General features: G+C 71.1%; 53 protein-coding genes and 3 pseudogenes. 10 read left to right on the top strand and 46 right to left on the bottom strand.

Going from position 1 to position 57671, the window contains the following annotated elements; all coding sequences use genetic code 11:
- Positions 1-209: 209 nt before the first annotated feature.
- From AB0H93_RS34225 to AB0H93_RS34205, 5 genes and pseudogenes are all read right to left on the bottom strand, one after another.
- A pseudogene (locus AB0H93_RS34225) lies at positions 210-1463 on the bottom strand (hydantoinase B/oxoprolinase family protein); the annotation flags it as partial.
- Complete coding sequence (locus tag AB0H93_RS34220) at positions 1460-2341, bottom strand: hydantoinase/oxoprolinase family protein (protein WP_358578623.1); 882 nt, start codon at positions 2339-2341, stop codon at positions 1460-1462. The gene AB0H93_RS34220 and the pseudogene AB0H93_RS34225, both read right to left, overlap by 4 nt.
- Complete coding sequence (tnpB, locus tag AB0H93_RS34215) at positions 2338-3780, bottom strand: IS607 family element RNA-guided endonuclease TnpB (RefSeq protein ID WP_358578620.1); 1443 nt, start codon at positions 3778-3780, stop codon at positions 2338-2340. Before tnpB ends, AB0H93_RS34220 begins: the two co-directional genes overlap by 4 nt.
- Positions 3777-3893: pseudogene (locus tag AB0H93_RS34210) on the bottom strand (IS607 family transposase); the annotation flags it as partial. The pseudogene AB0H93_RS34210 and the gene tnpB, both read right to left, overlap by 4 nt.
- A gap of 18 nt (positions 3894-3911) precedes the next feature.
- Positions 3912-4019 (bottom strand): annotated as a pseudogene (locus AB0H93_RS34205) (helix-turn-helix domain-containing protein); the annotation flags it as partial.
- Between the two features lie 118 nt (positions 4020-4137).
- Between AB0H93_RS34205 and AB0H93_RS34200 the strand changes: the two are divergent.
- Entirely contained in the window at positions 4138-4815 is a 678-nt protein-coding gene (locus AB0H93_RS34200) for a transposase (RefSeq protein WP_358578618.1), read from the top strand.
- A 382-nt stretch (positions 4816-5197) separates the two neighbouring features.
- On the top strand, positions 5198-5995 hold the full coding sequence (locus AB0H93_RS34195) for a putative hydro-lyase (protein WP_358578616.1): 798 nt from the start codon (positions 5198-5200) through the stop codon (positions 5993-5995).
- Here AB0H93_RS34195 and AB0H93_RS34190 read toward each other — a convergent pair whose 3' ends face one another.
- The 8 genes from AB0H93_RS34190 to AB0H93_RS34155 form a co-directional block, all read right to left on the bottom strand.
- Entirely contained in the window at positions 5996-7465 is a 1470-nt protein-coding gene (locus AB0H93_RS34190; protein ID WP_358578614.1) for a beta-xylosidase, read from the bottom strand.
- Between the two features lie 397 nt (positions 7466-7862).
- The gene (gene aroQ / locus AB0H93_RS34185) at positions 7863-8297 is read right to left on the bottom strand and encodes a type II 3-dehydroquinate dehydratase (protein WP_093275281.1); all 435 of its coding nucleotides are present in this window, start codon (positions 8295-8297) and stop codon (positions 7863-7865) included.
- On the bottom strand, positions 8294-9403 hold the full coding sequence (gene aroB, locus AB0H93_RS34180; RefSeq protein WP_358578612.1) for a 3-dehydroquinate synthase: 1110 nt from the start codon (positions 9401-9403) through the stop codon (positions 8294-8296). Before aroB ends, aroQ begins: the two co-directional genes overlap by 4 nt.
- A 27-nt stretch (positions 9404-9430) precedes the next feature.
- On the bottom strand, positions 9431-9955 hold the full coding sequence (locus tag AB0H93_RS34175) for a shikimate kinase (RefSeq protein ID WP_358578609.1): 525 nt from the start codon (positions 9953-9955) through the stop codon (positions 9431-9433).
- Complete coding sequence (aroC, locus tag AB0H93_RS34170; protein WP_358578607.1) at positions 9955-11160, bottom strand: chorismate synthase; 1206 nt, start codon at positions 11158-11160, stop codon at positions 9955-9957. The genes AB0H93_RS34175 and aroC overlap by 1 nt, the downstream gene beginning before the upstream one ends.
- 215 nt (positions 11161-11375) lie before the next feature.
- The gene (locus AB0H93_RS34165; RefSeq protein ID WP_358578605.1) at positions 11376-11987 is read right to left on the bottom strand and encodes an A24 family peptidase; all 612 of its coding nucleotides are present in this window, start codon (positions 11985-11987) and stop codon (positions 11376-11378) included.
- Between the two features lie 165 nt (positions 11988-12152).
- Positions 12153-12608 carry a PTS glucose transporter subunit IIA gene (locus AB0H93_RS34160; RefSeq protein ID WP_358578603.1) on the bottom strand — a complete coding sequence of 152 codons (456 nt, stop codon included), beginning with the start codon at positions 12606-12608 and terminating at the stop codon, positions 12153-12155.
- A complete protein-coding gene (locus AB0H93_RS34155; protein ID WP_132493847.1) occupies positions 12605-12841 on the bottom strand; it encodes a glucose PTS transporter subunit EIIB in 237 nt (78 codons plus the stop codon). The genes AB0H93_RS34160 and AB0H93_RS34155 overlap by 4 nt, the downstream gene beginning before the upstream one ends.
- 326 nt (positions 12842-13167) lie before the next feature.
- Here AB0H93_RS34155 and AB0H93_RS34150 point away from each other — a divergent pair, with 326 nt between their 5' ends.
- From AB0H93_RS34150 to AB0H93_RS34140, 3 genes are read left to right on the top strand one after another with little or no spacing between them, the layout of a single operon-like run.
- Entirely contained in the window at positions 13168-13986 is an 819-nt protein-coding gene (locus tag AB0H93_RS34150) for a GntR family transcriptional regulator (RefSeq protein WP_358578707.1), read from the top strand.
- Positions 13983-15245, top strand: coding sequence for a PTS transporter subunit EIIC (locus tag AB0H93_RS34145; protein ID WP_358578600.1), 1263 nt, complete (start codon positions 13983-13985; stop codon positions 15243-15245). The genes AB0H93_RS34150 and AB0H93_RS34145 overlap by 4 nt, the downstream gene beginning before the upstream one ends.
- Positions 15246-15288: 43 nt before the next feature.
- On the top strand, positions 15289-15558 hold the full coding sequence (locus tag AB0H93_RS34140) for an HPr family phosphocarrier protein (RefSeq protein WP_358578598.1): 270 nt from the start codon (positions 15289-15291) through the stop codon (positions 15556-15558).
- A gap of 99 nt (positions 15559-15657) precedes the next feature.
- Here the strand turns inward: AB0H93_RS34140 and AB0H93_RS34135 are convergent, their stop codons facing one another.
- The 15 genes from AB0H93_RS34135 to aspS form a co-directional block, all read right to left on the bottom strand.
- Positions 15658-16512 (bottom strand): shikimate dehydrogenase, encoded by an 855-nt coding sequence (locus AB0H93_RS34135; protein WP_358578596.1) that lies wholly within the window; start codon positions 16510-16512, stop codon positions 15658-15660.
- Complete coding sequence (mltG, locus tag AB0H93_RS34130) at positions 16499-17701, bottom strand: endolytic transglycosylase MltG (protein WP_358578594.1); 1203 nt, start codon at positions 17699-17701, stop codon at positions 16499-16501. The genes AB0H93_RS34135 and mltG overlap by 14 nt, the downstream gene beginning before the upstream one ends.
- Positions 17698-18168, bottom strand: a complete 471-nt coding sequence (gene ruvX / locus AB0H93_RS34125) for a Holliday junction resolvase RuvX (protein WP_132493843.1) — start codon at positions 18166-18168, stop codon at positions 17698-17700. The genes mltG and ruvX overlap by 4 nt, the downstream gene beginning before the upstream one ends.
- The gene (gene alaS / locus AB0H93_RS34120; protein ID WP_358578591.1) at positions 18165-20837 is read right to left on the bottom strand and encodes an alanine--tRNA ligase; all 2673 of its coding nucleotides are present in this window, start codon (positions 20835-20837) and stop codon (positions 18165-18167) included. The genes ruvX and alaS overlap by 4 nt, the downstream gene beginning before the upstream one ends.
- 76 nt (positions 20838-20913) lie before the next feature.
- The gene (locus tag AB0H93_RS34115; RefSeq protein ID WP_132493841.1) at positions 20914-21228 is read right to left on the bottom strand and encodes a hypothetical protein; all 315 of its coding nucleotides are present in this window, start codon (positions 21226-21228) and stop codon (positions 20914-20916) included.
- On the bottom strand, positions 21225-21632 hold the full coding sequence (locus AB0H93_RS34110) for a DUF948 domain-containing protein (protein ID WP_010311092.1): 408 nt from the start codon (positions 21630-21632) through the stop codon (positions 21225-21227). Before AB0H93_RS34110 ends, AB0H93_RS34115 begins: the two co-directional genes overlap by 4 nt.
- 228 nt (positions 21633-21860) lie before the next feature.
- Positions 21861-22826 carry a D-glycerate dehydrogenase gene (locus AB0H93_RS34105; protein ID WP_358578589.1) on the bottom strand — a complete coding sequence of 322 codons (966 nt, stop codon included), beginning with the start codon at positions 22824-22826 and terminating at the stop codon, positions 21861-21863.
- A gap of 180 nt (positions 22827-23006) precedes the next feature.
- Positions 23007-24314 (bottom strand): replication-associated recombination protein A, encoded by a 1308-nt coding sequence (locus AB0H93_RS34100; protein ID WP_358578704.1) that lies wholly within the window; start codon positions 24312-24314, stop codon positions 23007-23009.
- A gap of 123 nt (positions 24315-24437) precedes the next feature.
- On the bottom strand, positions 24438-25952 hold the full coding sequence (locus AB0H93_RS34095; protein ID WP_358578587.1) for a SulP family inorganic anion transporter: 1515 nt from the start codon (positions 25950-25952) through the stop codon (positions 24438-24440).
- Positions 25953-26238: 286 nt separating this feature from the next.
- Positions 26239-26835, bottom strand: coding sequence for a carbonic anhydrase (locus AB0H93_RS34090; protein ID WP_358578585.1), 597 nt, complete (start codon positions 26833-26835; stop codon positions 26239-26241).
- 47 nt (positions 26836-26882) lie between these two features.
- Positions 26883-27257: a hypothetical protein gene (locus tag AB0H93_RS34085; protein WP_358578583.1), complete on the bottom strand. Its 375-nt coding sequence runs from the start codon at positions 27255-27257 to the stop codon at positions 26883-26885.
- A 339-nt stretch (positions 27258-27596) separates the two neighbouring features.
- Complete coding sequence (locus AB0H93_RS34080; protein WP_358578581.1) at positions 27597-28319, bottom strand: GNAT family N-acetyltransferase; 723 nt, start codon at positions 28317-28319, stop codon at positions 27597-27599.
- A 90-nt stretch (positions 28320-28409) separates the two neighbouring features.
- Positions 28410-29621: a hypothetical protein gene (locus tag AB0H93_RS34075; protein ID WP_358578579.1), complete on the bottom strand. Its 1212-nt coding sequence runs from the start codon at positions 29619-29621 to the stop codon at positions 28410-28412.
- A 207-nt stretch (positions 29622-29828) separates the two neighbouring features.
- Positions 29829-30770 (bottom strand): DUF389 domain-containing protein, encoded by a 942-nt coding sequence (locus AB0H93_RS34070; RefSeq protein ID WP_358578577.1) that lies wholly within the window; start codon positions 30768-30770, stop codon positions 29829-29831.
- A 21-nt stretch (positions 30771-30791) separates the two neighbouring features.
- Positions 30792-32612 carry an aspartate--tRNA ligase gene (gene aspS / locus AB0H93_RS34065; RefSeq protein ID WP_358578574.1) on the bottom strand — a complete coding sequence of 607 codons (1821 nt, stop codon included), beginning with the start codon at positions 32610-32612 and terminating at the stop codon, positions 30792-30794.
- A gap of 519 nt (positions 32613-33131) precedes the next feature.
- Between aspS and AB0H93_RS34060 the strand changes: the two genes are divergently transcribed.
- A complete protein-coding gene (locus tag AB0H93_RS34060) occupies positions 33132-34175 on the top strand; it encodes a hypothetical protein (RefSeq protein WP_132483583.1) in 1044 nt (347 codons plus the stop codon).
- A gap of 226 nt (positions 34176-34401) precedes the next feature.
- Here AB0H93_RS34060 and AB0H93_RS34055 read toward each other — a convergent pair whose 3' ends face one another.
- A complete protein-coding gene (locus AB0H93_RS34055; protein WP_358578571.1) occupies positions 34402-35478 on the bottom strand; it encodes an Rv2578c family radical SAM protein in 1077 nt (358 codons plus the stop codon).
- Between the two features lie 134 nt (positions 35479-35612).
- Here AB0H93_RS34055 and AB0H93_RS34050 point away from each other — a divergent pair, with 134 nt between their 5' ends.
- Positions 35613-37076, top strand: coding sequence for a YibE/F family protein (locus AB0H93_RS34050; protein ID WP_358578569.1), 1464 nt, complete (start codon positions 35613-35615; stop codon positions 37074-37076).
- 99 nt (positions 37077-37175) lie between these two features.
- Here the strand turns inward: AB0H93_RS34050 and AB0H93_RS34045 are convergent, their stop codons facing one another.
- The 3 genes from AB0H93_RS34045 to AB0H93_RS34035 are packed head-to-tail and all read right to left on the bottom strand — an operon-like array spanning position 37176 to position 39780.
- The gene (locus tag AB0H93_RS34045) at positions 37176-37811 is read right to left on the bottom strand and encodes a hypothetical protein (RefSeq protein ID WP_358578567.1); all 636 of its coding nucleotides are present in this window, start codon (positions 37809-37811) and stop codon (positions 37176-37178) included.
- Positions 37808-39076 carry a histidine--tRNA ligase gene (hisS, locus tag AB0H93_RS34040; protein ID WP_358578565.1) on the bottom strand — a complete coding sequence of 423 codons (1269 nt, stop codon included), beginning with the start codon at positions 39074-39076 and terminating at the stop codon, positions 37808-37810. The genes AB0H93_RS34045 and hisS overlap by 4 nt, the downstream gene beginning before the upstream one ends.
- A 20-nt stretch (positions 39077-39096) precedes the next feature.
- Positions 39097-39780, bottom strand: coding sequence for an MBL fold metallo-hydrolase (locus tag AB0H93_RS34035; RefSeq protein ID WP_358578562.1), 684 nt, complete (start codon positions 39778-39780; stop codon positions 39097-39099).
- A 184-nt stretch (positions 39781-39964) separates the two neighbouring features.
- On the opposite strand from AB0H93_RS34035, the gene AB0H93_RS34030 reads away from it, so the two are divergent.
- Positions 39965-40801 carry a peptidylprolyl isomerase gene (locus AB0H93_RS34030; protein WP_358578560.1) on the top strand — a complete coding sequence of 279 codons (837 nt, stop codon included), beginning with the start codon at positions 39965-39967 and terminating at the stop codon, positions 40799-40801.
- A 134-nt stretch (positions 40802-40935) separates the two neighbouring features.
- On the opposite strand, the gene AB0H93_RS34025 is transcribed toward AB0H93_RS34030, so the two are convergent.
- The 13 genes from AB0H93_RS34025 to AB0H93_RS33965 all read right to left on the bottom strand — a co-directional run bounded on the left by AB0H93_RS34025 (position 40936) and on the right by AB0H93_RS33965 (position 53622).
- Entirely contained in the window at positions 40936-43251 is a 2316-nt protein-coding gene (locus AB0H93_RS34025) for a bifunctional (p)ppGpp synthetase/guanosine-3',5'-bis(diphosphate) 3'-pyrophosphohydrolase (protein ID WP_358578558.1), read from the bottom strand.
- Between the two features lie 222 nt (positions 43252-43473).
- Positions 43474-44031: an adenine phosphoribosyltransferase gene (locus AB0H93_RS34020; protein WP_358578702.1), complete on the bottom strand. Its 558-nt coding sequence runs from the start codon at positions 44029-44031 to the stop codon at positions 43474-43476.
- 5 nt (positions 44032-44036) lie between these two features.
- Positions 44037-45200 carry a protein translocase subunit SecF gene (gene secF / locus AB0H93_RS34015; RefSeq protein WP_358578556.1) on the bottom strand — a complete coding sequence of 388 codons (1164 nt, stop codon included), beginning with the start codon at positions 45198-45200 and terminating at the stop codon, positions 44037-44039.
- On the bottom strand, positions 45197-46753 hold the full coding sequence (secD, locus tag AB0H93_RS34010) for a protein translocase subunit SecD (RefSeq protein ID WP_358578554.1): 1557 nt from the start codon (positions 46751-46753) through the stop codon (positions 45197-45199). Before secD ends, secF begins: the two co-directional genes overlap by 4 nt.
- Positions 46754-47127: 374 nt before the next feature.
- Positions 47128-47520 (bottom strand): preprotein translocase subunit YajC, encoded by a 393-nt coding sequence (gene yajC / locus AB0H93_RS34005; protein ID WP_358578552.1) that lies wholly within the window; start codon positions 47518-47520, stop codon positions 47128-47130.
- 327 nt (positions 47521-47847) lie between these two features.
- Positions 47848-48918 carry a Holliday junction branch migration DNA helicase RuvB gene (gene ruvB, locus AB0H93_RS34000; protein WP_358578550.1) on the bottom strand — a complete coding sequence of 357 codons (1071 nt, stop codon included), beginning with the start codon at positions 48916-48918 and terminating at the stop codon, positions 47848-47850.
- Between the two features lie 10 nt (positions 48919-48928).
- The gene (gene ruvA, locus AB0H93_RS33995; protein WP_358578548.1) at positions 48929-49528 is read right to left on the bottom strand and encodes a Holliday junction branch migration protein RuvA; all 600 of its coding nucleotides are present in this window, start codon (positions 49526-49528) and stop codon (positions 48929-48931) included.
- Between the two features lie 120 nt (positions 49529-49648).
- Positions 49649-50221 (bottom strand): crossover junction endodeoxyribonuclease RuvC, encoded by a 573-nt coding sequence (ruvC, locus tag AB0H93_RS33990; RefSeq protein WP_358578546.1) that lies wholly within the window; start codon positions 50219-50221, stop codon positions 49649-49651.
- Between the two features lie 123 nt (positions 50222-50344).
- A complete protein-coding gene (locus AB0H93_RS33985) occupies positions 50345-50812 on the bottom strand; it encodes a DUF4262 domain-containing protein (protein ID WP_235883461.1) in 468 nt (155 codons plus the stop codon).
- A gap of 228 nt (positions 50813-51040) precedes the next feature.
- Positions 51041-51793 (bottom strand): YebC/PmpR family DNA-binding transcriptional regulator, encoded by a 753-nt coding sequence (locus AB0H93_RS33980; protein WP_358578544.1) that lies wholly within the window; start codon positions 51791-51793, stop codon positions 51041-51043.
- A 15-nt stretch (positions 51794-51808) separates the two neighbouring features.
- A complete protein-coding gene (gene pdxT, locus AB0H93_RS33975) occupies positions 51809-52477 on the bottom strand; it encodes a pyridoxal 5'-phosphate synthase glutaminase subunit PdxT (protein WP_358578542.1) in 669 nt (222 codons plus the stop codon).
- A gap of 129 nt (positions 52478-52606) precedes the next feature.
- On the bottom strand, positions 52607-52918 hold the full coding sequence (locus tag AB0H93_RS33970; protein WP_358578540.1) for an AzlD domain-containing protein: 312 nt from the start codon (positions 52916-52918) through the stop codon (positions 52607-52609).
- Positions 52915-53622 carry an AzlC family ABC transporter permease gene (locus tag AB0H93_RS33965; protein WP_358578538.1) on the bottom strand — a complete coding sequence of 236 codons (708 nt, stop codon included), beginning with the start codon at positions 53620-53622 and terminating at the stop codon, positions 52915-52917. Before AB0H93_RS33965 ends, AB0H93_RS33970 begins: the two co-directional genes overlap by 4 nt.
- 69 nt (positions 53623-53691) lie before the next feature.
- On the opposite strand from AB0H93_RS33965, the gene AB0H93_RS33960 reads away from it, so the two are divergent.
- A complete protein-coding gene (locus AB0H93_RS33960; RefSeq protein ID WP_358578536.1) occupies positions 53692-54264 on the top strand; it encodes an XRE family transcriptional regulator in 573 nt (190 codons plus the stop codon).
- A 42-nt stretch (positions 54265-54306) separates the two neighbouring features.
- Here AB0H93_RS33960 and pdxS read toward each other — a convergent pair whose 3' ends face one another.
- Positions 54307-55224, bottom strand: coding sequence for a pyridoxal 5'-phosphate synthase lyase subunit PdxS (gene pdxS, locus AB0H93_RS33955; protein WP_132483549.1), 918 nt, complete (start codon positions 55222-55224; stop codon positions 54307-54309).
- Between the two features lie 209 nt (positions 55225-55433).
- Between pdxS and AB0H93_RS33950 the strand changes: the two genes are divergently transcribed.
- Positions 55434-57548: an elongation factor G-like protein EF-G2 gene (locus AB0H93_RS33950; RefSeq protein ID WP_358578534.1), complete on the top strand. Its 2115-nt coding sequence runs from the start codon at positions 55434-55436 to the stop codon at positions 57546-57548.
- The last annotated feature ends 123 nt before the right edge of the window (positions 57549-57671 follow it).

Genomic DNA, 57671 nt, shown 5'->3' with positions numbered 1-57671 from the left:
TGTACTCGATCTCCACGCCGTAGAGCTCGCGCGCGGCGTCGATGCCCACGTAGCCGTTGACGACGTCGTCGAGAACGCGGTCGACCGGCCGGGCCTCCGGATGGCCGTAGCCGCCCCCGCCCGGGAAGCGCAGCCGCACCCGGGAGTCGGCGGAACCGCCCCGCACCACCGGAATCCGGCCGCAGCTCCCGGCGCCACTGCACCAGCGGCGTCAGGGTTTCCAGCACCTCGGTCGGCGCGGCGCGCACACCGGTCGGGAAACCGGTGGTGTTCAGCCCGTCCTTGTCCGGCCGCGCGCCGGTCCCGCCCGCGCCGAAGACCGTCAGCGTGAACGGCTGCGGCTCGTCGATGCCGGCGCCGCGCCACACCGTCATCCACAGGGCGTCCGCGCTCACCGCAGGCAGACCACCGGTCACGGCCGGGCGGAGCGCCTCGAAGAGCAGGCTGGGCAGGAAGTGCCCGACGAGGTGGCGGGAGGCGACGGGCGCGGGTTCGACGCAGTTGAGCACCGAACCGCGCGGCGCGGCCACCTCGACCGGCCGGAACGACCCGGCGTTGTGCGGCACCTCCGGCGCCAGCGCCGCCTTGATCGCGAACGACGTGTACGCCCGGGTGTAGTTGAGCACCACGTTGACGCCGTGCGGGGACTGCGGCGACGAACCCGCGTAGTCGACGCGGACGGCGTCGCCGTCGACGGTCACCGCGACCGCCAGGTGGATCGCGTCGCCGTCGAAGCCGTCCGAGTCCATGCTCGCCGAGTACGTGCCGTCGGGGATCTCCCGCAGCGCCGCGCGCAGCGCCTGCTCGGAGCGCAGCATGATCTCGGCGGCGACCTCGTCGATGCCGTCGAGGCCGAACTCGTCCAGCATCCGGTCGAGGCTGCGGATGCCGACCTGGTTGGCCGACACCTGCGCGTAGATGTCACCCATGGTCTCGTTCGGCGTCCGCACGTTCGCCCGGATCAACCGCTCCAGCGTCCTATTAGGACCTTCCGCGGTCCGCAGCTTCAGGATCGGCAGCCGCAGCCCCTCCTCGAAGACCTCGGTGGCCGCCGCGGACAGGATCCGGCCGCCGATGTCCGGCGAGTGGCAGCAACTCGCGAACCACGCGATCAGCGCCCCGCCCCGGAACACCGGGGTGGCGATGGTGATGTCGTTGATCTGCCCCGAGGTCATCCACGGGTCGTTGGTGATCAGCACGTCGCCGTCGGCCAGGACCTCGGGCGGGTGTTCGGCGACGATGTGCCGCATCCCGGTGGCCATCGCGTTGATGTGCCCGGGAGTGCCGCCGCTGGACTGCCCCACCATCTCCCCCGCCGAGTTGAACACGGCGCAGGCCAGGTCCAGGGATTCGCGCACCACCGGGCTGAACGCGGTGTGCACCAGGGCGGCCTGCTGCTCGTCGAGCAGCGAGTGCAGCCGGTTGGCGACCAGGCCGACCAGCACCGGATCGACGCGGCTCATCGGGAACCTCCCAGGGCGAACTCGACGAAGATGCTGCTGTCGGCCTCGACGGTGCAGCGCGCACCGGGCGGGACGAGCAGCGTCGCTTCCCGCTCCTCCACCAGCGCGGGCCCGGTCAGCACCGCGCCGGCGCGCAGCCGGTACCGGTCGTAGACCGGCGTCGGGGCGTAGCCGCCCGGCGCGAAGTAGGCGTCGCGGTGCCCGATCAGCGCGTCCTGGCCGTCCGAAGTGGACTCGAAGCCGAGCCGGGCGGGCGGTTCCGGGCCGCGCGCGGTGACCCGCCAGGTGAGCAGTTCCGGCTCGACGCCGGTCGGGGCGACCGTGCCGAAGCGCTGCGCGTACTGCCGCCGGAAGCTCGCCAGCACCTCGTCGCGCCAGCCGTCGCCGACCGGCGGGACCGGCACCTCGATCTCGCTGCCCTGCCCCACGAACCGCATCTCCAGCGTCCGCTCGTGGACGACGGCGGCGGCCGCGACACCGGACGCGGTCAGCACCTCGGCGCCCTCGCGTTCCATCTCCGCGAACAGCGCCCGCGCGTCGTCGAGCCCGATCTCACCGAGCAGCGCGTGCCGGGAGCGGACGATGTCGATCGACATCGGCGCGGACAGGAAGCCCAGCGCGCTGAGCACCCCGGCGGCCGGCGGCGCGACCATCGACGGCGACCCGAGCGCCCGCGCCACGCCCGGGCCGTGCAGCGGCCCGTTGCCGCCCGAGACGAACAGCGGCAGCCGGCCCGGATCCTGGCCGCGCTCGATGGCGTGCACCCGGGCGGCGTTGGCCATGTTCTCGTTCGCCGTGGTGTGGATGCCGTTGCCAAGATCTTCTGCGAGTCTCAGCAATCCGAGCGTTTCCGCCCAGAAGGTTCGTAACGGTGTCACCAAAGCGTGAGAGCTTCGGTGTCCTGATGACGATGTACCGCTTCCTTCCGCTGCCGCGGGATTGCGCCACCTGCCCGCCCCGGCCCAGCCTTGCGGCTGGGTCGGGTGGCGCGGGTCTTCTGGTCGGCTCCACGGTCGTTCGACGCTTGCGCGTCCGGGTCTCCGGCCACTCCGGTACCCGTCATGCCGGCCGCTGCGAGGGCGGCGAGGTTGCGTGCTGCGTTCTCGTCCCGGTCCATCACGAGCGGGCAGAAGTCGCAGTGGAAGGCCCGGACGTGCAGCGGCAGCTTGGCTTTCACGTGGCCGCAGTCCGAGCAGGTTTTGGAGGACGGGTACCAGCGATCCGCGATGTGCAGCAGGCCGCCCGTCCATCCGGTCTTGTAGGTGAGCTGCCGCCGGATCTCTCCGAAACCGGCGTCGACGATCTTCCGTGCCAGCCGCCGGTTCTTGAGCATCCCAGCGACATTGAGGTCTTCCACCACCCCATGTCCATACTCGGCCGCAATAGTGGTGGTCAGCTTGTGGATGGCGTCCATGCGCAGGTTCGCCACCCGGTGGTGTACCCGGTTGCATGCAGCGTTCGCCTCAACCCATCGCTTGGAGGGTCTCTGGCCGGTGCGCCGGTCCGGCCCCTGACGGCGCGACACCTGCCGAGACAGACGCCACAGCTTCTTCAGCGCGCCGTCCAGGTGTGCGGGGTTGGGCTCAAATCTGACCTCGCCTTGGCTGTCGGCAATGACCGCCAGGTGCTTGATGCCCAGGTCCACACCGACCGCAACATCCGGCCGCGCCGGGACACTGGTGACGCGCTGGATCTCAGCCTGGAAGGATACGAACCACCTGCCGCGCTCCGACCGGACGGTGGCCGACAGGATGTGGGCGGTACCGTTCGCCAGGCGGCGCTGCAGCTTGCGGGTGTTCTCATGGGTGCGGATCGTGCCCAGCCGGGGCAGCGTGACGTGTCGCCGGTCGGGCTCGATGCGGATAGTGCCGGTCGTGAACCGGCACGCCAGCCGCGCCCTATGCTTGGACTTCCGCCGAGGTAGCCCGACCCGCTTGCCCTTGCGCTGCCCGCGTTTGGATTTGGCGTAGTTATCGAGCGCGGCGGCAGCGCCCGCCAGGCCGGTGTTGTACGCCTCCTTGGAGTTCTCCCACCAGCCGACGAACCTCGGGTCGGTCTTCTTGGCCTGGTTGAACTCCTTCCGCAGCGCGGGCAACGACCACGGGCGCCACGGCGTCAAGCAGTCCTCTGGGATGCCGTAGGACTCCTCAGCACGGCGCTGCCACCACGAAGCGGCCACCCAGGACACGGCCCAGTTATAGGCGACGCGGGCAGCACCGCAATGCGACCGCAGCGCCGCATCCTGGGTCATGTTCGGGTCTAGCGCAAACCGAAACGCCTGCACCACAAAGCCGGGACGTGGCTCGAACTTCTTCACTCGGCGCCCTCGCTGGTCGCCGCTGCCACCGCACGAGCAGCACGGTTCTTCGCCGCACGCTGCCCATACAGACGAGCGCACATCGACGAGAGCACATCCGTCATGTCCTTGACCTGATGCGCTTTGAGCGCGTCGTTGAACACCACGCGGACACACCCCAACGCCCTTGCCAACGCGGTCTGCCGCCCCGACGTCGGATACAGTCGGTAACTGTATCGCAGCTGCACAACCCTGATCATATACTGTCGGTAACCAGTTTCAGTCGTCATGTGTTCACTTCACCCGCAAGGAGTCCGCGAGCCCTCACCACCGCCTTCGGGGTCAGGACACTGACCAAATTCCCTGGCATGATCGCTGGTGTGCGGGACGCGCGGAGGTTATCCCTTGAAGCACAGGAGGATTTGCAGCGCAGGGTGGTCTCACGACTGTCCAAGGTGGGATGACTCAGTCCGAGGTGGCGCGGGTGTTTGCGGTGGCGCCGCAGTCGGTGTCCAGGTGGGTGTGGGCGTGGTGAAAAGGCGGTCCGAAGCGGCTTGCCAGCGTCGACGGGGTCGCAAGCCCGGTGAGCAAAAAGCATTGAGCGCCCACCAGCAGCGCAGGCTGCGGTATGCGGTGGCTGAGCACGTCCCGACCACGTTTGGGCTGACCGGGGCGAGCTGCACTTCACCGTCTACGCCGGGGTCGTTCAATGCCAGGGTGTTCCTGCCATTCCTGGACCGGCTGACCCGCTACCTGGGCCGCAAGGTCCATCTGATCGTCGACGGACACCCCGTCCACCGCCGCAAGATCGTCCAGCAATGGATCGGTGTGCACGCCGAGGCGATCGAGATGGACTGCCCACCCGGATACAGCCCCGAGCTGAACCCGGACGTGATCCTCAATGCCAACCTCAAACGCGCCGTGTCCACCAACGCAGCCCCGAAAACCCCCGCCGAGTTGGAGCACGCGGTCCGTTCCTTCCTCCACCGGCTACAAGAATTGCCTGGCCGAGTTTGCTCTTACTTTGGCAAACCCGCGGTCCGCTACGCCGCTTGACATCACATTTTTGCCATCCAGATCAATAAGTGATTCGATTTCGCTCGACGTCGACCTCTACCGACCGGCGTAGACCGTCAGCAGAGGAGGTCGCCGGCCCGGTGCTCGTGCCACTCCTGCTAGGCGATCGGCGAACCGTTCAAACGGCCGCCTCTGCATTCACCATCCACAATCGACATTTTCTGTCAAGCAGGCCGACTTCCCCGACTACGCGAACTGCTCACCGGCAACACCGGCACAAGCTTGCCCTCGGCCTGACTCGCCGCATGCCGTACGAATACACGCCGATCGTGCTGATCGTGCTGGGCGGGGTGCTGACCGCGGTCGGCGCGCTGCGCGGGCCGGAAACCCGCGACGCCGACCTCGACTGAAGGGTGCCGAAATGCCTTCCATCACAGCGGAATCCACGCCGGCGGCGGCACGGGAGAGCATCCGGGCCGGGGCTTGGCGCGCCGTCACGACCGGCCTCTGCGCCGGCTACGTGCAGGCGAACCTGGCCGTCCTCCCCGGCGAGCTCGCGGACGAGTTCGCGGAGTTCTGCCGGCAGAACCCGCAGCCACTGCCGCTGCTGGAGGCCACCGCCCCCGGGGTCGCGGACCGGCTGCGGGTGGCGCCGCACGCCGATCTCCGCACGGACCTGCCGAAGTACCGGGTGCACCGGCACGGCATCGTAGAGTCCGAAGTGGACTCCGTGCGCGAGCTCTGGCGCGACGACTTCGTCGCCTTCCTGCTCGGCTGCAGCTTCAGCGCGGAAGAACGGCTGCTCGCCGCCGGGGTTCGGTTGCGCCACCTGGAAACCGGCGGGAACGTGCCGATGTTCCGCACGTCGCTGCGCTGCCGGCCGGTCGGCCGGTTCCACGGGCCGGTGGTGGTGTCCATGCGGGCGATCAGGCGGTCCGAGGTGGAGCGCGCCGTCGCCGTGACGGCCGAGCTGCCGTTCGCGCACGGCGCGCCGCTGCACGTCGGCGACCCGGCGGAGCTCGGCATCGCTGATCCGTCCACACCGGACTGGGGCGACCCGATGCCGCTCGAAGCCGACGAGGTCCCGGTGTTCTGGGCGTGCGGCGTCACGCCGCAGGCGGTGCTCGCCGAGGCGCGCCCGGAGCTGGCGATCACGCACGCGCCCGGCTACATGTTCCTGACCGACCTGCGGGTCGCGGACCTGGTCGCCGGGCGCTGATCAGCGGCGGAGGTCACCGGCCGGGGTGCGCGCGTCCCACTCCTGCTGGGAGACGTCGGTGACCGGCGAACCGTTCGCGGCCGCCACCTCCGCGGTCACCGTCCACAGCCGACCCTTGTCGTCGAGCAGGCCGACCGCGCCCTGCGGGGACCGCAGGGCGGGCGCCGCGGAACGGATGGTGCCTGCCACCGGGAGCTCGTCCAGCGCGGGCACCCGCTCGTCGAGAACCCTCGTGACCAGCTGCTCGGCGACGGAGCGGCGCTCGACGCGGACCCGCTGGCCGGCCCGCACCACGTCCACGGTGCGGGCCGGGGACGGCACCGCGAACCCGTCGAGGACCGCCGCGGCCTGCGCGGTCGTCCGGCACCCGTCGGCACCGGCGACATCGATGCCGAAGTGGCGGATATCGGTCGGCGACGGAAACTCCGCAGTGGCGCGGAGAACGTCCACTGGAACCGTGCCGCACGGATCCACTGTGGACGCCGGGGCGTGCCCTTCGGAGCTGCGGACCAGGCCCGGGCCCTCCCGCCAGGGGCCGGGCACGACCACCGGCTCGTAGGGGTGGCGGGTGAAATCCCGGTCCCAGAAGGTGATCGTGGTGCCCGCCGAGGTCTGGTGGGCGATCGCGAACGCGTCCAGCGCCGGAACCCACATCCAGTCCGCGCTGAAGGCGTCCACCACCGAACGCGAACGCTGCGCGCCCGCCGGCTGGAAACCCCGCTCCGTCAACGCCTGCAACTGGTCGGTGAACTCGGGATTGCGCGCGCGGAGCACGAACTGGCCCGCGCCGTTCCAGCCCGCGCCGGACGCCGTGGTGTCGGTGAACATCAGGTAGAACCAGCCGTCCAGGTACAGCGCGGACGGCTGGCCCGCGCCGTAGACGTTCTCCCGGTTCACCTCGCGGGACGCCAGGACGATCGGCCTGCCGCCGGCCTCCCGCCGCCAGGCCAGGCCGTCCTCGCTGCTGGCCACCCCTATGGCGTTGCCGTGCGCGTGATCCCCCGCCGCGCCGGTGTAGTACAGGTAGTAGCGGCCGTCGACCCGCAACACCGACGGATCGCAGGTGTGCATGCCGTCGAACGCGCCGGGCTGGCCGGTGAAGACCGGCACCGCGGGCGCGCCGCCGGCGGCGAAGAACGGGCCGTCGGGGCTGCCCGACTCGGCCGTCAGGATGTCGTCACCGGGCGGGCCGACCCCGGGCAGCTGGCTGCACCACCAGGTGCGGTACTTCCCGTCCTCCACGAGCACGGTCGGTCCGTAGTTGTACGGCGCGGGCATCCCGCCGGCCGCCACCACCCCGGCGCTGCCGCGCTCGCCGCCGACATCCAACTCGACCGGGTCCTTCGGCGGCTCGACCCGCTTCTCCGCCTGCGGCAGCGGGCCGGGCGCGCCCTCGACCTGCGTGCAACCCGACAGCAACGCGACGGCGGCCAGCGCGGCCAACCAGCGCAGCCCGATCCGATCCCTCACCGATGCTCCCCCCAGACCCGCGCCAACACCGAGGTGAAGGGCACCTGCACCCAACTTAGATCCCGAACGGACCGAGGCACGTCCGGTTCGTGAGTGTTCTGGATCGCTATGGAGCCTGTTTCCAAACTCGTCTTGCGTGGCGGTGCGGGTAGCGGCCCCCCTGCGGGAATTACGGTCGCCTTCTCGCTGTGGGATCCCCGACTCATGAGCCAATTCACCACGTCGGGGCTGTCCTCGCGAGAAGACCCCTGAGAACCCGCAGCGGTGCAAGCTGCGAGGGCGGGCTAAGCGGCTGCGCCGCTTCAAAGACAAATCCCGCGCTACCACACCTCACACCACGACATCCCAAACAGCCTCTACAGCAGCCCAAAGCACTCACGATCCCGGACCAGGGGAACTAGCTGCGCGCCTTGTCGGCCAGCCAGCGGATGGCCAGCGGGTAGCCCTCGACGCCGAGCCCGGCGATGACGGCGGTGGAGACCGCCGACAGGTAGCTGACGTGCCGGAACTCCTCGCGCTTGTGCACGTTGGAGATGTGCAGCTCGATCAGGTCGGCGGCGAGCTGCGCCGCCGCGTCGCGCACCGCGATCGAGTAGTGCGTCCACGCGCCCGCGTTGAGCACCACCGGCCACTGCTCGTCGGCGGCCTCGTGCAGCCACTGGACCATCTCGCCCTCGTGGTCGGTCTGCCGGACCTCCACCTCGACGCCCAGCTCCGCGCCCGCGCGCTCGCACATCCCGACCAGGTCGGCGTAGGTCGTGCTGCCGTAGACCGACGGCTCCCGCTTGCCCAGCCGACCGAGGTTCGGCCCGTTGAGGACGAGCACCTTCACAGCAGCACCTCCGAGCCCGACCTGGCCTCGCCGCCGGTGACCGCCGAGTACGCGGCGGCGATCAGCGACGGGTCCGGGCCCTCCAGGCGGCCGGGCTTGGCGAGGCCGTCCAGGACGACGAACCGCAGCACCCCGGACCGGGTCTTCTTGTCCACCCGCATCGCCTCCAGCAGCTGGCCGAGCGCGTCCGGGTCGTAGCTGGTGGGCAGGCCGAGCAGGTCGAGGACCCGCTTGTGCCGGTCGGCGGTCTCGTCGTCCAGCCGCCCGGCGAGCCGGGCCAGCTCCGCGGCGAACACCAGCCCGACGCTGACCGCCGCGCCGTGCCGCCAGCGGTAGCGCTCCCGGCGCTCGATGGCGTGGGCCAGGGTGTGGCCGTAGTTGAGCACCTCGCGCAGGTGCGATTCCTTCAGGTCCGCGGCGACCACGTCGGCCTTGACCTGGATCGACCGGCGCACCAGCTCGCCCAGCACGTCGCCGGCCGGGTCGGTCGCCGCCGCCGGGCCGGCCTCGATGAGGCGCAGGATCTCCGGGTCGGCGATGAAGCCCGCCTTGACGATCTCGGCCATGCCGGCGACGAGCTCGTTGCGCGGCAGCCCCTCCAGCGTCGCCAGGTCGGCCAGCACCAGGCTCGGCTCGTGGAACAGCCCGACGAGGTTCTTGCCCGCGTCGGTGTTGATGCCGGCCTTGCCGCCGACCGCGGCGTCCACCATGCCCAGCAACGTCGTCGGCACGTGCACCACGCGCACGCCGCGCATCCAGGTCCCGGCGACGAACCCGGCGAGGTCGGTCACCGCACCGCCGCCGAAGGACACCACGACGCCGTTGCGGTCCATGCCGACCTTGCCGAGGACCTCCCAGCAGAACCCGGCCACCTGCAGGCTCTTGCCGTCCTCGGCGTCCGGGATCTCCACCCGGTGCGCGTCCACGCCGGCCGCGGCCAGCTCGTCGCGCACGGCTTCCACGGTGTTGGTGATGGTGGGCTGGTGCACCAGCGCCACCACCGATGCGTCGCGCAGGAAGTCGACGAGCTCGCCGAGCAGTCCCCGGCCGACCACGACGTCGTAGGGCTGCTGGCTGGCCACCCTGATCCGCACCGGCTCGGTCATCATGGTCCCTTCGGGCTTCAGTTCTGATCAGTTGGACGGCGTGCTGCTCGCGGCGAGCGCGGCGACGACCTGCTCCACGACCTCGCCGGTCGTCACGTGGTCGGTGGCGATCTCGACGGACGCCACCGAGCGGTAGATGGGCAGCCGCGCGTCCAGCAGCGCCTTGAAGGTGGCGCGCGGGTTCACCCCGGCCAGCAGCGGCCGCGCGGTGGACAGCCCGACGCGCTTGGCGCCTTCGGCCAGGCCCACGGACAGGAAGACGACCGGATGCCCCGCCAGCCGCTCGCGGGTGAGCTCGGACAGCACCGAGCCGCCGCCGAGCGCCAGCACGCCGTCGTGCTCGCGCAGCGCCGCGGCGACCGCTTCCTCTTCCATGGCCCGGAAAACGGGCTCGCCGTCGTTGGCGAAGATGTCGGAGATGGGCCGGCCCGCAGTCCGCACGATGTCGTCGTCGGTGTCCCGGAACGGCACGTCCAGGCGCTGCGCCAGCAGCCGGCCGATCGTCGTCTTGCCCGCGCCCGGCGGGCCGATCACGACGGCGCGCGGGGCCATCACCGCACCTGCCGCTTCTCGGCGCGCTCGCGCAGCGAGGCCAGGTAGCCCTCGACGTTGCGGCGGGTCTCCGGCAGCGAGTCGCCGCCGAACTTCTCCAGCACGGCCTCCGCCAGGACCAGCGCGACCATGGTCTCGGCGACGACCGCGGCACGCGGCACCGCCGTGATGTCGGAGCGCTGGTGCATCGCCTGCGCCGGCTCGCCGGTCACCATGTCCACAGTGGCCAGTGCCCGCGGCAGGCTGGAGATCGGCTTCTTGGCGGCGCGGACGATCAGCGGCTCGCCGTTGGTGATGCCGCCCTCCAGGCCGCCGGCCCGGTTGCTGTCCCGCCGGACCCACTTGGCGCCCTGGTCCGGGTAGATCTCGTCGTGCGCCGCGCTGCCGCGCCGGTGCGCGTTGGCGAAGCCCTCGCCGATCTCGACGCCCTTGATCGCCTGGATGCTCATCAGCGCGCCGGCCAGCCGCGCGTCGAGCTTGCGGTCCCAGTGCACGTGGGAACCGATGCCCGGGGGCAGCCCGTAGGCGATGACCTCGACGACGCCGCCGAGGGTGTCGCCGTCCTTCTTCGCCGCGTCGACCTCGGCCATCATCTTCTCGGTGGCGTCGTCGCCGAAGGCGCGCACCGGGTTGTGGTCGATGGCGTCCAGGTCGTCCGGGCCGGGCAGCACGTCGTGCGTGGCGTCGACGCCGCCGAGGCTGATGACGTGGCTGACGATCTCCACGCCGAGCAGCTGCCGCAGGAACTGCCGGGCGACGGTGCCGACGGCGACGCGGGCAGCGGTCTCGCGGGCGCTCGCGCGCTCCAGCACCGGCCGGGCCTCTTCGAAGCCGTACTTCTGCATCCCGGCGAGGTCGGCGTGCCCGGGCCGGGGGCGGGTCAGCGGCGCGTTGCGGGCCAGCGACGACAGCACGTCCTCGTCGACCGGGTCGGCGGCCATCACCTGCTCCCACTTGGGCCACTCGGTGTTGCCGATGCGGATCGCGACCGGGCCGCCCTGGGTCCGCCCGTGCCGGACGCCGCCGATCAGCTCCAGCTCATCGGCCTCGAAGTTCATCCGGGGGCTGCGGCCAAAACCGAGTTTGCGCCGCTCCAACTGGGTCGCGATGTCGGCGGAGGTCACCTCGACCCCGGCCACCATGCCTTCCAGCACCGCAACCAGGGCGGGGCCATGCGATTCTCCAGCGGTCATCCAACGCAGCACACATAGATCCTGCCACGTTCAGTCCCGGCTGAACCCGCCCGGGGTCCTGCACTTGCTCGTTCCCGAACTCATCCTGCGTGGCGGTGGGGGTAGCGGCCCCCTGCGGGAATTGCGGTCGCCGTCTCGCTGTGGGATCCCCGACATCAAGAACGCCAGGCCCGGGAGGCTCACGACCAGGATGAGCAGCGGCGACCCGGCCCACGAGTTCCGCCTGCTCACGGCCACGGGGCGAAGGCGGTGACGAGCCAGGCCGGCGCGAGCATCGCGGGGCCGTGCGGGACGCCGCCGATCCTCGCCCAGAGCGCCGCCACCAGCGTCAACGCCGCCGCGGCCGCCATCACGAACAGCACCGCGGGCAACGAGACCGCGCCCACCACGGCGCCGAGGCTGCCCGCCAGCTTCACGTCACCCGGCCCCATCGCCCCCGGCGACACCACGCGCACCAGCAGGTACGTCCCGGCGAACACCACCGCACCGGCGGCGCCGCCGAGCAGCACATCCGGCCTGGGCACCGCCGCGACGGCCAGCAGCACCGCGGCGACCGGATACGCGGGCAGGGTCAGCACATCGGGCAGCCGCGAGGCGAGCACATCGCACGCCGTCAGCAGCACCGCGAGCCAGCCGAGCAACAGCGGCACCGCCACCCACCACAACGGCATCCCGGTCGCCGCGCGCACGGCCACCACCGTCCACAGCAGACCCACCGCCACCTCGCACCACATCCGGGGCGGCCGGACACCCCTGCGCGCCGAGCACAACAAGAGCCGCCCGAGCCGGCCCGCGCCGAAACCCGCTGCACCACCGGCGATCCCGATCAACACGACCATCGCACCAGCATCGACGCGCCGATCCGGAACCCCGCGCACCCGATCCGCGAAACCGCGCGTGTCGGGAACCCCGCCGCGAACGAGCGAACGGCCTGTTCGCCTCACCTAGCGAGGCGAACAGGCCGTTCGCTTCAAAACCTGACGCGCCGCAAGCCCGCGCGAGGCTCAGGCGTCCACCGTGAACAGGGTGTCGCCCGTGACGACCTGGCCGTCCTCGCGGACGTCCACCAGGGCCTCCGGCGCGATGTCCAGCGCGATGACCGGGCAGATCGACGAGTAGCCGTGCGACTCCACCTCGGCCGGGTCCCAGGTGACGATGCGCTGGCCGGCCTCGACGACGTCGCCCTTGGCGACGTGCAGCTCGAAGCCCTCGCCCTTCAGCTTCACCGTGTCGATGCCCAGGTGCACCAGCACCGCGGCGCCGCCGGGCGAGGCGACCACGAAGGCGTGCGGGTGCAGCGTCGCGATCGTGCCGGCCACCGGCGCGACCGCGTCGGCCCGCCCGCCGGACGGCTGCACCGCCACCCCCGGGCCCACCATGGCCTGCGAGAAGACCGGGTCGGGCACCTCGCTGAGCGCGGTGGCCAGGCCAGCAACCGGGCTGCCGACCTCCGTGCTCACCGCAGGTCCTCGATGTCCTCGGCCAGCGTGTCCGCCTCCGGGCCGACGACGACCTGCACGACGGAGCCCTGCACCATCACGCCGTGCGCCCCGGCGGCCTTCAGGGCCGCTTCGTCGATCTTCGAACCGTCTTCGACCTCGCAGCGGAGCCGCGTGATGCACGGCTCGATCTCCACCACGTTGTCCCCGCCGCCGAGTGCGGCGAGGATTGCCGCGGCCTTGTCCTGAGCCACCCCGTGCTCCCTTCGTCCTCCGACGACGCGGGCGTTGCGCACCGCGTCGCGACGATCTTGCGCCACTCGGTGTCGATGCGGCAACGAATCGCGAGCCGTCTTGACACTCGATCGCATGAAAGCGCATTGTTCGCAACCGACTGGTTTAGACCGGACAGTACCAACTCGGCAGGACCAGTGAACAGCACCGGATCCGATCCGTTCGCGATCGACCGGCGCCGGGTGCCCCCGGGCACCGGACGTCGATGTCCAGCAAGACCGATGGAGGCAGCGTGGCCGCACGGCGAACCGCGGACGGCAGTCCCCGCCCCGAGGGCGTGACTGACGTGCTGCGCGACGGCCCGACGCCGAAGCACGCCCAGCTGCGGGAAATCCTGCGCGAGCTGGCGAGCGAAGAACTGCTGCCCGGTTCGCCGGTGCCGTCGGAACGCGACCTCGCGGTGCGCTACGGCGTCTCCCGGCTCACCGTCCGCGAGGCGGTCGGGCAGCTCGTCGCCGAGGGTCTGCTGGTGCGGGTCCGCGGCAAGGGCACCTTCACCACCCGGCCCCGGGTGGATTCCCAACTGCACCTCGCCTCGTTCACCGAGGACATGCGCCGCCGCGGCATGCAGCCGGAGACGGTGCTGCTCGACGCGACCGAGGCGATCCCGCCGCCGACCACCGCCGAAGCGCTCGGACTCCGGTCCGACCAGCCCGCGTACTGGCTGTACCGGCTGCGCAAGGCCGACGGTGCGCCGATGGCGGTGGAACGCGGCTGGTACCACGCCGGGCTGCTGCCCGGCCTGCTCGACCACGACCTGTCCGACTCGCTCTACACCCTGCTGGCCCGCAACTACGAGGTGCAGCTGGAAAGCGGCACGCAGACCGTGCTCGCCGAGGGCGCCGACGCCGAGACCGCGCGGCTGCTCGGCGTCCGCACCGGCAGCCCGGTCCTGGTGTTCCGCCGGATCTCCACGGCCCAGGGCCGCCCGATCGAGGACATGACTTCCTGGTACCGCGGCGACCTGTACCAGGTGACGATGCAGCTGGACCGCATCCCGAGCGGCTCCGGCCACCACCGCCCGTCCAGGCGGCCGACCGGGCCGACCGGACGCGAACATCCCGCCAGACGACCCGGTGTCCACGACACAGGAGGTAACCGATGAGTGCCAACGCCACCGCGGCGAAGGGCGACAGAAAGGGATTCGCCCTGCTGCAACGGCTCGGCCGGAGCCTGATGCTGCCGATCGCGGTCCTGCCCGCCGCCGCACTGCTGAACCGCCTCGGCCAGGACGACCTGCTCGGCAAGGAGGGCCTCGGGGCGCTGCTGCCCTGGATGCAGCCCGTGGCCGGCGTGATCGGCGCGGCGGGCAACTCGCTGTTCAACTACCTGCCGCTGCTGTTCGCGATCGGTGTGGCGATCGGCTTCGCGAAGAAGGCCGACGGCTCCACGGCGCTGGCGGGCGCGGTCGGCTACCTGGTGCTCTCGGGCGTGCTCTGGGAGATCACCGGCACCGAGGCGGACAAGGCATTCAACAAGGGCCCGTACGGCGTGCTCGGCGGCATCGTCGCCGGATTGACCGCGGCCTGGCTGTGGCAGCGCTACCACCGCATCAAGCTGCCCGCCTACCTGGGCTTCTTCGGCGGGCGGCGGTTCGTGCCCATCATCACGGCGTTCGCCATGGTGATCGCCGGCGTGATCATGGGCCTGCTGTTCCCGATCTTCGACACCGCGCTGACCGCCTTCAGCGACGCGGTCACCCAGAACGCGGTGATCGGCGGCGGCGTCTACGGCGTGATCAACCGGCTGCTGCTGCCGTTCGGCCTGCACCACATCCCGAACAACGTGGTCTGGTTCCTCTTCGGCGACTACCACGGTGAGAAGGGCGACATCGCCCGCTTCTTCGCCGGTGACCCGACCGCGGGCACCTTCATGACCGGCTTCTTCCCGATCTTCATGTTCGCCCTGCCCGCGGCGGCGCTGGCCATCTGGCAGTGCGCGAAGCCGTCGCAGCGCAAGGTCGTCGGCGGCATCATGATCTCGGTCGCGCTGACCTCGTTCCTCACCGGCATCACCGAGCCGCTGGAGTTCGCGTTCATCTTCGTGGCCTGGCCGCTGCTGCTGGTCCACGCGGTGCTCACCGGCACCTCGATGGCGCTGGTCAACGCCCTGGACATCCACTCCGGGTTCGGGTTCTCCGCAGGCGCCATCGACTACCTGCTCAACTTCGGCATCTCGCAGAACTCGCTGTGGCTGATCCCGATCGGCCTGGGCTACGCGGTCATCTACTACTTCGTGTTCCGGTTCGTGATCACGAAGTGGAACCTGCGCACCCCGGGCCGTGAGGAGGACGACACGGAAACCACCGAGACCAGCACGGATAATGCTGGTGAGGAAGCCAAGTCGGGCCCCGACAAGAGCTGATCCCCGGCCGGCGTTTCCCCATTCCCCCGACGAACGGAGAGCCATGTTCGAGCGACGGGTCACCGTGGCAAGCAAGGTGGGGCTGCACGCGCGGCCGGCGGCACTAGTGGCCAAGGCCGCCGCAGCGCAGCCCGTGAAGATCACGATCCGCAAGGACGACACGGAGCCGGTGGAGGCGGGCAGCATCCTGGGCCTGATGACGCTGGGCGCGGGCCACGGCGACGAGGTCGTGCTCGCGGCCGAGGGCGACGGCGCGGAAGCGGCGCTGGACCACCTCGCCCAGCTGGTCGCCTCGGACCTCGACAACAACTGACCCGAAGAACGCGAACGGCCCCTCCCACCCCGGGGAGGGGCCGTTCGTCGCCCGCAATTTCCATTGAAATCGAACCTTCGATTTCAATGGAAATTGCGGTCAGAGCGGGAGCGGGAGTTCGCCGCCGGTGGCGGCGGCGAGGGCATCGCGCATGGCCTCGCGGGGTGCCGGGCGCCCGGTGAACTGCTCGACCTGCCCGAAGGCCTGGTGCAGCAGCATGTCCAGCCCGGTGGCGATCCGCCCGCCGGCCGCGGTGACCGCGGCGGCCAGCGGCGTCGGCCACGGGTGGTAGACGACGTCCAGCACGCACGCGGCCTTCGCCAGCTCCGCCGCTTGCGCGTCCAACGCCCCTGCCGGGAGCGTCGACACCACGACGTCCGCCGCTGCCGCGGCGTCCGCGAGCGCGACGCGGTCCAGCCGCTCCACGCGCACCCGCAGCCCGACCCGCTCCGCGGTCTCGGCCGCGTCGCGCGCTCGCGCGGGCTCGCGCACCGCGAGCGTCGCTTCGCTCAGCCCGAGCTCCGCGAGCGCGGCCAGGGCCGCGGCGGCGGTGCCGCCGGCTCCCAGGACCAGCCCGCTGTGGCCGGTGGTGAATCCGCCCGCGCTGCGCAGCGCCCCGACGACTCCGTCGACGTCGGTGCAGTCCGCGGCCCAGCTGCCGTCGGGCCGGTGCACCAGGGTGTTCGCCGCTCCGACCGCCGCCGCCCGCTCGCTGACCTCGCTCGCGACGCCCAGCGCCGCTCGCTTGCCGGGCATGGTCACCGACAGCCCGGCCCACTCGGGGCCGAGCCCGGCGACGAACTCGACGAGCCGGTCGGCGTCGGCCTCCACTCGCTCGTAGGTCCAGTCGTCCAGGCCGAGCGCGGCGTAGGCGGCGCCGTGCAGCACCGGGGACAGCGAGTGCTCGATCGGTGAACCGAGCACCGCTGCCCGCCGCGGCTCAGAACGCGCCACGGGCCCGCGCCTCGTCGATGTAGGCCTCGTGCTCCTGCGGCGTGTTGGCGAAGCAGGAGGTGCCGTCCGGGTAGCACTTGACGAAGTACTTCCAGGTGCCGTCGGCGGGCGTTTCCGCTGCCTGGACCGCTTCCTTGCTGACCGCCGAGATCGGCGTCGGCGGCAGGCCGTAGTTCTTGTACGTGTTGTACGCGCCCGGCAGTTCCCGGTCCTCCGGCCTGGTCAGCAGCGACGGCTTGTCCAGCGGGTAGTTGATCGTGGAGTCCAGCCCGAGGTGCATCGCGGGCGGCGCGAGCCGGTTGTGGATCACCCGCGAGATCTGCCCGAAGTCCTTGGTGATGCCTTCGCTCTGCACCAGCGACGCGATCTTGAGCAGCTCGTACGGGCTGTAGCGGCTGCCCTCGGCGGCCTTCGGCAGTCCGGCGACCTCGAGCGCCGCCGCGGACCGGGTGACCACGTCGCGCAGCACGTTCTCCGCGGTCTCGCCGGGCTTCACGTCGTAGAGGCCGGGCATGATCAGGCCTTCCAGACGCCGCTTCGGCTCGGCCTTGGAGGCGTCGGCGATCGCCCACTGCGGCACGCCGAGCGACGCCAGGTCGGCGGTCGCGGCGACCCGGTGCATCTCCTCGGAGGTGATGCAGTTGGGGTTGGCCCCGGCGCAGGTGGCTTCGGCGAGCTTGGTCAGGACACCCGGCGTGTGGCCGTTGTCGGGCGCCAGCTGGTCCTCCAGCCGCATGCCGGCGCGGATGTCCACCCGGCCGACCTTCGCCGCCGGCGACAGGATGTGCGCCACGGCGGCCTCGCCGGACATCTTGTTGCGCATCAGGTAGTAGCCCGGCTGGATGCTGTTGATCTGCCGGTTGGGCTCGGCGGCCTTGGTGAACGCCTTGGTGCTGGCCACCACGTCCTTCTCGGCGAGGTTGCGGCCGATGGCGCTGACCGTCTCCCCGGCCTTGATCTCGATGACGACGTCACCGGCGCCTTCGCCCGCGTAGTCCTCGTAGGAGCCGATCTGCATCAGCTGACTGGTGGCGTACAGCACGCCGAAACCGACCAGCACCAGCACGAACAGGCTGGCCAACGCGGTCACCAGGCGGCGCCGCTTGCGACGGCGGAACCGTTCCGGGTCGGGGGCGCGTCGCTGCCGCTCGTCGGGCTCGTCCGCGAACAATCCGAGATCGTCGGTCACGAAAGGTCCTCTCGTGTCTTCCCCCGACTGTCCAGGAACGCCTGCAAGATCTCCACCGCGGCCGCCTGGTCGACCACGGCTCGCTGCTTCTTCCCCCGCACCCCGCGTTGCGACAGCATCCGGCTGGCCGTCACGGTGGTCAGCCGCTCGTCGGCGAACCGCACCGGCACCGGCGCGATCCGCTCCGCGAGCGCCGCCCCGTAGGACTGCGCCGTCTCCGCCGCGGTTCCGTGCCGGCCTGCCAGCGTCTTGGGCAGGCCGACCACGACTTCCACCACCTCGTGTTCGGCGACGAGCTCGGCCAGCTGCGCGAGATCGGTGTCGCCGTCGGCATCCCGCCGCAGGGTGACCAGCGGGGTCGCCAGCATCGGGGCGGGGTCGCTGAGCGCGACACCGACCCGGACCGCACCCACGTCGACGCCGAGCCGACGTCCCGGTCCGGGGTCCGCCTGCCGGTGTTCGGTCACCCGCCAGCCACCACCTGGTCCAGGGCCGTGCGCAGCGCCGCGATCGCCGCGGTGATGCCGGCGGGGTTCGTGCCGCCGCCCTGCGCCATGTCCGGCTTGCCGCCGCCGCGCCCGCCGACCTCGGCCGCGAAGCCGGGCACCAGCTTGCCCGCCGCGATGCCCTTGTCCCGCGCGGCGTCGTTGGCGCCGACCACGAAGCTGACCTTGCCCTCTTCGGCGGAGAACAGCGCCACCACGGACGGGCGGGAGCCGAGCCGGCCGCGGATCTCACCGGCCAGCGCGCGCAGCGCGTTGCCGTCCACGCCGTCCGGCACCTGCTCGGCCACCAGCGTCACGCCGTGCACGTCGGTGCCCTTGTCGGCGAGCTCGCCCGCGGACTGCAGGACCTGCGCGATGCGCAGCTGGTGCAGCTCCTTCTCCGCGCTGCGCAGCCGGGACACCACGCCCTGGATGCGCTCCGGCAGCTCGTCGGCCGGCACCTTGAACTGCTCGGCGAGCTGGCTGACCAGCAGGTGCTCCTTGCTGATGTGGCGCATCGCGTCCATGCCGACCAGCGCTTCGACGCGGTGCACGCCGGAACCCACGGAGGAGTCGGCGACCAGCTTGACCACGCCGAGGCGGGCGATGCTCGGCACGTGGGTACCGCCGCACAGCTCGCGGGAGTAGTCGCCCATGTCGACGACGCGGACCTGGTCGCCGTACTTCTCGCCGAACAGCGCGACGGCACCGAGCTCCATGGCCCGGTCCATCGTCGTGGTGTAGGCCTGCACCTCGACGTCGCTCTGCAGGTAGTCGTTGACCTCTTCCTCAACCCCGGTGAGGACGGCGGTCGACACCGCGGACGGGGCGGTGAAGTCGAAGCGCATCCGGCCGGGCGAGTTCAGCGAACCGGCCTGCGCGGCGCGCTTGCCGTAGGCGCTGCGCACCGCCGCGTGCACGAGGTGGGTGGCGGAGTGCGACCGCTCGATCGCGTGGCGCCGCGCGACGTCGACGGCGGCCTCCAGCGCGGTGTCCACGCCGAGCTCGCCCTCGACGACCTTGGCGCGGTGCACGAACAGGCCCGGGACCGCGCGCTGCACGTCGTGCACCTCGACGGCCACACCGGGACCGACCAACCGGCCGGTGTCGGCGATCTGGCCACCGCCCTCGGCGTAGAACGGGGTGCGGTCCAGGACCAGCTCGACCTCGGTGCCCGCGGCGGCGGACTTCGCCGGCTGCCCGTCGACCAGCAGGCCCAGCACCCGGCTGTGCGACTGCAGGTCGGTGTAGCCGATGAACTCGGTGGTGCCGTGCTGGTCCAGCAGCGTCCGGTAGGTGGACAGGTCGCCGTGGCCGGTCTTGCGCGCCTTGGCGTCCTCCTTGGCCCGGCGGCGCTGCTCGGCCATCAGGTTCCGGAAGCCCTGCTCGTCGACGGTCAGGCCCTGCTCGGAGGCCATCTCCAGCGTCAGGTCGATCGGGAAGCCGTAGGTGTCGTGCAGCTGGAAGGCCTGCTCACCGGCCAGCTGCTTGCCGCCGGCCTTCTTGGTCTCGGCCACCGCGACGTCGAAGATCTTCGAGCCCGCCGTCAGGGTGGTCAGGAAGGCGTCTTCCTCGTTGCGCATCACCGAGTCGATGCGGTCGAACTCGGTGACCAGCTCGGGGTAGCTCGGCGCCATCGCGTCGCGCACGACCTTGCTGAACTCGCCGAGCACCGGCTCCTGCACGCCCAGCAGGCGGGTGGAGCGGATGATCCGGCGCAGCAACCGCCGCAGCACGTAGCCGCGGGCCTCGTTGCCGGGGGTGACGCCGTCGCCGACCAGCATCACGCCGGAGCGGGCGTGGTCGGCGATGACGCGGAACCGCACGTCGTCCTCGTGGTTCGCGCCGTAGCGACGGCCGGAGAGCTCCTCGGCCTTGGCGATCACCGGGCGGACCAGGTCGGTCTCGTAGACGTTCTCCACGCCCTGCAGCAGGCACGCCACCCGCTCGACGCCCATGCCGGTGTCGATGTTCTTGGTCGGCAGCGTGCCGATCGGCGGGTGCCCCAGCTTCGGCGACTGCTCACCCCTGATGTCCTGCATGAACACCAGGTTCCAGATCTCGATGTAGCGGTCCTCGTCGGCGACCGGGCCGCCCTCGCGGCCGTACTTCGGGCCGCGGTCGTAGTAGATCTCCGAGCACGGGCCGCCGGGACCGGGCACGCCCATGTCCCAGTAGTTGTCCTTGCCGTCGCGGGTCTGGATCCGCTCGGCGGGCACGCCGGCGACCTTCTGCCACAGCTGGGCCGCCTCGTCGTCCTTCTCGTAGACGGTCACCCACAGCCGCTCCGGGTCGAAGCCGTAGCCGCCGTCGGCCTGGGACTTGGTGAGCAGCTCCCAGGCGTACCCCATGGCGCCTTCTTTGAAGTAATCGCCGAAGGAGAAGTTGCCCGCCATCTGGAAGAACGTGTTGTGCCGGGTCGTCTTGCCGACCTCGTCGATGTCGCCGGTGCGCACGCACTTCTGGATGCTGGTGGCCCGCGGGTACGGGGCCGGCGCCTCACCCAGGAAGTAGGGCTTGAACTGCACCATCCCGGCGTTGACGAACAGCAGCGTCGGGTCGTCCAGGATCAGCGACGCGCTGGGCACCACGGTGTGGCCGCGGCCGCGGAAGTGCTCGGTGAACCGGTTGTTGATCTCGTGGGTCTGCACGGTGGGTCCTCGGAACTCGGGTGACGGAGTCGGCTTGGGGTACCGGCGGACGGCTGGCGGCGCTTCGGCGCCGGCGTCAGCGGCCCGCCCGGCGAGCTCGCCGGCCGCCGGCCGCGCCCTCGTCGGCGATCGGGGCGTCGATCCGGCGGAACTGCACCGTGTCGACGACGCTGCCGCGCTCGACGACGTCGTGCAGCTCCTGCTCCCGCTCCTGCATTCCCGCGCGCACCTCGGCGCCGAACGAGCCGACGGCTCCGGCCAGCTCCCGGACCGCGCCGCCCAGCTGCTCGGCCATGCCGCTCGGAGTCGCCTTGCGGGCGGTCTCGTTGAGCTTGCGCGCCACCGCGACCCCGGCCGCGACGCCGGCGCCGAACCAGAACAGGCGCCTCACTTGCGCCCCCCTTTGCCCTTGCGGCGGAAGTGCCGGCCGGCGGGCTCCTGCCGCCGCTTCCGGCGGGCCCGCAGCGCCTTGCTGACCCCGTAGGAGAACGCCGCCGTCTTCACCAACGGGCCACCCAGTGTAGCCGTGAACAGCGAAGACAACGCCGAGACGTTGCCGCTGATCGTCTTGGCGTTGGCGGTGATCCCGTCGACGCGCTCCAACTGGGTGTTGACGTGCGTGATGGTCGAGTTCGCCCCGGTGAACAGCGGATCGGAGTTCTCGTGCGCCTTGCGGATCGCGATGGTCGCCTCGTCCAGCGTGCGGCCGAGCTTGATCAGCGGGATCGCCAGCAGCACGACCAGCAGCACGAACGCTCCGGCGGCGATCAGCGCGGCGATCTGCGTGGGCGTCACGTGCCCTCCCGTATGTCCACGTCATTCGGTGGGACCGAGCTCCCGGCCCGGTCCGTTGATCGTGCGTCAGGTTACCGGCCCCGATCCTCACTCCCGCACCCGGTCGGCCCGGCCCGCCGACGGGCACCGCCGGGCGCCGCGCCCACCGGACCGGGGCTCCGATCGGCGAACGAGCGGCGCCCTTCACCAAACAATTTGGCGAAGGGCGCACATCTCGAACCGATCGTGTTACGAGCGGACCGGGTTGAGCGGTTCCCGGCCGGTGAGGACCGCGGCGGCGTTGCGGGCGGCGAGCTCGGCCATCGCGGTTCGCGTCTCGGTGGTCGCCGATCCCAGGTGCGGCACCACCACGACGTTGTCGAGGTCGAGCAGCGCGGGCTCCACCTCGGGCTCGCGCTCGAAGACGTCGAGGGCCGCGCCGCCGATCCGCTGCTCGTGGAGGGCCTTCGCCAGCGCGCCCTCGTCGACCACCGGGCCGCGACTGGTGTTGATCAGGAACGCGGTCGGCTTCATGGCCGCGAGCGCCGCATCGTCGATGAGGTGCCGGGTCTGCTCGGTCAGCGGGCAGTGCAGGGACACCACGTCGGCGGTGCGCAGCAGCTCGTCCTTGGTCAGGAAGCGGGCGTCGAGTTCGGCCTCCACGTCCGCGGCGACACGACGCCGGCCGGTGTAGGCGATGTCCATCCCGAACGCGCGGGCCCGCCGGGCCACGGCCTGCCCGATGTCGCCGAGCCCGACGATGCCGAGCGTCTTGCCCTGCAACCCGGCGCCGAGCATGAAGCCGAGGTGGAAGGTCCACGGCCGGCGCGACCGCAGCAACCGTTCGCCCTCGCCGAGCCGCCGGGTCGCCATCAGCAGCAGCCCGATGGTCAGGTCGGCGGTCGCGTCGACGAGCACGCCGGGCGTGTTGGTGACGGTGACGCCGCGCCCGGTCACGGCCGGGACGTCGACGTTGTCGTAGCCGACCGCCACGTTGGCGACCACTTCCAGCTGCGGGCCGGCGGCCTCGACCAGCTCGGCGTCGACCCGGTCGTGCAGCATCGTGACGATCGCGTGCGCGCCGCGCACCGCCTCGCGCAGCTCGGGCGCGGTCAGCGGCCGGTCCTGCGGGCAGACGTGCACTTCGCCGACCTCACGCAGCACGTCCAGTGCGGACTCCGGAACAACCCGGCTGACCACGATCCGCTTGTCCACAACGACCTCCTCGCGACGAGAACCCCGCCGGAATCTACCTGCCGCCCCGCCCCGGGCTCACCGGTCGACCACCACCATCCCCACGGTCCCCGCTCGCAGTTTCAATTGAAACCGCGGACTCCACGGCGTGGGCCAGGTGTCCAGCGGGCCGAGGTTCGGTCGAAACCGCGAGCCGCGGGCTCAGTCCTCGCCGCGGATGATGCTGCGGAGCTTCGGGACCCGGTCGCTGAGCGTGCGCTCCGCGCCGCGGCCGGTCGGCTGGTAGTAGTCGCGGCCCACCAGCTCGCGGGGCGGGTACTGCTGGGCGAGCACGCCTTCCGGCTTGCTGTGCGGGTACTGGTAGCCCTTGGCGTTGCCGAGCTTCTCCGCCCCGGCGTAATGCCCGTCGCGCAGGTGCGGCGGCACCGGGCCGGCCTTGCCCGCCCGGACGTCGCCCAGCGCCTCGTCGATCGCCATGATCACCGCGTTCGACTTCGGCGCGGTGGCGAGGTGGATCGTGGCCTGCGCCAACGCGATCCGCCCCTCGGGCATCCCGATGAACTGCACCGCGTGCGCCGCCGCGACGGCGGCCTGCAGCGCGGTCGGGTCGGCCATGCCGATGTCCTCGCTGGCGTGCACGACGAGCCGGCGGGCGATGAACCGCGGGTCCTCCCCCGCCTCCACCATCCGGGCCAGGTAGTGCAGCGCGGCGTCCACATCGGACCCGCGGATGGACTTGATGAACGCGCTCGCCACGTCGTAGTGCTGGTCGCCGCCCCGGTCGTAGAGCACCGCGGCGCGGTTCACGGTGGCCTCGACCGTCGCCAGGTCGATCGCGTCCGCGCCGGTCGAGCTCGCCGACTCCGCCGCCGCTTCGAGCGCGGTCAGCGCCCGCCGCGCGTCGCCACCGGCAAGCGCGACCAAGTGCGCCTCGGCGTCCTCTTCCAGGCGCAAGGCCCCGCCCAGGCCGCGCTCCTCGCCGACCGCTCGGCGAAGCAGCGTCCGGATGTCGTCTTCCTCCAGGCTGCGCAGCTGCAGCACCAGCGACCGCGACAGCAGCGGCGCCACCACGGAGAAGTGGGGATTCTCCGTGGTGGCCGCCACCAGCAGCACGGTGCGGTCCTCGACCGCGCCCAGCAGCGCGTCCTGCTGGGTCTTGGAAAACCGGTGCACCTCGTCGATGAAGAGCACCGTCGCCTCGCCCGAGCGGCCGAGCCGACGACGCGCCTCCTCGATGACCGCACGCACCTCCTTGACGCCGGAGGACAGCGCGGAAAGCGCCGCGAACCGGCGGCCGGTGGCCAGCGAGACGAGGTTGGCGAGCGTGGTCTTGCCGGTGCCCGGCGGCCCGTAGAGCAGCACCGATGCCGGCGCCGCGCCTTCCACCAGGCGACGCAGCGGGGCCCCGGCCCCCAGCAGGTGCTGCTGGCCCACGACCTCGTCCAGCGAGCGGGGCCGCATCCGCACCGCCAACGGCGCGTTCTCGGCCAACTTCTCGCCCGCGCGCATCTCGGTGTCGGCGCCGAACAGCCCTTCGTCGAACAAGCCCTCGCTCACACCCCGACGCTACCGGGCACCACCGACCACTCCACCCGCCAGGAGGCGCGGCGCGATTCCCGTCGCCGGCTGCGCTCAGCCCACGCGGGCGGGGAGCGCCACCTCGACGGTGCAGTCGCCGCGGCGGCGCTGCGCCGCCCAGTGCTCGACGGCCTGGTGGCAAGCGCGGTCGAGGTGCCGGACCATCGTCAGGTCCAGGTGCACGTGCTTGCCCGTTGGCAGCTGTTCGAGGTGGTCCAGCAGCCGCGGCAGCCGCAGGAACGTCGCGTTGCCCCCCAGTTCGACCCGCACGTGCTCGTCGCCGTGCTCGGCGCGCACCGACAGCCGGGACACCTCGATCGCGGTCTTGACGATGGCGACCGCGAGTCCGGTCAGCGTGCCGATCAGCAGGTCCGTGGCCACGATCATGCCCGCGGTCAGCACCAGCACGAACGCCTCGGAGCGGTGCTCCCGAACCAGCGCGACGACCTGCCGCAGCTCCAGCAGCTTCCAGCCGGCCTGGATCAGCAGCGCCGCGAGCACCGCCGTCGGGATGAAGGCCAGCACGCCCGGCAGCAGCACCACGAACAGCAGCAGCCAGAACCCGTGCAGCACGCGGGAGAGCTTGGTCTTGGCGCCAGCCTGCACGTTCGTGGCGCTGCGCACGATCACCGCGGTCATCGGCAGCGCCCCGAGCAGACCGCAGAGCGCGTTGCCCGCGCCCTGCGCGACGAGCTCCTTGTTGTACTGGGTCTTCGGACCGTCGTGCATGCGGTCCACGGCGGCGGCGCTGAACAGGCTTTCCGCCGAGGCGATCAGCGCGAACGTCAGGATCGAGCCGAGCACGGCGGGCGTCATGAGCCCGCCCCAGGCCTCGGCGGTCGGCATGTTCAGCGCCGCGAGCAGCGAGCCGACCTCGACCTTGTGCACCGGCATCGCGAAGATCACCGCCAACGCGCTGGTGGCCACGACGGCGATCAGCGCGCCGGGCACGAGCCGCAGCCGCGCGGGCATCTTCTTCCAGCCGCTCATGATCCCCAGGGCCAGCACGGCGAGCACGAGGCCGCTGATGCCCTCCGCGGTGGTCGTCGCCGCGATCAGCAGGTCCGGGATCTCGGCGAACTTCGCCCAGGTGGACTCGGGCTGCGCGAGCCCGCCCACCGGGTAGATCTGGCCGAGGATGAGCACCAGCCCGATGCCGGCGAGCATCCCCTGCACCACCGACGGCGAGATGGCGCGGAACCAGGTGCCGAGCCTGCTCAGCCCGAGCACGATCTGCACGACGCCGGCGCCGAGCACGATCACGCCGAGCGCGGCCAGCCCGTGCTGGTCCACCGCCGAGGCCACCAGCACCGTCAGGCCCGCGGCGGGGCCGCTCACCTGCATCGTGCTGCCGGGCAGCAGACCGACCACGAGTCCACCGATGATGCCGGTGACGATGCCCAGTTCGGCGGGAACGCCGGAGGCGACGGCCACGCCGACGCACAGCGGCACCGCCACCAGGAACACCACCAGCGAGGCCCCCAGGTCGGCGCCGAAGGTGGCCTTCGGCCAGCGCGGCGCGCCGAGCCTCCGGCGCGCCGGGCGAGGCGTTTCGAGTCGAGATATCACGATGCCCTCCAGGGCAGGTCGAAATGCGGGAAACGGGTATCGCGCCGCGCACCTGGCGGTGCGGGCGTCGACCCGGTGGGCGGTGTTAGGGCCAGCTTTTGCAAGCGGGCGGCAGCCGCTTGCGGTGTGGGACTCAGCTCGCACCGCCGCGGGTTCTCAGGGGTCTTCTCGCGAGGACAGCCCCGACGTGGTGAATTGGCATTCATGAGTCGGGGATCCCACAGCGAGAAGGCGCCTGAGGTTCCGCCACCCGCACCGCCAAGCAGGCCGAGTTTGGAAACTGTCGTTAGAGCGGCAGGAAGTCGGTGGCTTCCGGCGTCTGCGGGCAGGCGAAGACGAGGCCGGTGTCGATCTCGTAGAACCAGCCGTGCAACCGCAGCTCGCCGGCGGCGATCCGGTCCTGGATGAACGGGTATTCGCGCAGCGTCTGCAGCTGCGCGTGGATGTGCCGCTTGCTCTCGGCGCGCACGCTCGGATCGTCCGGCTCGACGCCGCTCAGGCCGTCGGTGCCGAGCCAGCCCCGCAGCGCCGGCAGCTCTTCCAGGCCGCGCCCGGCCAGGGTCAACGCCGTCACGGCACCGCAGTGCGAGTGCCCGCAGACGATGATCTCCGGCACGCGCAGCTGCAGCACGGCGTACTCGATGGTGGCCATTTCGCTGGACGCCGAATCCGGCGCGTATTTCGGGACCACATTGCCCGCGGTCCGCAGTTCGAACAGATTGCCCGGTTCGGCACCGGTGATCTGCGATGGGACCACCCGCGAATCGGAGCAACCGATGAACAGCGCGGCCGGTTTCTGACCTGCGGCGAGCTGCTGGCGGCGGTCAGCGGAAAGCATGCCCGGGTGTCGCCGAGCGTGTCGCACGAAATGTTCGAAGCTCATTGTCGCCTCTCCTGGTCGTCGGCTCGGAATACGTCGCGAGCCGCCGATCAGTGGCGGATGACCTGGAGCGTGGCGGGAGAATGTTTGAGCTTGGCATATGCAGGGTGCGGTTTGCTCCCAGCATTTGGGAGTTGCTCGGCCGCTGCCTGATTTTCGAGGCGCGGGATGCCCTGCAAGCTGCGCGGCAACAGCGGGCGGCGGTCTTCCCGCCGTTCGAAGCTGCGGCGGTGCAGCGCGATTCCCGGCATCCGTTCGCGCAGCTTCTCGCTGTCCCGGTGCTCACTGGTCTCGGACTTCGTTTCCGCAGGTCCGGTGCGCAGTTGCGGGCCGGCTTCGGCGCTCAGCGGACCCAGCACGGCGAGCAGGACCGCGAAGAGCAGGAACAAGCCCGCCCTCGTGATCTGCCACGCCTTGCCGCGCACGAATGCCTCCTGTAATAGAGCAGCCGATCCCCATCCGGCGGCATCGACGGTAGCGGGGAGAAGTAGCGAAACGCTGAACTCAAGGTATCCGACAACAGCGGTGCACGCGCAAGTCGCAGATCCGGTGGAGTCGGCCGGGAAACAAATGAAGATGTTCTAATACAACTCGGTTCGACCTGGTAATTCACCCGTATGCCGGGTGGACAGGAGGCCCGTCACTGCGTTGCGTAAACGATGTTCACTACGCAAAGTACTCGAGATGTGACCAGAATTACCGCATCGAGTTAGCTTGAAACCTGAAATATATTCGCCCATGCAACGCGCCGGAAACAGGAAAGCTTAGCGGACCCGATAGTGGTAGGCGTGCGAGGGGATGAAACCCAGCGCTTCGTAGCACGACCGCGCTCCGGGATTGTCGTCCTCCACCTGGAGGAACAGCCGCGTCGCCCCCGCACCGGACGCCCACCGCGCGCCCGCGCGCAGGACCGCGCCTGCGACGCCGCGACGCCGCCAGTCGGGACTCGTGGCCATGCCGTAGATCCCGCACCAGTCCGACGAGACGGCGAACGTCCCGACTCCGATCGGGACGCCGTCGCGCAGCGCGATGGCGAACCGCACCGGCTGCGAGATGCGATCCAGGCTCGGCTCCGGCTTGCGGCCCACCACCTCGGCGGCGACGAGCCAGGACGGCCGCGGGCCGGGCTCCAGCCGCACCTCAAAGCCCTGCGGCGCGCCGAGCACCCGATCGCAGTCGGCGAACATGGCGGACGTGCGGCCGACCACGCGATAGCCCCGGCCGGCCAGGAACGCGTCCAGTTCGGCGTGCCGGTCCAGCGGACTGACCTGCACGATCGGCGCCGCCTCCCGCGCCGCGTAGAACTTCTCCACGCGTTCGATCGCAGCATCGGGATCGGGCACGACCTCCGGTGGCAGCGCCGAGTTCGAGCGCTTGCGGTTCAGCAGCCCGCAGTGCCGCAGCACCCAGCCATCTGCGTGCTCGACCGTCGAAGCGGGCCAGGTGGCGACGGCGGCCCGCTCGATCTCCGACTCGACGGAACTCACGCCACGCCTCCCGATGCATACCATGCAAAAACTCGTATATGCATCCAACCACGGGACGAGCGGGCCCTCAACGGCTTTCCGCCGGTGTGTCTACGCAGTGCGGAACGCCGGGTACGGCTGCAGGTGCAGCGCGCCGGCACCGAAGCGGTCCACCAGCGCGTCGATCACCCGGTCCGCGAACTCCGCGACGTCGGCCATGTCGGCCTTCTCCGCGTCCGAGCGCAGGTGCCGCCACCGGTCCACCAGCGCCGTGCTGCGGCGCGGCGAAGGCATGTGCAGGTCGATCGGCCGGTCGGTCTCGCCGGTCCGCGGCAGGAACCACCAGGTCGACACCCACACCCACAGCAGCTGGGCGTTGAACAGCCGGGGCATCAGCACCTCGTCGTCGTCCAGCTCCGGCCAGACCTCGACGATCTCCGAGCGCCACGTCGACAACATGCTCTCAGCCAGGTTGTCCGGCAGCGCGTACGAGCACCACGACGACGGGAACGGGTACTGCAGGTAGGCGGCGTCCATCGCGACATCGCGCACGCAGCCCCACTCGAAGTCCATGAACCGCACGCCGCTGCCCGTCACGAGGCTGTTGTCCGGGCAGATGTCCGACGGGCTGAACGACCGGTACCGGCTCGACTCCAGCAGTTCGGAGGCGCCGGTCAGCCGCTCGACCATGCGCGGCGGGGTGTCCACGCCGAGGGTCTGCGACAGCAGCTCCGGCAGCTCGCCCACCGATCGCGTGATGTCGTCGGCGACCGGATCGGTCCACGACCTCGCGCCCAGCCGGCGCATCAGCGCGTCGAAGTCCGCCTCGCACCCCGCCGTGGTGCTGTGCAGGCGGCCCAGCGCCCGCGCCCACGCCAGCAGCGCCCGCTCCGCCATCCGCGGATCGTCGGCGAACAGCACGTCGGCCAGGGTGGAGCCGCGGCCCAGGTCCTCCAGCACCAGCAGGCGTTCGGCGGCGTCGTGCGCGATGAGTTCGGGGCCGATCCGGGCCTCGGGCGGCAGCGCGGTGGTGAGCTGGCAGCTCGCCGCCTCGTGCGCGAACGGGTCGGACCGGGCTTCCTCCGGGCACTCGCCGTAGTGCTTGACCACGACGGTGCGGGGCAGCTCGAACGGCGATTCGGCGATCCGGACCCGCATCACGACGGAGCGGTCGCTGCCGCCGAGATCCTCCGCATCGGCAAGCCGGACAGTTGCTCCAGTCCGCTTGCTCAGCACGGCTTCCGCGGTCCCTACGGTATCGGTCGCCTCGGCGCTGACCGGGACGCGAACCTCCGGGGGACCGGTGGTGATCTCCACGCTCATCGTCTCCAGACACTACCCCCACAACATGAACCTGATAGGGCATTACCGGTCAAGTGACGCACAACCGGCCAACACCCGTAATCGCAGCGTGTTCACCTGGGCTCAACACGCTCCCACCCTCGACGATCCGCCGAACGTCAGTCGCCTCCCAGACGCTGACGGAACAAAGCTGCGGCGGCGTTGCACGGCGGCGAAGATTGGGCTTCCTCACCGCATTTCCCGCGTCGGCACCCGGTCGGCCAGGCCGGCCCGCCTGCGCCGCAACACGAGCACCGCGGCCGCCGACACGACGATGCCCACCAGGTTGACCACGAGCTGCGCGACCGAGCCGAAGCATTGCGCCCAGTCGCCGAGCGTCGCCGCCACCACCGCATAGCCGGCGGCGGGCACCGTCGTGACCGAGATGAACACGCCGACCAGCACCGCCGACTTGGCCGAGGTCAGCGACAGCATCCCGGCCGCACCGGCCAGCAACGACACGATGAGCGACGACCAGCCGACCTGGTACACGAACGCCACCTGGCTGACGGCGGGCAGGCTGAGCCGGTCGATCAGGCCCGTCCACTCGCCGAGCAGCGCGGCCGCCGCGGTCACCACCATCGCCACCGGGAAGCCCACCGCGAGCGCCACCGACGCGCGGCGCACCAGCAGCCAGCGGCGGGACACCAGCCCGACGGCGATGGCGGCCAGCGGCCCGAACTCGGGGCCGACCACCATCGCGCCGACGATCGTCACCGGCGAGTCGGTGACGACGCCGACCGCCGCCAGCACGCACGCGATGGAGAGGAACGCCAGGAACGTGGCGTTCAGCCGGCATTCCTCGCCGGTGCGGGCGATCAGCTCGTCCCAGACCACCGCGTCGTCGCCATCGCCGGGAGCCGCCTCCTCGGCCCGCTCGGCGCGCTGCGACAGCATGGTGCCCGCCTCGGAGATGGTCACCGCGCCGACCGCGGCCAGCTCGGAAGCGCCGATCGCGGCGAGCACGTCGTCGGCGGCCTCGCGGGCCACGTCGAACTCGACGAGATCACCCGCCGGATCGAGCGCGCCGCCGCGCACGACGACCAGGTGCGCCGTGCCCGGGTGTGACCGGGCATCGGCGAGCACCCGATCGGTGTGCTCGGCCGGACAGATGACCCGCAGGTGCAGCACGTCGTGCCCGCCGCGCTCCGGTCAGCCCTGCTTCTCCACCACGCCGGGCGGGAACACCGAGATGCTCTGTTCGCCGACCTGCGCCGCGGCCTTGGCGTCGATCCCGGCCTCCTTGCGCTGCTCGATGGTGATCGGCGACGGCGCGCCGGTCAGCGGGTCGAACCCGCCGCCGCTCTTCGGGAAGGCGATGACATCGCGCAGCGAGTCGGCGCCGGCGAGCAGCATGCAGATCCGGTCCCAGCCGAAGGCGATGCCGCCGTGCGGCGGCGGGCCGAACTTGAACGCGTCGAGCAGGAAGCCGAACTTGTCCTGCGCCTGGTCCTGCGAGATGCCGAGCAGCTCGAACACCCGCTCCTGGATCTCGGAGCGGTGGATACGGATCGAGCCGCCGCCGATCTCGTTGCCGTTGCAGACGATGTCGTACGCCCAGGCCAGCGCGTGCTCCGGGTCCTGGTCGAAGGTGTCGATCCAGTCGGCGTTCGGCGAGGTGAACGGGTGGTGCACCGCCGTCCATCGACCGGTGCCGACCGCGACGTCGTCGGTCTCGTCCACCGGCTCGAACATCGGGGCGTCGACGACCCAGACGAACGACCAGGCGTCGTGGTCGATCAGGCCGCAGCGCTCACCGATCTCCAGCCGTGCCGCGCCCAGCAGGCCACGGGCCGACGAGCGCGGACCGGCCGCGAAGAACACGCAGTCGCCCGGGGAGGCCCCGACCGCCTTGGCGAGCCCTTCGCGCTCGGCGTCGGACAGGTTTTTCGCAACCGGGCCGGACAGCGTGCCGTCGGCCCCGATGAGCACGTACGCGAGGCCCTTGTGCCCGCGCTGCTTGGCCCACTCCTGCCAGGCGTCGAGCTGCCGCCGCGGCTGGTCGGCGCCGCCGGGCATCACGACCGCGCCGACGTAGGGCGCCTGGAACACCCGGAACGTGGTGTCCTTGAAGTACTCGGTCATCTCGGTGAGTTCGAGACCGAAGCGCAGGTCCGGCTTGTCCGTGCCGTACTTGGCAATCGCATCGGCGTAGGTCATCCGCGGGATCGGGCGCGGGATCTCGTGGTCGGCCAGCTTGCCCCACAGCGCGGTCAGGAGCGCCTCGCCGAGCTCGATCACGTCGTCCTGCTCGACGAAGCTCATCTCGATGTCGAGCTGCGTGAACTCCGGCTGCCGGTCGGCGCGGAAGTCCTCGTCGCGGTAGCAGCGCGCGATCTGGAAGTAGCGCTCCAGGCCGCCGACCATCAGCAGCTGCTTGAACAGCTGCGGCGACTGCGGCAGCGCGTACCAGTTGCCGGGCTGCAGGCGGGCCGGGATGAGGAAGTCCCGGGCGCCCTCCGGCGTCGAGCGGGTCATCGTCGGCGTCTCGACCTCGACGAAGTCGCGACCGTGCAGCACGTCCCGGGCGATCCGGTTGACGTCGCTGCGCATCCGCATGATCCGGGCGGGCTCGGCGCGCCGCAGGTCCAGGTAGCGGTGCTTGAGCCGGACCTCCTCGCCGACCTCCAGGTGCTCGTCCAGCGGGAACGGCAGCGGCGCGGCCTCGGACAGGACCTCCAGCTCGGTGGCGGTCACCTCGATCTCGCCGGTCGCGATCTCCTGGTTCTCGTTGCCCGCCGGGCGACGGATCACCTCGCCGGTGACCCGGACGCAGAACTCGGCGCGCAGCCGGTGGGCGCGCTCGGCCATCTCGCCTTCGCGGAAGACGACCTGTGCGACGCCCGAGGCGTCGCGCAGATCGATGAAGATGACCCCGCCGTGATCGCGACGGCGCGCCACCCACCCGGCGAGGGTGACGGTCTGCCCGGCATGACCGGAGCGAAGCGATCCGGCCTCGTGCGTGCGCATCACGGGTACTGAGCTCCTTCTTCCGCTGTTCAGCGCTTGACGGCATGGACGGTGTAGCTGTCGGCGATCCCCGCCGCTCCCGATCGGCAGGACGTCTGTCGATCACGGCGTTCAGCAGCTGGGACGCAAGACATTAAGGCTAGCCAACGAACCTGGGAGCGCATCGCGCAGGTGCCGCGCGTCCGGCCGCCGCCGCGGAGCGTGACCGCACCTCCCGGCCGCGGCCTCCCCCACCCGGCCGCCTGCTCACGGCCCTTGGTTCGCCCGTTCGCCCGAGCGGCACCAAATGGTCGATACCAATTTTGCCGCAGCTGGTCCACAATTCAACTGATTCGAGGCACGACCGACGATCACGCAGCGGCATTGCCGGGCGTCTACGAAGCGATGAAGGAGTTGATTCCCGCCTTAAGCACACCCGAGTTCCTCCTTTAGTCGTAGACGCCTACCGGAACTCGGTCGTTGCGCAACGTAGACCCCACTGATTAGCGTAAGTTCGGAATTCGGCGGACACGAGGAGTAACGATGACCGGCCCGAAAACCGAGGCTCGCCCGGCCACCCACCCGGCCGTCCGCGGCACGCAGCAAGGAGCGAACGCTTTGTCGGCCGAACTCTCCGAACTGCTCCGAACCGGTCCGTTCGAGGCCGCCCTGCGCACCGCGATCCGGGCCAGCCGGCTGAGCCTGGAACGCATCCAGCACCGGCTGCGCGCCCGCGGCACCCCGGTCAGCATCACCGCGCTGAGTTACTGGCAGTCCGGCCGCCGGCGCCCCGAGCGCCCCGACTCGCTGCTCGCCCTGCAGCAGCTGGAGCAGGTGCTCGGCGTGCCGGAGAGCTCGCTGTCGGCGCTGCTCGGCCCGCCGCGCCCGCGCGGCCGCACCCGGCAGGCCCCCGCCGAGGCGCCGCCGCTGAGCGCGCTCTGGTCGGAGAACGAGTCCGCCGCCGAGCTCCTCACCAAGATCGACACCAGCCACGACAGCAAGCTCGCGCGACTGAGCCACCACGACGTCGTGCACGTCGACCAGCGCGGCGAGCTGCGCAAGATCCGCACCCGCAAGCTGGTCCGGGCCGAGACCAACGGCGTCGACCGCTGGGTGATCATGTTCGACGGCGCCTCCTCCGGCGAAACGCCCCCGATCATCCGGCCGATCCGATCCTGCCGGTTAGGGCAGGTCCTCACCGACCACGCCCGCGACCTGGTGGTGGCGGAGCTGCTGTTCGACCGGGCCTTGGCGCGCGGCGAGACGCTGCTGCTGGAGTACGAGATCATCGACCCGCCGACCGGCCCGAACGAGGCCGAGCACAGCTTCTGCCGGCTGTTCCGGCTGCCCGTGCGCCAGTACGTAGTGGAGCTGCAGTTCGATCCGGCGCACCCGCCGACCCGGTGCGAGAGCTACGTCGGCGACTCCACCACGCAGGAGGTGGAGCCCCCGAAGCCGTTGACCGTGGACCGGTTCGGCCGCACGCACGCGGTGGCGCTGGACTTCGGCATGGGCGTCTTCGGCGTTCGATGGCAGCCCGAGGAGCAGCTGGGCTCCAGCACCTCTTCGCGCACCACGACACGTTGACCCGATCCGGGGACGCGCCGATCGCCTTCCGGCACGGTAGGTAACCATGAATCGGTGGCACGCCGAGGCGCGACCGAATTATCAACATCATCGGCTCTTTTACAACCCCGAAACGAACGGCGAAGTTTCCCGACTTGGCAGAAATCGTTTTCCTTAACATTGTCCTATCCCAATCGAAAATGATGTGCATTTCCCGGAACCACTCCCCGATCGTCGCCGACCGGGCTCACAACAGGCTGAGCTGACGCACTCCCTCCTCCTCGGCGGCGGACCGGGCGGCACCGACCCCGACGTCGCGGAACGCCTGCTGCCGCGACGAGCCGATGCCGTGGCGGCGCTTCGCATCGGCCACTAGGGCGAGGACGTCGCGCTGGTAGGACTGCGGCAGGTACGAACCCTCCCGGTAGAGCCGCGCGTAGCTCGGCACCAACTTCGGATGCTCGCGCTGCAGCCAGGCCCGGAACCACTCGCGCGCCCCCGGCCGCAGGTGCAGCAGCAACGGCGTCACGTTCGCGGCACCCGCCTCGGCCAGGGCCCGCACCGTCGCGTCGATCTGCTCCGGCGCGTCGCTGAGCCCCGGCAGGATCGGCGCCATCAGCACCGAGCAGCCGATCCCCGCGTCGGCGAACCGGCGCACCACGTCCAGCCGCCGCTGCGGCGACGGGGCGCCCGGCTCGACGGCCCGCCAGAGCCGCTCGTCGACCGAGCCCACCGAGACCGCCACCGACACCGGCGCCACCTCGGCGGCCTGCACGATCAGGTCGACGTCCCGCAGGATCAGCGTCCCCTTGGTGAGGATCGAGAACGGGTTGGCCCGGTCGCGCAGCTCGGCGATGATCTCCCGCATCAGCCGGTAGCGCCCCTCGGCGCGCTGGTACGGGTCGGTGTTGGTGCCCATCGCGATCGCCTCGCCCGCCCAGCGAGGACCGGCCAACTCCTTGCGCAGCAAGGTCCCGGCGTTGACCTTCACGACGATCTTGCTGTCGAAGTCGTGCCCCGCATCCAGGTCCAAGTACGTGTGAGTGCGCCTCGCGAAGCAGTACCGGCACGCGTGACCGCACCCCCGGTACGGGTTCACGGTCCACCGGAACGGCACCTGGGACTCCCCCGGCACCCGGTTGATGATCGATTTCGCGTGGACCTCGATCGCGTAGGCATCCTCGGTGCCCGCCTCGATCGGCACCGGCTCCGGCAACCGCAGCCCCGCGCGCCCGCCGGACCGCGGCGGCGGCTCCGGCAGCGCGAGCGGGAGCTCCGGCGCACCCCCGACCGGTGGCTTGACCCGTTGCTGTTCCCATCGCATGATTCAATTCGAACATACTTTCGACATCGTGTCGAGCGCCGTTTCCGCATGTCCGCCGATCGAGTGGCGCGGGTGCGCAGGCCCGGCCAAACGCCCCGCTTCGGGCCGCGACAGGCGGTCCGCATAATTGCCCGGTGACCGACCGCCGCCCCACCGGAGAGCCTCCCGAGCCCGGAGGCGGCCATCGTGCTCGCCACCGCCGCGCCGCCGACCAGGCCCAACCGCCCGCCCAACCGGCCGCGGACCCGCCGCAGGGCGGTCGCCGCACGAACCCCGACCCTCGGCGGGACGACGGCCCCGCCACTGGGCACGGTCACGGCCATGGGCACGGCCACGGCCCCGCCGAACCGGCGTCCAGGCAGGTCAAGCGGGTGCTCGCGATCGCCTTGGCGCCCTTCGCGCTGGCCGCCGTCGTCGGCTTCCTGCTGCTCTACCCGTTCGACCACCAGCAGCGCACCGGCGCCGACCTCGGCTTCGGCCAGTACCCGGTCAACGCCGTCATCGTCTCCGCCGCCGCGGGCTCGTGCACCCAGGGTTCGCCCGACGAGAGCGGCTGCGTGGTGCTCGGGGTCCAGATGCAGGACGGGCCGCGCGCCGACCGGACGATCGAGCAGACGGTGCCGACGGACCCCGGCACGCCGCGATTCGCCGTCGGCGACCACGTCGTGCTCAGCTACGCCGGGGCCAACCCCGACGACCCGACGTCCTACCAGGTCGTCGACTTCCAGCGCGGCATGCCGCTGCTGGTCCTGGCCCTCGTGTTCGCCGCCGCGGTGATCGTGCTCGGCCGCTGGCAGGGCGTCGCCGCGCTGGTCGCGCTCGGGCTGAGCTTCGTCGTGCTGATCGGCTTCGTGCTGCCCGCCATCCTCGCCGGCGAGGACCCGCTGCTGGTGGCGGTCGTCGGGGCCGGGCTGATCATGTTCGTGGTGCTCTACCTGACGCACGGCTTCTCCGCGCGGACCTCGACCGCGGTGCTCGGCACCCTGCTGAGCCTCGCCCTGATCGGCCTGCTCAGCGTGGTCTTCTCGGCGGCCACCAGCCTGACGGGGCTGGACGAGGACACGTCGAGCCTGATGGGAGTGCTCGGCACGCCGATCGATGCGCGCGGCCTGCTGCTGGCCGGGATCGTGATCGGCGCGCTCGGCGTGCTCGACGACGTGACCGTCACCCAGACCAGCGCGGTGTGGGAGCTGCGCAAGGCCAACCCGTCGTTGTCCTGGCGGCAGCTCTACAAGGCGGGCCAGCGAATCGGCCGCGACCACGTGTCGTCGGCGGTGAACACGCTGGTCCTGGCCTATGCGGGCGCGGCCCTGCCGCTGCTGCTGGCGTACACGCTCTCCGGCCGGACCTTCGGCGAGGTGGTGAGTTCGCAGGCGGTGGCGCAGGAGGTCGTGCGCACGCTGGTCGGCAGCATCGGCCTGGTCGCCGCGGTGCCGATCACCACGGCGATCGCCGCCGCGGTGGCGGTCCGGGAGCCCGCGAAGAGCTCGGGCCGCAGCGGGGGCTCGGTCGCGGACCGCGTGGGGAGAGCGGCCGCCACCAGCGCGGAAACCCCGACGGTGCGCCGACGGCCGCCGCACCTCAGGCCCGGCCGCTGATCCGTCCGCCCTCGGCCCCGGTGGTCCGCAATTTCAATGGAAATCGAAGGTCCGATTTCCATTGAAATTGCGGGCTTGAGCAGTCGGTGAGGTGCGCTCCTAGCTCAGTGCGGCGACGAACCTCGCGACCGCGTCGGGATGAAGCCGCTGCGCCATCCGGCCCGCCGGCGCGACCGATGCCAGCCGGTACAGCGGGCGGTCCGGGGCCGCGTCGCCGCGCGCCTCCGCCCGCAGCTGGGCCACGATCAGCTGCGACAGCACCAGCGCCCGGGTGTCGGCCGAGCCGGCCAGCGTGTCCGCCAGCCTGCGCAGCGCGTAGATCCCGAGCTCCCGGCCGCCGGTGCCCGCGTAGAGCGCCAGCGACACGCTGATCGCCTTGCCCTTGGGCGGGCCGCCGACCAGCAGGTTGACCGTCCGCGCGCCGCGCAGGTCGGTGACGAACAGGTCGAACCGATCCGCGTTCTTCACGTCGACCACGCGGGTGCCCATCGCGCGGGCCACCAGCTCGCCGCCGCGCAGCTCGATGGTCTTGCGGGACTCCGCGAAAGCCAGCAGCAGCAACGGGATTCCGACGATCGCCGCGGTGATCGCGAAGCCCGTGGGCCCCGCGAACAGGCTCACGATGCCGCCCATCGCGGCGGCGACGATCAGCGCGGCGATCGCGACGTTGCGAGCCCGCGTCCGGACCGTCTTGCGATCCAGCAGATCCAGCGGAACCGCCTCTGCTTCGGTCATCTCGGCTCCGCGACCGCGTCCCGGACCTCGGCCTCCAGCGATTCCAGCGACACCGCGCGCTGTTCGCCGCTGGCCAGCTCCTTCAGCTGCGCGGTGCCGGCTTCGAGGTCCCGCTCGCCGAGGACCAGCGCGAACCGGGCGCCCGAGCGGTCGGCGGCCTTCATCGCGCCCTTGAGGCCCTTGCCGCCGTAGGCCACGTCGACGCGGACCCCGGTCGCCCGCAGCCCGCCCGCGGCCGCCACCAGGCGGCGCTTGGCGGTCTCGCCCATCGGCACGCAGTACACGTCGCAGCGCGCCTGGTCGCCGACCTGCAGCCCCTCGGCCTGGCAGGCCAGCAGGGTCCGGTCGACGCCGAGCCCGAAGCCGACGCCGGAGTACTCCTGGCCGCCGAGTTCGGCCATCAGGCCGTCGTAGCGGCCGCCGCCGCCGATGCCGGACTGCGCGCCGAGTCCGTCGTGGACGAACTCGAAGGTGGTCTTGGTGTAGTAGTCGAGGCCGCGCACCAGGCGGGGGTTCTCGACGAACGCCACGCCGAGGTCGAGCAGGTGCGCCTTGACCTGCTCGTAGTGCTCCTTCGATTCCGCCGAGAGGTGGTCGACCATCAGCGGCGCGTCGGCGACGAGTTCCCGCACCTCCGGCCGCTTGTCGTCGAGCACCCGCAGCGGGTTGAGCTCGGCACGGCGCCGGGTCTCCTCGTCCAGCGGCAGCCCGCGCAGGAACTCCTGCAGCTTCGCCCGGTAGGTGGGGCGGCAGGTGTTGTCGCCGAGCGAAGTGATCTCGATGCGGTGCCCGCTGAGCCCCAGCCGCCGGTAGCCCTCGTCGGCGATCGCGATGACCTCGGCGTCCAGCGCCGGGTCGTCGACCCCGATCGCCTCCACGCCGACCTGCTGCAGCTGCCGGTACCGCCCGGCCTGCGGCCGCTCGTAGCGGAAGAACGCGCCGCTGTAGTAGAGCTTCACCGGCAACTGGCCGCGGTCCAGGCCGTGCTCGATGACCGAGCGCATCACGCCCGCCGTGCCCTCCGGGCGCAGCGTCACGGACCGGCCGCCGCGGTCGGCGAAGGTGTACATCTCCTTGCTGACGACGTCGGTGGACTCCCCGACGCCGCGGGCGAACAGCGTGGTGTCCTCGAACACCGGCAGCTCGATGTAGCCGTAGCCGGCGCGGCGCGCGGCGTCGGACAGGGTGTCGCGGACCGCCAGGAAGGCCGCCGACTCCGGCGGGTAGTACTCGGGGATGCCCTTGGGTGCGGTGAACGTGCTCATGAGTGGTGGTTCAGTCCTCGTCAGGAAATGGCGTCGGAAGCCGGCAGGCCCTGCAGGAACGGGTTGCCCGCGCGCTCGCGCCCGATGGTGGTGGTCGGTCCGTGGCCCGGCAGCACGACGATCTCGTCGTCCAGCGGCAGCACCTTGGTGCTCAGCGACTCGAGCATCCGGCCGTGGTCGCCGCCGGGCAGATCGGTGCGCCCGATGGCGCCGGCGAAGAGGGTGTCGCCGGACAGCAGCAGCCGCCCACCCTCGTCGGTCCCGACGCCGAACAGCACCGATCCGCCGGTATGGCCCGGGGTGTGCGTGACGTCGAAGCGCAGCCCGGCGAGCTCCAGCACGTCGCCGTCGGCGAGGTCGCGGACGTCGGCGGGCGCGTCCATCACCGGGCCGTCGCCGAAGAGCTGCCGCCCGGCCGGGCCGAGCGCGGCGCCCGGGTCGGCGAGCATGAAGCGGTCGGCCGGGTGGACGTAGGCGGGCACGTCGTGCGCGGCGCAGACCTCACCGGCGGAGAAGACGTGGTCGAAGTGCCCGTGGGTGAGCAGCACGGCGGCGGGCGCGAGGCGGTGCTTGCGCAGCTGTTCGTCCAGCGGCGCCACGGCGTCCTGGCCGGGATCCACGACGACGCAGGGCTCGCCTTCCCCGCGCGCGAGCACGTAGCAGTTCGCCTGCAGCGGTCCTACCGGGAACCCGAGGACAAGCACGAAGCGCGACCTTTCGTTGCGGCGACACCCGATGGGGCGGGTCGGTCCCCCAAGGTTATCGTCCCGCCCACGTGCGCCTTCGCGCGCGGCAGGCACGATGCGCAGGCTCTCAGGAACGGTCCGCGACCGACCCCATAAACTCCCCGGAACAACATCAGGTTCACCGAATCCGGGGAGGGAGCAGGTGCCCAGCAACGAGCAACGTCGCCAGGCGGCCAAGCGGAAGCTCGAACGCCAACTGCAGCGCCGGGCGGAGCAGGCCAAGCGACGCCGGATGATCACCATCGGCGCGACGATCGTCGTGGTCATCGCGGTCGTGGTGGGCGTCTTCTACTTCACCCGCAGCGGCGACGACACCGCCCAGCAGCAGCCGGAGCAGGCGCAGCCGGAGGTCCAGATCCCGACCGAGCTCGCGCCGCCGCCGGCCCGGCCGACGCCGCTGGCGGATCCGGTGTCCTGCCAGTACCGGCCGGACAGCAAGGGGCCGAGCAAGCCGGTGCAGCCGCCGGCCAACGGCGAGGTGTCCTCCAAGGGCACCGTGCAGGCCACCATCAACACCAGCCAGGGCGCGATCCCGCTGACGCTCGACCGCGCGCTGGCGCCGTGCACCGTGAACAGCTTCGTCAGCCTGTCCAAGCAGGGCTACTACAACGGGACCGCGTGCCACCGGATCGGCACCGAGGGCCTGCAGATGCTGCAGTGCGGTGACCCGACCGGCAAGGGTTCCGGCGGCCCGGGCTACAGCTTCGACGACGAGACGTTCCCGGAGCTGCAGTACGGGCGCGGCTACCTCGCGATGGCCAACGCGGGCCCGAACACCAACGGGAGCCAGTTCTTCATGGTCTTCGGCGAGGCTCCGCTGTCGCCGGACTACACCGTGTTCGGCACCATCTCGGAGGATGGCCTGAAGGTCATCGATGGCATCGCCCGCGCGGGCCACGACGGCGCGTTCGAGCCGTCGCCGGGTGGCGGCCACCCGAAGCAGGAGGTCAAGTTCGAGTCGGTCGACGTCCAGGCCTGACGCGAACGCCAGAAGGGGCGCGGCCTGCGGGCCGCGCCCCTTCTCGCTGCGCAATTGGTGCCGTTTGGCCTGGCCAGCGCCCGTGAGTACTTTCCGCTGCTATAACTCACGGGCCCTGAGCAGTGGAAACGCCGTCAGGCCGCGGAGGTCACGCGGTAGACGTCGTAGACGCCCTCGATGTTGCGGACCGCCTTGAGGACGTGGCCCAGGTGCTTCGGGTCTCCCATCTCGAAGGAGAAGCGGCTCACCGCCACCCGGTCCTTCGACGTGGTCACCGACGCCGACAGGATGTTCACCCGCTCGTCCGCCAGCACCTTCGTCACGTCGGAGAGCAGCCGGTGCCGGTCCAGGGCCTCCACCTGGATCGCGACCAGGAACACCGACGACGCCGACGGCGCCCAGTGCACCTCGACCAGCCGTTCGGGCGTGCGGCGAAGGTCGTCGGCGTTGGTGCAGTCCGTGCGGTGCACGCTGACCCACCCGCCGCGGGTCACGAAGCCGAGGATCTCGTCGCCCGGGACCGGCGTGCAGCAGCGCGCCAGCTTCGCCCACACGTCCCCGGCGTCCTTGACCACGACGCCGGAGTCGCCGCTGCTGCGGCGCTTGCCGCGCAACGTCGACGGCGTCGACCGCTCCGCGATCTCGTCGGCCGCCTGCTCCGGGCCGCCGATGAACGCCACGAGGCGCTGCACCAGGTGCTGCGCCGAGAGCTGCTTCTCCCCCACCGCCGCGTAAAGGCCGGTGACGTCCACGTAGTGCAGCTCGCGGGCCACCGCGCCGAGCGTTTCCGCCGACACGAAGCGCTGCACCGGCAGGCCGAGCCGCCGGATCTCCTTGGCGATCAGCTCCTTGCCGGACTCGATCGCCTCCTCGCGGCGTTCCTTGGCGAACCACTGCTTGATCTTCGCCTTGGCCCGCGGCGAGGCCACGAACGACAGCCAGTCGCGGCTCGGACCGGATCCCTCCGCCTTGGAGGTGAAGATCTCGACGACCTCGCCGTTCTCCAGCTTGCGCTCCAGCGCCACCAGCCGGCCGTTGACGCGGGCGCCGATGCAGCGGTGGCCCACCTCGGTGTGCACCGCGTAGGCGAAGTCCACCGGGGTCGAGCCGGACGGCAGCGTGATCACGTCGCCCTTCGGCGTGAAGACGAAGATCTCCCTGGTCGCCAGGTCGTAGCGCAGCGACTCCAGGAACTCGCCGGGGTCCGCGGCCTCCCGCTGCCAGTCGAGCAGCTGCCGCATCCACGCCATCTCGTCGACCTCGACGGCCGACTGCGCGGCGCCGTTGCGCCCCTTGGTCTCCTTGTACCGCCAGTGCGCCGCGATGCCGTACTCGGCGGTGCGGTGCATCTCGTGGGTGCGGATCTGCACCTCCAGCGGCTTGCCCTCCGGGCCGATCACCGTGGTGTGCAGCGACTGGTAGACCCCGAACCGGGGCTGCGCGATGTAGTCCTTGAAGCGGCCGGGCATCGGCTGCCACAGCGCGTGCACCACGCCCATCGCCGCGTAGCAGTCGCGGACCTCGTCGACCAGGATCCGCACGCCCACCAGGTCGTGGATGTCGTCGAAGTCGCGACCCCGCACGATCATCTTCTGGTGGATGGAGTAGTAGTGCTTGGGGCGGCCCTGCACCTTCGCGGCCAGCCGGGCGGTGTCGAGCTGGTGCGACAGTTCGTCGATGACGGTGCGCAGGTAGGTGTCGCGGGACGGCGCGCGGTTGGCCACCAGGCGCACGATCTCGTCGTACTTCTTGGGCTGCAGGATGGCGAACGCCAGGTCCTCCAGCTCCCACTTGATGGTGGCCATGCCCAGCCGGTGCGCCAGCGGCGCCAGGACCTCGAGGGTCTCCCGCGCCTTGCGGGCCTGCTTCTCCGGCGGCAGGAAGCGCATGGTGCGCATGTTGTGCAGCCGGTCGGCGAGCTTGATCACCAGCACCCGCGGGTCGCGGGCCATCGCGATGATCATCTTGCGGATGGTCTCGGCCTCGGCGGCGGCGCCCAGCTTGACCTTGTCCAGCTTGGTGACCCCGTCGACCAGGTGCGCCACCTCGTCGCCGAACTCGGCGCCGAGCTTCTCCAGCGAGTAGTCGGTGTCCTCGACGGTGTCGTGCAGCAGGCCGGCGACCAGGGTGGTGGTGTCCATGCCGAGCTCGGCGAGGATCGTCGCGACCGCCAGCGGATGCGTGATGTACGGGTCGCCGGACTTGCGCCGCTGACTGCGGTGCTTCTCCTCGGCGACGTCGTAGGCGCGCTGCAGCAGCGCGAGGTCGGCCTGCGGGTGCAGCTCCCGGTGCACCGTCGCCAGCGGCTCCAGCACCTGCTTGACCGCGGCGGCCCGCTGCGCCGTGATCCTCCTGGCCAGCCGGGCTCGGACGCGACGCGTCGCGGAGGCCGCCCGCGGCTCGGCAGCCGGGTCGGCTGCCGATGCAGGAGATTCGACGTGTTGGCTCACCGCACGCTCCCGGGCTCGTGTTGCTCTCGTCCCAGGTCCGGGGGACCCGGACACTGAGAATAACGCCATCCGAGCGACGGACCTTCCCAGGTATGGGTGTGATACGCCCAGCGGTCACCTGGCGCAGGTGAAGGACGAGCGAACTTCAGCCGCACCGATCAGCGACGAAAGCGCCGCCCGCGTCCCGGTGACCGGGTCGCGGGCGGCGCTCACCTCGTCGGATCAGGCCTGCAGCAGGGTCCGGACGGTTTCGCCCATGATCTTGTCGCGGCCTTCGAGGGCGGTGAGTTCGAGCACGACGGCCGCCGCCGCGACCTCCGCACCGGCCTGCCGGACCAGGCGGCAAGCCGCGCCCAGGGTCCCGCCGGTGGCCAGGACGTCGTCCACGATCAGCACCCGCTGACCGGCACGAAGCGTGTCCGCCGGGAGTTCGAGCGTGGCGTGGCCGTACTCCAGCGTGTAGTCGACCCGGTCCGCCACCACCGGCAGCTTGCCGGGCTTGCGGAGCCCGATCACGCCCGTGCCGAACTCCTGCGCGACCGCCGCGCCGACCAGGAAGCCGCGCGCCTCCACGCCGGCCACCACGTCGAACTCGATGTCCCGGCCCAGCGCCGACACCACGGCGTTGAGCCCGGCGCCGTCGGCGAGCAGCGGGCTGATGTCGCGGAACAGGACTCCCGGCTCGGGGAAGTCCGGCACCTCGCGGATCAGCCCGACCGCCTGCCGGAGCGCATGATCGGTCGCATCGGTCACCTGCACGGAAATGGCCGTCTCCTCCATCGCGGTCAACGCCGCCGCTTCCCGGACGGGCGACCGGCCTTGGCACCGGGACGCCCACCACGCGGGCCCGTGCCCGCCGCGACCGCGTGCTTCGGCTCGGCCGGGACGTCCTCGCCCGCAGCCTTGGCGGCGGCGCGCTCACGGCGCTGCCGCACCTTCGCCGCGTGCTCGCGGTACTTCGGGTCGCGCATCTTGAAGTCCACCAGCAGCGGCGTGGCCAGGAAGATCGACGACACCACGCCGGCGATCATGCCGACCATCTGCACCAGCGCCAGGTCCTGCAGCACGCCGACGCCGAGCAGCCCGGCGCCCACCACGAGCAGACCGATCACCGGCAGCAGCGCGATCACCGAGGTGTTGATCGAGCGCATCAGGGTCTGGTTGACCGCCAGGTTCGCCGCCTCGCCGTAGGTGCGGCGGGTCAGCCCGAGCAGGCCGCGGGTGTTCTCCTTGACCTTGTCGAAGACCACCACCGTGTCGTACAGCGAGAACCCGAGGATGGTCAGCAGGCCGATGACCGTGCTCGGCGTGACCTCGAAGCCGACCAGCGAGTAGATGCCCGCGGTGACCACGACGTCGTGCAGCAGCGCGACCAGCGCCGCCACCGCCATCCACTTCTCGAAGTAGAACGCCAGGAAGATCGTGACCAGCACCAGGAACACGCCCAGTGCGATCAGCGCCTGCTGCGTGATCTCACCGCCCCAGGTGCCGCTGACCGCGCTGTCGCTGATGACCTGCTCGCTCGGTCGGCCCTGCACGTCCAGCGGCTGCACCTGGGTGAACAGCGACTGCTTGACGGCTGCCACCTGATCCGGGGTCAGCGCCGAGGAACGGATCTGGATGCTCGTGTTGGCCCCGGCGCCGACGATCTGCACCGTCTCGGCCGGGTGGCCCAGCGCGTCCTGGAATGCGTTCTGCACCTGGTCGGTCTGGATCGGCCCCTGGGCGCCGACGGCGGGCAGCTGGAGCTTGGTGCCGCCCTCGAAGTCGATGCCGAGGTTGAAGCCCTTGAATCCGATGGCTCCGAGGCACACGAGCACGAGCAGGCCCAGCGAGATGTACCACCGGGCGCGCTTGCCGATGATGTCGAAGGCCCCGGTGCCGGTGTAGAGGCGGTGGAAGACGCTTTCGCGCCGTGCGCCTTCGGTTCCTGGAGTCGTCACCTTCACGCCTCCTTGGCGGTGGTCGCGGCCTTGCGGGCGGCCCGGGTCTGGTCACCGAGCCGTTGCACCGCCCCCAGGCCGGAGACCGAGGGCTTGGACAGGAACTTGTTCTTCGAGGCGATCGCCACCAGCGGGTGCGTGACGAGGAAGACCACGACCAGGTCCAGCACCGTCGACATGCCCAGCGTGAAGGCGAAGCCCTTCACCTGGCCGACGGCGAGCACGTACAGCACGGCGGCGGCCAGGAAGCTGACCGCGTCGGCGGACAGGATCGTGCGCCGCGCCCGCGTCCAGGCGCGCGGCACGGCCGAGCGGAACGTGCGACCCTCGCGGATCTCGTCCTTGAGCCGTTCGAAGAACACGATGAACGAGTCGGCGGTGATGCCGATCGCGACGATGAAACCGGCGATGCCCGCCAGGTCGAGGGTGAAGCCGACCCAGCGGCCGAGCAGCACCAGCACGCCGTAGACCACGCCGCCGGAGAGCACCAGCGACAGGACGGTCAGGATGCCCAGCAGCCGGTAGTAGAGCAGGCAGTACACCGCGACCAGGATCAGGCCGATGCCACCGGCGATCAGGCCGGCCTCCAGCGAGGCCACGCCGAGGGTCGCGGAGACCGTCTCGGCCTCGGACTGGTCGAAGGCCAGCGGCAGCGAGCCGTACTTGAGGATGTTGGCCAGGTCGGTGGCGGTCTCCTGGTTGAACTGCCCGTTGATGCTGGCGTTGCCGCCCAGCAGGGCCGTCTGGATCTGCGGAGCCGACACGACCTCGGTGTCCAGCACGAACGCGGCCTGCTGGCCGACGTTGGCGGAGGTGAAGTCGGCCCAGACCTTGGCGCCTTCGCTCTTGAAGTCCAGCGACACCGTCCAGCCCGGCTGCCCGGCCTGCGGGTTCGGCGGCACGGCCTGCGAGTTCGCGATCTCCTTGCCCGGCAGGAACACCGGCTCCAGCAGGTATTTCTGCTGGCCCTCGCGGTCGCAGGTCACCAGCGGCAGCTTCGGGTCGTCGTTGCCGCGCAGCGGGTCGTCCGCGGTGCAGTTCAGCGTCTGCAGCGCCTGCAGCTGGACGTTCGGGTCGGTGCTCTGCCGGAGCGCCTTCGCCTCGTCGATGGCCTTCTGCTGGTCGCCCGGGCCCTGCTGCTGCGCGGCCTGCGGGGTGGTTCCCGCCGGCGGCTGCGCCGCGGGCACCGCGTTGACGACCTTGCGGAAGTTCAGCTCGGCGGTCTGCCCCAGCTGCTTGGCTTCCTCGCCGCCCTCGCCCGGCACGGTGATCACCAGGTTGTTGCCGTCCCGGGTCACCTCGGAACCGCTGATGCCCATGCCGTTGACGCGGGTCTCGATGATCTGCCGCGCCTGGTTCAGCGCCTCGTTGGTGGGCGGCTGACCGTCCGGCGTGCGGGCCGTCAGCGTCACGCGGGTGCCGCCCTGCAGGTCGATCCCGAGCTTCGGCGTCGGCTTGCCGTCACCGGTGAAGAACACCAGTGCGTACAGCCCCACGACGATCAGCGCGAAGATCGCCAGATAACGCCCTGGGCGAATCTGCCCGGCCGGAGGTGCCACGGTGCGTCAGTCTCCTGTCCACGGTCCGTATCGGGTGCGCGGTCGGTTCGCGTAGGCGTCGCCTACCGAACTGCGCAAGCTGTGACGAGCGGTTCCGCCCGCTCGACGCCAACCTACAGCCGGGCTCGCCAGGTTCCCCGATCGGCGCGATCTGTTGGCGATCTTCGCCACCAATGGTGGCGGATCGCCGAATTCCTTCGGTCCAGTCTGACAGGCCGGGCGCAGGCTCCGGCGATCCGGGTGGCGACCGTGCGTTGATCGACGACTACGCACGGACGCGGGCCCGGAAACCCGGTGCCCGCGTCACGACCTGGCGGCGACGAACCCGCCCGCCGGGCGCCCTGCGGCGCCCGGGGGAGGCGTTGCGCCTGCTGTCAGTTGGTCTTCTGCTTCTCGATCGGCTCGGCGATCTCGGCCTTCGACTCGGGGACCGCGGCCTCGGCCGGGGCCTCCTCGGTCTTCGCCGACTCGGTCGACTCGACCGCCTCGGCGGCCGGGGCGCTGTCGGTGGTGACCTTCTCGCGGACCGCGGCGCGCACCCAGGTGGTGGTCATGCCCGGGGCGAGCTCCAGGTCGATGGTGTCGTCGCTGGTGGCCACGACCTTGCCGAACACGCCGGAGGTGGTCATCACCTTGTCGCCCGGCTCGATCGAGTTCTGCAGCTTCTGCTGCTCGGCCACGGCGCGCTTCTGCTTGCGGGCCTGCAGGAACAGCGGCACCGCCAGCAGGACGATCAGCAGCGGAAGAATCAGGGATTGGAGGTCCATCGTGCTCCGTTCAGCGGACGCTTCGGGGCCCAGCCCTCGCAGTACTGCGCCCGAATTGTTCGGATGTTCTGCCCCAGTGTGCCAGGTCAACTCGGGTCGACGTCCTCTCCCGCTGGGAACCAGGAGAGTCTCCCCGCTCTCGCGCGGGGCGCGGTTCGTGCCTGCCGCGCGGCACACCACCCGTCCGGTGGTGCCGCCTCGCGCGGTTCACCACCACCGAGCGGGACGTGAGGAGGATAACGTCACGCCGCAAGCACGGACCAGCGCCCCGGCTGCGAGCCGATGGCTGGGCGACGCACACAGTATCGGCGATTTGTCACTATTGGATCACTCGGCGAAGAAGTCGGTCTGCGCCTCGCCGGGCGCGTGCTGCGGCGGCGTGAGGCCCACGTGCTGCCACGCGGCGACCGTCGCGACCCGGCCGCGCGGGGTGCGGGCGATCATGCCCGCGCGCACCAGGTAGGGCTCGCAGACCTCCTCGACCGTGCTCGGCTCCTCGCCGACCGCGACCGCCAGCGTCGAAACCCCCACCGGGCCGCCGTGGAACGACTTGACCAGCGCGGCGAGCACGGCCCGGTCCAGCCGGTCCAGGCCCATCTCGTCGACGTCGTAGACGGCCAGCGCGGCGCGCGCGACCTCGCGGTCGACCACGCCGTCGGCCCGCACTTCCGCGAAGTCGCGGACCCGCCGCAGCAGCCGGTTGGCGATCCGCGGCGTGCCCCGGGACCGGCGGGCGATCTCGGTCGCCCCGTCGTCGCGCAGGTCCACGCCCAGGATCCCGGCCGAGCGGCGCACCACCAGCTCCAGCTCCGCCGCGGAGTAGAACTCCATGTGCGCGGTGAAGCCGAACCGGTCGCGCAGCGGCCCGGTCAGCGCTCCGGACCGGGTGGTGGCCCCGACCAGCGTGAACGGGGCCAGCTCCAGCGGGATGCTGGTCGCCCCCGGTCCCTTGCCGACCACGATGTCCACCCGGTAGTCCTCCATCGCCAGGTAGAGCATCTCCTCGGCGGGCCGGGCGATCCGGTGGATCTCGTCGATGAACAGCACGTCGCCCTCGGCGAGGTTGGACAGCATCGCCGCGAGGTCGCCGGGGCGTTCCAGCGCCGGGCCGGAGGTGACCCGGATCGAGGCGCCCAGCTCCGTCGCCATGATCATCGACAGGCTGGTCTTGCCCAGCCCGGGCGGGCCGGAGAACAGCACGTGGTCGGGCTGCTCGCCGCGCTTGAGCGCGCCGTGCAGGACCAGCTCCAGCTGCTCGCGCACGCGGGACTGGCCCACGAACTCGCTCAGCTTGCGTGGGCGCAGCGTCGTCTCGACGTCCTGATCGCCCAGGTCCTGCTGCGGGGTCAGGGCGACGCCGTCAGCGGACGGCGGCCATTCGTCGTTGTCCTCGTGCATCAGGCCGGCCTCACTTCGGGCCCAGCGTGGCCAGCGCCTTGCGCAGCACCGCCGAGGTGTCCAGGTCACCGTTGCCGGCGGCCAGCACCGCCTCGACGCTCTGCTCGGCCTGCTTGGCCGAGAAGCCCAGCCCCACCAGCGCCTCGGAGACCTCGGAGCGCACCCGGCCGCGATCCGCCGAGGCGGCCGGCCCGGCCGCGGTCCCGGCCACCACGCCGACCTTGTCGCGCAGCTCCAGGATCAGCCGCTCGGCGCTCTTCTTGCCGATGCCGGGCACCTGGGTGAGCACCGTCAGGTTGCCGTCGGCCAGCGCGTGGCAGAGCTGGTCGGGCGCGAGCACCGCGAGCGTGGCCAGCGCGAGCCGCGGGCCGACCCCGGAGGCCGTCTGCAGCAGCACGAAGAGGTCGCGGGCCTCGGCGTCGGCGAAGCCGTAGAGCGTCAGCGAGTCCTCGCGCACGATCAGCGACGTCCACAGCCGCGCTTCCTCGCCGCGGCGCAGGGCGGCCAGCGTCACCGGGGTGGCGTGCACCGCCATGCCCACGCCGCCGACTTCGATCACGGCGTGGTCCAGCCCGATGGACAGCACCGGACCCCGGACCGTGGAGATCATCGGGAAATCCCTCCTCATGGGCTAGTTCTGCGCAGGTGAACGCTCAGCGGAACCTCAGAACCCGCCGGTGGCCACCTTGCGCACGTGGGCTGAGCGGCTTCGCCGCTTCGAAGACGAACATCACGATCTTCGGTTGGCTTGCGCGGCGGCCTTCAGCCTGGCGCGGTGGTTCCGGGCGAGCTCGGCCGCCCTGGCCTCCGCCTCGGCGAGCCGGGCCGCCATCGGGGCGCGCCAGATGTGGCAGACCGCGAGCGCCAGCGCGTCGGCGGCGTCGGCTGGCTTGGGCGCTTCGGCCAGCCCGAGGATCTTGGTGATCATCATGGTGATCTGGCGCTTGTCGGCGCGGCCGGAACCGCTGACGGCGGCCTTGACCTCGCTGGGCGTGTGGAAGGCGACCGGCAGCTTGCGGCGGGCGGCCGCCAGCGCCACGATGCCCGAGACCTGCGCGGTGCCCATCACGGTGCGCACGTTGTGCTGGCTGAAGACCCGCTCGATCGCCACCACCTCGGGGCGGTGCGCGTCGATCCACTGCTCCACCACTTCGGACACCGCCAGCAGCCGGCTGGACAGCTCGTCCTCCGGCGGGGTGCGAGCCACGCCGACCGCGACGCAGGCGACCTCGCGACCGCGGCCGCCGTCGACCACGCCGAGGCCGCAGCGGGTCAGCCCGGGGTCGACTCCCAGCACGCGCACGACGCCACCTGCTCCCGCCTGATGAACACTCGTTCGAACCCTATCTAACCGCCAGCGCCCGCGACCACACCGACACGCACGCGCCTCACCCGACCGGGTCAGGTCGCGCGGCGTCCTCGCCGGTCAGGGACCGTCGGTCCCGGGCGTCCAGGATTCCGGGAGGCCGCTGTCGGTCAGGACCGGCTGGTACTCGCGGAAACCGCCCGGCGCGTCGGGCTGCCACGGGAACTTGCCGTCGTCCGGGCTGGAGGCGATCAGCTGCACCGCCGGGAAGTCCGGCCCGTTGTAGACCAGGAACGCGCTGCCCAGGTACTCCGGGTAGTGCTGCAGCGCGACCTTCTCGAAGGTGACCGGGCAGCCCTGCAGGAAGCCGTCGTAGAGCTGACCCGGCTGGAACCGCTCGCCGCCGCCGACCCGCTGCACGTAGGTGTTGACCACCGCGTGCGCGACCTCCTTGGGCAGACCGATCACGACGACCTCGGGCTTGCCGAAGCGCCGCCACGCGCCGACCGAGAACGCGTACGCCGCGCCGCTGTCGTCGCCCGCCACGTGCATCACCGCGGCCCCGTGCTTGTCCGCGGTGTTCACCATCCACTTGCGCAGAGCCTCATCCGTGTCGACCACGGCGCCATTCTGCCTGCGGAGCAGATCCGCTCCCGCCGCCACCCGGACGTCGGCCACTGTGGACACCGGCGGGAGCGGGCCGAGCACGCCGCGTGTCCGCCGGATCCCCGGGCCGACAAAAGCGACCGGCCCCGCTGCTGGGGGCCGGTCGCTCCATCGGTCACGGGCGGTGGCGATGCCGCCGCTGCGCAACGGTTACGCGTTGACCTCTTCAAGCACTGCGTCCGACACGTCGAAGTTGGCGAAGACGTTCTGCACGTCGTCGCAGTCCTCGAGGGCGTCGATCAGCTTGAAGATCTTGCGGGCCGCATCGGCGTCGAGCTCGACGTTGACCGAGGCCAGGAAGTTCGACTCCGCCGAGTCGTACTCGATGCCCGCCGCCTGCAGCGCCTTGCGCACCTCGACCAGGTCGGTCGGGTCGGCCAGGATCTCGTAGCTCTCGCCGAGGTCGTTGATCTCCTCGGCGCCTGCCTCCAGCACCGCGGAGAGCACGTCGTCCTCGCTGAGCCCGTTCTTCGGCAGCAGCACGACACCCTTGCGGTTGAACATGTAGGACACCGAGCCCGCGTCGGCCATTGAGCCGCCGTTGCGGGTCATCGCGGTGCGCACCTCGCCCGCGGCGCGGTTGCGGTTGTCGGTCAGGCACTCCACCAGCACTGCGACGCCGTTGGGGCCGTAGCCCTCGTACATGATCGTCTGCCAGTCGGCGCCGCCGGCCTCTTCCCCGGCGCCGCGCTTGCGGGCGCGCTCGATGTTGTCCATCGGGACCGAGTTCTTGCGCGCCTTCTGGACGGCGTCGTACAGGGTCGGGTTGCCCTCGGGATCGCCCCCACCGGTACGAGCGGCAACCTCGATGTTCTTGATCAGCTTCGCGAAGAGCTTGCCGCGCTTGGCGTCGAGGGCGGCCTTCTTGTGCTTGGTGGTGGCCCACTTGGAGTGGCCGCTCATCTCTCCTCCGTCTTTCTACGCCTGCGCCGCGGAACCAAGCCGCGCGCGGACGATCTGTACGAAATAGCGGTGCACGCGCTCGTCCCCGCCGACCAGCTCCGGGTGGAAAGCGGTGGCGAGCACCGGTCCCTGCTGAACCGCGACGATCCTACCGGCGGCCGCATCCCGCCCGGTGGTGTCCGGGTCATCGGGCCCCGAGTCAGGTACCGCGGCCAGCACCTCGACGTCCGCACCGACCTTCTCCACCCACGGTGCGCGGATGAACACCGCGTGTACCGGGCCGTCCGGGATGCCGGCGAATTCCAGGTCCGTTTCGAAGGAATCGACCTGCCTGCCGAAGGCGTTGCGCCGCACGACGACGTCCAGCGCGCCCAGCGGGCGGACCGCCGGCAGTTCCCGGTCCTCGTCGAGCACCTCGCGGGACAACATGATCATCCCGGCGCACGAGCCGTACGCGGGCAGACCCGCCGCGAGGCGTTCGCGCAGCGGCTCGTAGAGCTCGAAGGCGTCGAGCAGGCGGGTCATGGTGGTCGACTCGCCGCCCGGCAGCACGATGCCCTGCACCGCCGCCAGCTCCTCCGCTCGGCGAACCGGCCGGGCATCGGCCCCGCTGCGCTCCAGCGCGGCCAAGTGCTCGGCGACGCCGCCTTGCAGAGCGAGGACTCCGATCACGGGTTTCGTCACGGTTCCGATTCTCCTGCACTTCCGTCCACAACCGAAGGCCGGGATGCGCGGCCCGCAGGCCCCCGGCAGTCCGACTGCCGCAATTTCAATGGAAATCGAAGGTCCGATTTCCATTGAAATTGCGGCGACCTACCCCGCCAGGCCGGTGAGCCGCAGCAGGGCCGTGGTGGCCGCCGCGGCTGCCACCACCAACACGAACGGCGCCCGCCGCCAGGCCAGCACACCGCCGACCGCGACGCCCGCGAAGCGGGCCCAGCCGGCGAAGCCGCCGGACTCGAACGCGGTGCTGGTGGCGACGAAGGCGCCGAGCAGCACGATCGCGGCGATCGACAGCAGCTGCTCCAACCGCTCGGAGATCTGGATCCGGCCGCGCAGCAGCGGGCCGGCCAGCCGCATGGCGTAGGTACCGGCGGCCAGCGCGAAGATCACGCCGAGAGTCATCGGGCCTCCTCCCCCACCAGTCGCTTCGGCAGCGGCAGCGCGGCGGCGAGGCCGACCAGCGCGGCCATCACCGGCAGCCCCTCGGGCAGCACCGGCGTGGTCAGCAAGGCCACGAACGCGCCCACCGCGACCGCCCGCAGGGTCCGGAACTCCCGCAGCGACGGCATGATCAGGGCCAGCAGGGCTGCGGGCATCGCCGCATCCAGGCCGAAGGCCCCCGGATCGCCGACGCTCTGGCCGAGCAGGCCGCCGAGGAACACCGAGGGGGCCCAGGCGCAGTACAGGGCGATGCCGGTCAGCCAGTACGCGCGCTTCTTCTGCGCCGTGGTGCCCTGCGCCAGCGCGAACGCCACCGATTCGTCCACCATCAGGTGACTGCCGATCAGCCGGCTCGGCCAGCCGCGGTCCAGCAGGCCGCCGACCGCCATGCCGAACGGGAGGTGGCGGGCGTTGAGCATCAGGCCGCCGAGCACCGCGGTGACCGGGGCGGCGCCCGCGGTGACCAGGCCGACCACCATGAACTCCGAGCCACCGGCGAACACGACCGCGCCCATCAGCGTGATCATCCACAGCGGCACGCCCTTGCTGACCGCGATGGCGCCGAGCGACGCGCCGACGATGGCCATCGCCAGGGCCATCGACAGCACGTCGCGCACCAGCGCGTCCCGCCAGAATCCCGCTCGTGTTCGCTCTAACGTACTCACGTTCGTTATCCTGAACACCAAGGGCGTTGTTCGTCAAACCGAATCCAAGGACCGACAGAGCGAACAGGCATGAGTGAGACCGAGAACACGGCGGCCGCGCCGCCGCTGGAGACCATCGCCGCCTCCCTGCGCCGCGAACGCGACCGCGCCGGGCTGACCCTCACCGAACTCGCCCGGCGCGCCGGGATCGCGAAATCCACCCTGTCGCAGCTCGAATCCGGCACCGGCAACCCCAGCGTGGAAACGCTCTGGGCGCTGGGCGTGGCACTGGGCGTGCCCTTCAGCCGCCTCGTCGACCCGCCGACGCCGCAGGTGCGGGTCGTGCGGGCCGGCCAGGTCCCGCTCGTGCGCTCGGAGCAGTCGACCTACGCCGCGGCGCTGCTGTCCTCCGGCCGCACCGGGGCCCGTCGCGACCTCTACGTCCTCGAACTGGAGCCGGGCGGGGTCCGCCACGCGGACGCCCACATCCCAGGATCGGTGGAGCACGTCGTCCTGACCTCCGGACGCCTGCTGGCGGGCCCGGAGGAGAACCCGGTGGAGCTCGAGGTCGGCGACTACATCTCGTTCTCCGGCGACGTGCCCCACATGTACGAAGCCCTCGAACCGGCCACCCGAGCGGTCCTCGTCATGGAACACGCCTGACGCGCGGCCGGGGCGCCCGGAGGCACCCCGGCCGCGTCGGGGTCACCAGCCGCGCTGGGCGTAGCGCTGCTGCTCGGTGAGGTCGTCGAGGTTGATGCCGACCATCGCCTCGCCGAGGCCTCGGGAGACCTTCGCGATCACGTCCGGGTCGTCGTAGAACGTCGTCGCCTTGACGATCGCCTCGGCGCGCTTCGCCGGGTCGCCGGACTTGAAGATGCCCGAGCCGACGAAGACGCCCTCCGCGCCCAGCTGGCGCATCATCGCCGCGTCCGCCGGGGTCGCGATGCCGCCCGCGGTGAACAGCACGACCGGCAGCTTCCCGGTCCTGGCGATCTCCTGGACCAGCTGCACCGGGGCTCGCAACTCCTTCGCCGCGACGTAGAGCTCGTCCTCGCCGAGCACCGACAGCCGCCGGATGTCGGCGCGGATCTGCCGCATGTGGCGGGTCGCCTCCACGACGTTGCCGGTACCGGCCTCGCCCTTGGAGCGGATCATCGCCGCGCCCTCGGAGATCCGCCGCAGCGCCTCGCCGAGGTTGGTCGCGCCGCACACGAACGGCACGGTGTAGGCCCACTTGTCGATGTGGTTGACCTCGTCGGCCGGGGTGAGCACCTCGGATTCGTCGATGTAGTCCACGCCCAGCGACTGCAGGACCTGCGCCTCGACGAAGTGGCCGATGCGCGCCTTGGCCATCACCGGGATGGAGACGGCGTCGATGATGCCCTCGATCATGTCCGGGTCGGACATCCGGGCCACGCCGCCCTGGACGCGGATGTCGGCGGGCACCCGCTCCAGCGCCATGACCGCGACCGCACCGGCGGCCTCGGCGATCTTGGCCTGCTCGGGCGTCACCACGTCCATGATCACGCCGCCCTTGAGCATTTCTGCCATGCCGCGCTTGACCCCGTCAGTGCCGGTCCGGGCGTTGTTGGCGGTGTCCTTGGCGTCGACGGTAGTCACCTTCGGCCTTCCTGTCGTCCTGCTCTGCCGCGACCAGGCTATTCCCGAACTGGACCATTTCCACGGTCCACTAACCGCGATTTCCGGTAGTCCACTTCCCCGGTGGCGACATCACTCCCATGCCGGGTGACCACCGGCCTTGCACGACCCGAACACGAGGTGTGTGATCGGAGACACAGTCGGTCGCCGGGAGCTCGCAGGGGGTACTCATGGGCACGAAGCAAAGCGGCACAGTAGGAGGGCCGGCGATACCGGCCCCCTCAGATCCCGCGAAGATCCGCAACGTAGTGCTGGTCGGCCCGTCGGCCGCCGGCAAGACCACGCTCGCCGAGGCGATGCTGGCCGCCACCTCGACGATTCCCAGATCGGGCAAGGTCACCGAGGGCACCACGGTGTGCGACCACGAGCCCGCCTCGATCGAGCAGCAGCGGTCCATCGGCCTGGCCATCGCGCCGATGAACCACGGCGACGTCAAGATCAACCTGATCGACACGCCCGGCTACGCGGACTTCGTCGGCGAGCTGCGCGCCGGGCTGCGCGCGGCGGACGCCGCCCTGTTCGTCGTCTCGGCGACCGAAGGCGTCGACGCCGCGACCCGCGCGATCTGGCAGGAGTGCGCCGCGGTCGGCATGCCGCGAGCCGTGCTCATCGCCCGGCTGGACCAGCCGCGCGCCGACTTCGACACCGCGCTGCTGAGCTGCCAGGACGCGTTCGGCTCCGGTGTGCTGCCGCTGTACCTGCCGCACTTCGACGCCGACGGCGAGTTCTTCGGCCTGATCGGCCTGCTCACCGAGCAGATCTACGAGCTCGGCGGCACCGTCTCGGCCGACGAGCGGCTGCGCGAGCAGATCGACCGGCCGCGCGGCGAGCTCATCGAGGCGATCATCGCCGAGAGCGAGGACGAGTCGCTGATGGACCGGTACCTCAACGGCGAGCAGATCGACGAGGACACGCTGATCGCCGACCTGGAGAAGGCCGTGGCGAAGGGCGGCCTGCACCCGGTGCTGCCGGTGTGCGCGCTGACCGGGGTCGGCGTCCGCGAGGTGCTCGAAGGCATCCGGCGCGGCTTCCCGTCGCCGCTGGAGCACCCGCTGCCGGAGTTCACCGACCCGCAGGGCCGCGACCCGCACCCGCTCACCCCGGACCCGGCGGGGCCGCTGGCGGCCGAGGTCGTGCACACCTCGGTCGACTCGTACGTGGGCCGCGTGTCGCTGGCCCGGGTGTTCTCCGGCACGATGCGCCCGGAGCGCCCGGTGCACGTCTCCGGGCACGGGATGGCGGAGCGCGGGCACCCGGACCACGACGAGGACGAGCGGGTGGCGCACCTCTACTCGCCGCTGGGCGTGAACCTGCGCGAGGTGTCGCAATGCATCGCGGGCGACCTGTGCGCGCTGACCAAGATCGGCTCGGCCGAGACCGGCGACACGCTGTCCGATCCGTCCGACCCGCTGCTGCTCAAGCCGTGGCCGATGCCGGAACCGCTGCTGCCGATCGCGGTCACCGCGCACACCCGCAGCGACGAGGACGCGCTGGCGCGCAACCTCAACCGGCTGATCGCCGCCGACCCGAGCCTGCGGCTGGAACGCGACAGCGAGACGCACCAGCTGGTGCTGTGGTGCATGGGCGAGGCGCACGCGGAGGTGGTGCTGCAACGCCTGCGCGAGGGCGGCGCCGAGGTCGACACGGTGCCGGTGCGGGTGCCCCTGCGGCAGACCTTCGCCCAGCCCGCCAAGGGCCACGGGCGGCACGTCAAGCAGTCCGGCGGGCACGGCCAGTACGCGGTGTGCGACATCGAGGTGGAGCCGCTGCCGCGCGGTTCCGGCGTCGAGTTCACCGAGCGCGTGGTCGGCGGCGCGGTGCCGCGGCAGTTCATCCCGAGCGTGGAGAAGGGGGTGCGGGCGCAGATCGAGAAGGGCATCAACGAGGGCACCCCGCTGGTGGACGTGCGGGTCACGCTGGTGGACGGCAAGGCGCACAGCGTCGACTCCTCCGACGCGGCGTTCCAGGCTGCGGGCGCGCTGGCGCTCAAAGCCGCCGCCGAGCAGGCGGGGCTGGTCACGCTGGAACCGGTCGACGAGGTCGCGGTCCGCATTCCCGACGAGCACCTCGGGGCGGTGCTGGGCGACCTGTCCAGCCGCCGCGGCAAGGTCGTCGGCACGGAGCCGGAGGACAGCGGGTGGACCGTGGTGCGCGCGCACGTGCCCGCGAGCGAGCTCGTGCGCTACACGGTGAACGTGCGGTCGCTGAGCTCCGGCAGCGCGACCTTCACGCGGCAGTTCGAGAGCTACGAGCCGATGCCGGAGTCCCTCATCCCGCAGAAGTGACCAGGGCGCCCGGTCCCGTGGTCCCGCAATTTCAATGGAAATCGGACCTTCGATTTCCATTGAGGTGATCTCAGTGGAATGGGGGCTGAGGTCGTGAGGTGGTGTGTGCTGGGGGGGGTGAAG

Origin of the sequence: Saccharopolyspora sp. NPDC050642 (assembly GCF_040654735.1) — a bacterium.
In the GTDB taxonomy this organism is placed as follows: domain Bacteria; phylum Actinomycetota; class Actinomycetes; order Mycobacteriales; family Pseudonocardiaceae; genus Saccharopolyspora; species Saccharopolyspora elongata.
Note: the sequence above shows the minus strand (reverse complement) of the source record. Positions and strands in the feature narration are given on the sequence as shown.

Excerpts from the sequence above, each read along its gene's own strand:
- AB0H93_RS34195 (WP_358578616.1), top strand. The coding sequence starts at position 5,198 with ATGCCTTCCATCACAGCGGAATCCACGCCGGCGGCGGCACGGGAGAGC.
- aroB (WP_358578612.1), bottom strand. The coding sequence starts at position 9,403 with ATGACCGAGCCGGTGCGGATCAGGGTGGCCAGCCAGCAGCCCTACGAC.
- AB0H93_RS34175 (WP_358578609.1), bottom strand. The coding sequence starts at position 9,955 with ATGGCCCCGCGCGCCGTCGTGATCGGCCCGCCGGGCGCGGGCAAGACG.
- AB0H93_RS34165 (WP_358578605.1), bottom strand. The coding sequence starts at position 11,987 with ATGGTCGTGTTGATCGGGATCGCCGGTGGTGCAGCGGGTTTCGGCGCG.
- AB0H93_RS34145 (WP_358578600.1), top strand. The coding sequence starts at position 13,983 with ATGAGTGCCAACGCCACCGCGGCGAAGGGCGACAGAAAGGGATTCGCC.
- AB0H93_RS34140 (WP_358578598.1), top strand. The coding sequence starts at position 15,289 with ATGTTCGAGCGACGGGTCACCGTGGCAAGCAAGGTGGGGCTGCACGCG.
- AB0H93_RS34100 (WP_358578704.1), bottom strand. The coding sequence starts at position 24,314 with ATGCGCGCGGGCGAGAAGTTGGCCGAGAACGCGCCGTTGGCGGTGCGG.
- AB0H93_RS34090 (WP_358578585.1), bottom strand. The coding sequence starts at position 26,835 with ATGAGCTTCGAACATTTCGTGCGACACGCTCGGCGACACCCGGGCATG.
- AB0H93_RS34075 (WP_358578579.1), bottom strand. The coding sequence starts at position 29,621 with ATGAGCGTGGAGATCACCACCGGTCCCCCGGAGGTTCGCGTCCCGGTC.
- AB0H93_RS34060 (WP_132483583.1), top strand. The coding sequence starts at position 33,132 with ATGACCGGCCCGAAAACCGAGGCTCGCCCGGCCACCCACCCGGCCGTC.
- AB0H93_RS34055 (WP_358578571.1), bottom strand. The coding sequence starts at position 35,478 with ATGCGATGGGAACAGCAACGGGTCAAGCCACCGGTCGGGGGTGCGCCG.
- AB0H93_RS34045 (WP_358578567.1), bottom strand. The coding sequence starts at position 37,811 with ATGACCGAAGCAGAGGCGGTTCCGCTGGATCTGCTGGATCGCAAGACG.
- hisS (WP_358578565.1), bottom strand. The coding sequence starts at position 39,076 with ATGAGCACGTTCACCGCACCCAAGGGCATCCCCGAGTACTACCCGCCG.
- AB0H93_RS34020 (WP_358578702.1), bottom strand. The coding sequence starts at position 44,031 with ATGGAGGAGACGGCCATTTCCGTGCAGGTGACCGATGCGACCGATCAT.
- yajC (WP_358578552.1), bottom strand. The coding sequence starts at position 47,520 with ATGGACCTCCAATCCCTGATTCTTCCGCTGCTGATCGTCCTGCTGGCG.
- ruvB (WP_358578550.1), bottom strand. The coding sequence starts at position 48,918 with ATGCACGAGGACAACGACGAATGGCCGCCGTCCGCTGACGGCGTCGCC.
- ruvA (WP_358578548.1), bottom strand. The coding sequence starts at position 49,528 with ATGATCTCCACGGTCCGGGGTCCGGTGCTGTCCATCGGGCTGGACCAC.
- AB0H93_RS33985 (WP_235883461.1), bottom strand. The coding sequence starts at position 50,812 with ATGGTGAACACCGCGGACAAGCACGGGGCCGCGGTGATGCACGTGGCG.
- AB0H93_RS33980 (WP_358578544.1), bottom strand. The coding sequence starts at position 51,793 with ATGAGCGGCCACTCCAAGTGGGCCACCACCAAGCACAAGAAGGCCGCC.
- AB0H93_RS33970 (WP_358578540.1), bottom strand. The coding sequence starts at position 52,918 with ATGACTCTCGGCGTGATCTTCGCGCTGGCCGCCGGTACCTACGCCATG.
- AB0H93_RS33960 (WP_358578536.1), top strand. The coding sequence starts at position 53,692 with ATGAGTGAGACCGAGAACACGGCGGCCGCGCCGCCGCTGGAGACCATC.
- AB0H93_RS33950 (WP_358578534.1), top strand. The coding sequence starts at position 55,434 with ATGGGCACGAAGCAAAGCGGCACAGTAGGAGGGCCGGCGATACCGGCC.